Origin of the sequence: Rhizobium chutanense (assembly GCF_002531935.1) — a bacterium.
Lineage (GTDB): Bacteria > Pseudomonadota > Alphaproteobacteria > Rhizobiales > Rhizobiaceae > Rhizobium > Rhizobium chutanense.
Map to the genome: position 1 here is coordinate 1 of NZ_NWSV01000035.1, position 51,431 is coordinate 51,431.

At 61.1% G+C, this 51,431-nt stretch carries 46 protein-coding genes and 1 pseudogene; 20 read left to right on the top strand and 27 right to left on the bottom strand.

What is annotated here, in order from left to right; all coding sequences use genetic code 11:
• Together CO666_RS29940 and CO666_RS33850 are read left to right on the top strand one after the other, a co-directional pair.
• Window positions 1-2,895: RHS repeat-associated core domain-containing protein (locus tag CO666_RS29940; RefSeq protein ID WP_143540386.1), on the top strand; the 2,895-nt coding region annotated here is incomplete at its 5' end.
• Window positions 2,896-2,902: 7 nt separating this feature from the next.
• Window positions 2,903-3,280: a hypothetical protein gene (locus tag CO666_RS33850; RefSeq protein WP_143540387.1), complete on the top strand. Its 378-nt coding sequence runs from the start codon at window positions 2,903-2,905 to the stop codon at window positions 3,278-3,280.
• 244 nt (window positions 3,281-3,524) lie between these two features.
• Here CO666_RS33850 and CO666_RS29950 read toward each other — a convergent pair whose 3' ends face one another.
• Window positions 3,525-3,956: an NUDIX hydrolase gene (locus CO666_RS29950; RefSeq protein WP_097615647.1), complete on the bottom strand. Its 432-nt coding sequence runs from the start codon at window positions 3,954-3,956 to the stop codon at window positions 3,525-3,527.
• A gap of 303 nt (window positions 3,957-4,259) precedes the next feature.
• Complete coding sequence (locus tag CO666_RS29955; protein ID WP_097615648.1) at window positions 4,260-4,658, bottom strand: RidA family protein; 399 nt, start codon at window positions 4,656-4,658, stop codon at window positions 4,260-4,262.
• A gap of 154 nt (window positions 4,659-4,812) precedes the next feature.
• Between CO666_RS29955 and CO666_RS29960 the strand changes: the two genes are divergently transcribed.
• On the top strand, window positions 4,813-5,406 hold the full coding sequence (locus tag CO666_RS29960) for a TetR/AcrR family transcriptional regulator (protein ID WP_097615649.1): 594 nt from the start codon (window positions 4,813-4,815) through the stop codon (window positions 5,404-5,406).
• A gap of 22 nt (window positions 5,407-5,428) precedes the next feature.
• Here CO666_RS29960 and CO666_RS29965 read toward each other — a convergent pair whose 3' ends face one another.
• The 8 genes from CO666_RS29965 to ligD all read right to left on the bottom strand — a co-directional run bounded on the left by CO666_RS29965 (window position 5,429) and on the right by ligD (window position 15,358).
• A complete protein-coding gene (locus CO666_RS29965) occupies window positions 5,429-6,109 on the bottom strand; it encodes a redoxin domain-containing protein (RefSeq protein ID WP_097615650.1) in 681 nt (226 codons plus the stop codon).
• Window positions 6,110-6,197: 88 nt separating this feature from the next.
• The gene (locus CO666_RS29970; protein ID WP_097615651.1) at window positions 6,198-7,097 is read right to left on the bottom strand and encodes a carbohydrate ABC transporter permease; all 900 of its coding nucleotides are present in this window, start codon (window positions 7,095-7,097) and stop codon (window positions 6,198-6,200) included.
• Between the two features lie 10 nt (window positions 7,098-7,107).
• A complete protein-coding gene (locus CO666_RS29975; protein WP_097615652.1) occupies window positions 7,108-8,040 on the bottom strand; it encodes a carbohydrate ABC transporter permease in 933 nt (310 codons plus the stop codon).
• A gap of 81 nt (window positions 8,041-8,121) precedes the next feature.
• Complete coding sequence (locus CO666_RS29980) at window positions 8,122-9,426, bottom strand: ABC transporter substrate-binding protein (RefSeq protein WP_097615653.1); 1,305 nt, start codon at window positions 9,424-9,426, stop codon at window positions 8,122-8,124.
• 159 nt (window positions 9,427-9,585) lie between these two features.
• The gene (locus tag CO666_RS29985) at window positions 9,586-10,653 is read right to left on the bottom strand and encodes an ABC transporter ATP-binding protein (RefSeq protein WP_097615654.1); all 1,068 of its coding nucleotides are present in this window, start codon (window positions 10,651-10,653) and stop codon (window positions 9,586-9,588) included.
• 144 nt (window positions 10,654-10,797) lie between these two features.
• Entirely contained in the window at window positions 10,798-11,790 is a 993-nt protein-coding gene (denD, locus tag CO666_RS29990) for a D-erythronate dehydrogenase (RefSeq protein ID WP_097615655.1), read from the bottom strand.
• 21 nt (window positions 11,791-11,811) lie between these two features.
• Window positions 11,812-12,540, bottom strand: coding sequence for a FadR/GntR family transcriptional regulator (locus CO666_RS29995; protein ID WP_097615656.1), 729 nt, complete (start codon window positions 12,538-12,540; stop codon window positions 11,812-11,814).
• A 160-nt stretch (window positions 12,541-12,700) separates the two neighbouring features.
• Entirely contained in the window at window positions 12,701-15,358 is a 2,658-nt protein-coding gene (gene ligD, locus CO666_RS30000) for a DNA ligase D (protein WP_097615687.1), read from the bottom strand.
• 239 nt (window positions 15,359-15,597) lie between these two features.
• Between ligD and CO666_RS30005 the strand changes: the two genes are divergently transcribed.
• The gene (locus CO666_RS30005; protein WP_097615657.1) at window positions 15,598-17,364 is read left to right on the top strand and encodes an SLC13 family permease; all 1,767 of its coding nucleotides are present in this window, start codon (window positions 15,598-15,600) and stop codon (window positions 17,362-17,364) included.
• 74 nt (window positions 17,365-17,438) lie between these two features.
• Here the strand turns inward: CO666_RS30005 and CO666_RS30010 are convergent, their stop codons facing one another.
• Window positions 17,439-17,678 carry a hypothetical protein gene (locus tag CO666_RS30010; protein WP_097615658.1) on the bottom strand — a complete coding sequence of 80 codons (240 nt, stop codon included), beginning with the start codon at window positions 17,676-17,678 and terminating at the stop codon, window positions 17,439-17,441.
• Window positions 17,679-17,818: 140 nt separating this feature from the next.
• Here CO666_RS30010 and CO666_RS30015 point away from each other — a divergent pair, with 140 nt between their 5' ends.
• Both CO666_RS30015 and CO666_RS30020 read left to right on the top strand, forming a co-directional pair.
• Complete coding sequence (locus CO666_RS30015; RefSeq protein WP_097615659.1) at window positions 17,819-18,304, top strand: DMT family transporter; 486 nt, start codon at window positions 17,819-17,821, stop codon at window positions 18,302-18,304.
• On the top strand, window positions 18,301-18,741 hold the full coding sequence (locus tag CO666_RS30020; protein WP_097615660.1) for a DMT family transporter: 441 nt from the start codon (window positions 18,301-18,303) through the stop codon (window positions 18,739-18,741). The genes CO666_RS30015 and CO666_RS30020 overlap by 4 nt, the downstream gene beginning before the upstream one ends.
• Before the next feature lie 21 nt (window positions 18,742-18,762).
• On the opposite strand, the gene CO666_RS30025 is transcribed toward CO666_RS30020, so the two are convergent.
• On the bottom strand, window positions 18,763-18,981 hold the full coding sequence (locus CO666_RS30025) for a hypothetical protein (protein WP_097615661.1): 219 nt from the start codon (window positions 18,979-18,981) through the stop codon (window positions 18,763-18,765).
• Window positions 18,982-19,386: 405 nt separating this feature from the next.
• Window positions 19,387-20,274, bottom strand: a complete 888-nt coding sequence (gene yghX, locus CO666_RS30030; RefSeq protein ID WP_097615662.1) for a YghX family hydrolase — start codon at window positions 20,272-20,274, stop codon at window positions 19,387-19,389.
• A 297-nt stretch (window positions 20,275-20,571) separates the two neighbouring features.
• On the opposite strand from yghX, the gene CO666_RS30035 reads away from it, so the two are divergent.
• The 8 genes and pseudogenes from CO666_RS30035 to CO666_RS30070 all read left to right on the top strand — a co-directional run bounded on the left by CO666_RS30035 (window position 20,572) and on the right by CO666_RS30070 (window position 29,452).
• Window positions 20,572-21,729: a Gfo/Idh/MocA family protein gene (locus CO666_RS30035; protein WP_097615663.1), complete on the top strand. Its 1,158-nt coding sequence runs from the start codon at window positions 20,572-20,574 to the stop codon at window positions 21,727-21,729.
• 13 nt (window positions 21,730-21,742) lie between these two features.
• Complete coding sequence (locus CO666_RS30040) at window positions 21,743-22,627, top strand: carbohydrate ABC transporter permease (RefSeq protein ID WP_097601388.1); 885 nt, start codon at window positions 21,743-21,745, stop codon at window positions 22,625-22,627.
• Window positions 22,624-23,481, top strand: coding sequence for a carbohydrate ABC transporter permease (locus CO666_RS30045; protein ID WP_097615664.1), 858 nt, complete (start codon window positions 22,624-22,626; stop codon window positions 23,479-23,481). The genes CO666_RS30040 and CO666_RS30045 overlap by 4 nt, the downstream gene beginning before the upstream one ends.
• Before the next feature lie 72 nt (window positions 23,482-23,553).
• Window positions 23,554-24,759: an ABC transporter substrate-binding protein gene (locus CO666_RS30050; protein WP_097615665.1), complete on the top strand. Its 1,206-nt coding sequence runs from the start codon at window positions 23,554-23,556 to the stop codon at window positions 24,757-24,759.
• An 84-nt stretch (window positions 24,760-24,843) separates the two neighbouring features.
• Window positions 24,844-25,977 carry an ABC transporter ATP-binding protein gene (locus tag CO666_RS30055; RefSeq protein ID WP_097615666.1) on the top strand — a complete coding sequence of 378 codons (1,134 nt, stop codon included), beginning with the start codon at window positions 24,844-24,846 and terminating at the stop codon, window positions 25,975-25,977.
• 270 nt (window positions 25,978-26,247) lie between these two features.
• Complete coding sequence (locus CO666_RS30060; RefSeq protein ID WP_097615667.1) at window positions 26,248-27,108, top strand: tyrosine-type recombinase/integrase; 861 nt, start codon at window positions 26,248-26,250, stop codon at window positions 27,106-27,108.
• A gap of 12 nt (window positions 27,109-27,120) precedes the next feature.
• On the top strand, window positions 27,121-28,299 hold the full coding sequence (locus CO666_RS30065; protein ID WP_097615668.1) for an IS91 family transposase: 1,179 nt from the start codon (window positions 27,121-27,123) through the stop codon (window positions 28,297-28,299).
• 412 nt (window positions 28,300-28,711) lie between these two features.
• A pseudogene (locus tag CO666_RS30070) lies at window positions 28,712-29,452 on the top strand (IS5 family transposase).
• Window positions 29,453-29,526: 74 nt separating this feature from the next.
• Here CO666_RS30070 and CO666_RS30075 read toward each other — a convergent pair.
• The 5 genes from CO666_RS30075 to CO666_RS30095 form a co-directional block, all read right to left on the bottom strand.
• Window positions 29,527-30,492 carry a DarT ssDNA thymidine ADP-ribosyltransferase family protein gene (locus tag CO666_RS30075; RefSeq protein WP_097615669.1) on the bottom strand — a complete coding sequence of 322 codons (966 nt, stop codon included), beginning with the start codon at window positions 30,490-30,492 and terminating at the stop codon, window positions 29,527-29,529.
• Window positions 30,477-31,382: a macro domain-containing protein gene (locus CO666_RS30080; RefSeq protein ID WP_342588134.1), complete on the bottom strand. Its 906-nt coding sequence runs from the start codon at window positions 31,380-31,382 to the stop codon at window positions 30,477-30,479. Before CO666_RS30080 ends, CO666_RS30075 begins: the two co-directional genes overlap by 16 nt.
• A 548-nt stretch (window positions 31,383-31,930) precedes the next feature.
• On the bottom strand, window positions 31,931-33,031 hold the full coding sequence (locus CO666_RS30085; RefSeq protein ID WP_097615671.1) for a D-TA family PLP-dependent enzyme: 1,101 nt from the start codon (window positions 33,029-33,031) through the stop codon (window positions 31,931-31,933).
• Window positions 33,032-34,507 (bottom strand): M81 family metallopeptidase, encoded by a 1,476-nt coding sequence (locus tag CO666_RS30090; protein ID WP_097615672.1) that lies wholly within the window; start codon window positions 34,505-34,507, stop codon window positions 33,032-33,034.
• 30 nt (window positions 34,508-34,537) lie between these two features.
• Complete coding sequence (locus tag CO666_RS30095) at window positions 34,538-35,020, bottom strand: hypothetical protein (protein WP_097615673.1); 483 nt, start codon at window positions 35,018-35,020, stop codon at window positions 34,538-34,540.
• Window positions 35,021-35,131: 111 nt separating this feature from the next.
• Between CO666_RS30095 and CO666_RS30100 the strand changes: the two genes are divergently transcribed.
• The 5 genes from CO666_RS30100 (at window position 35,132) to CO666_RS30120 (ending at window position 39,721) form a co-directional block, all read left to right on the top strand.
• Window positions 35,132-35,518 (top strand): RidA family protein, encoded by a 387-nt coding sequence (locus tag CO666_RS30100; protein ID WP_097615674.1) that lies wholly within the window; start codon window positions 35,132-35,134, stop codon window positions 35,516-35,518.
• Between the two features lie 22 nt (window positions 35,519-35,540).
• Window positions 35,541-36,404, top strand: coding sequence for a MurR/RpiR family transcriptional regulator (locus CO666_RS30105; RefSeq protein ID WP_097615675.1), 864 nt, complete (start codon window positions 35,541-35,543; stop codon window positions 36,402-36,404).
• 24 nt (window positions 36,405-36,428) lie between these two features.
• Complete coding sequence (locus tag CO666_RS30110; RefSeq protein WP_097615676.1) at window positions 36,429-37,205, top strand: SDR family oxidoreductase; 777 nt, start codon at window positions 36,429-36,431, stop codon at window positions 37,203-37,205.
• Between the two features lie 14 nt (window positions 37,206-37,219).
• Complete coding sequence (locus CO666_RS30115) at window positions 37,220-38,443, top strand: MFS transporter (protein ID WP_097615677.1); 1,224 nt, start codon at window positions 37,220-37,222, stop codon at window positions 38,441-38,443.
• A gap of 75 nt (window positions 38,444-38,518) precedes the next feature.
• The gene (locus CO666_RS30120; RefSeq protein ID WP_097615678.1) at window positions 38,519-39,721 is read left to right on the top strand and encodes an ROK family transcriptional regulator; all 1,203 of its coding nucleotides are present in this window, start codon (window positions 38,519-38,521) and stop codon (window positions 39,719-39,721) included.
• A gap of 122 nt (window positions 39,722-39,843) precedes the next feature.
• Here CO666_RS30120 and CO666_RS30125 read toward each other — a convergent pair whose 3' ends face one another.
• The 9 genes from CO666_RS30125 to CO666_RS30165 all read right to left on the bottom strand — a co-directional run bounded on the left by CO666_RS30125 (window position 39,844) and on the right by CO666_RS30165 (window position 48,296).
• Entirely contained in the window at window positions 39,844-41,082 is a 1,239-nt protein-coding gene (locus tag CO666_RS30125; protein WP_097615679.1) for a Zn-dependent hydrolase, read from the bottom strand.
• The gene (locus CO666_RS30130) at window positions 41,079-41,912 is read right to left on the bottom strand and encodes a BtpA/SgcQ family protein (RefSeq protein WP_097615688.1); all 834 of its coding nucleotides are present in this window, start codon (window positions 41,910-41,912) and stop codon (window positions 41,079-41,081) included. The genes CO666_RS30125 and CO666_RS30130 overlap by 4 nt, the downstream gene beginning before the upstream one ends.
• 5 nt (window positions 41,913-41,917) lie before the next feature.
• On the bottom strand, window positions 41,918-42,823 hold the full coding sequence (locus CO666_RS30135) for a ribokinase (protein ID WP_097615680.1): 906 nt from the start codon (window positions 42,821-42,823) through the stop codon (window positions 41,918-41,920).
• 17 nt (window positions 42,824-42,840) lie between these two features.
• Entirely contained in the window at window positions 42,841-43,605 is a 765-nt protein-coding gene (locus CO666_RS30140; protein WP_097615681.1) for a glutamine amidotransferase, read from the bottom strand.
• A gap of 28 nt (window positions 43,606-43,633) precedes the next feature.
• Window positions 43,634-44,725 carry a phosphotriesterase family protein gene (locus CO666_RS30145; protein ID WP_097615682.1) on the bottom strand — a complete coding sequence of 364 codons (1,092 nt, stop codon included), beginning with the start codon at window positions 44,723-44,725 and terminating at the stop codon, window positions 43,634-43,636.
• A gap of 2 nt (window positions 44,726-44,727) precedes the next feature.
• Window positions 44,728-45,738: an ABC transporter permease gene (locus CO666_RS30150; protein ID WP_097615683.1), complete on the bottom strand. Its 1,011-nt coding sequence runs from the start codon at window positions 45,736-45,738 to the stop codon at window positions 44,728-44,730.
• Window positions 45,735-46,532, bottom strand: coding sequence for an ATP-binding cassette domain-containing protein (locus tag CO666_RS30155; protein ID WP_097615684.1), 798 nt, complete (start codon window positions 46,530-46,532; stop codon window positions 45,735-45,737). The genes CO666_RS30150 and CO666_RS30155 overlap by 4 nt, the downstream gene beginning before the upstream one ends.
• Before the next feature lie 71 nt (window positions 46,533-46,603).
• Complete coding sequence (locus CO666_RS30160) at window positions 46,604-47,545, bottom strand: ABC transporter substrate-binding protein (RefSeq protein ID WP_097615685.1); 942 nt, start codon at window positions 47,543-47,545, stop codon at window positions 46,604-46,606.
• A 136-nt stretch (window positions 47,546-47,681) separates the two neighbouring features.
• Entirely contained in the window at window positions 47,682-48,296 is a 615-nt protein-coding gene (locus CO666_RS30165; protein ID WP_097615689.1) for a cupin domain-containing protein, read from the bottom strand.
• A gap of 279 nt (window positions 48,297-48,575) precedes the next feature.
• On the opposite strand from CO666_RS30165, the gene CO666_RS30170 reads away from it, so the two are divergent.
• Window positions 48,576-51,293 carry an AMP-binding protein gene (locus CO666_RS30170; protein WP_097615686.1) on the top strand — a complete coding sequence of 906 codons (2,718 nt, stop codon included), beginning with the start codon at window positions 48,576-48,578 and terminating at the stop codon, window positions 51,291-51,293.
• Window positions 51,294-51,431 lie beyond the last annotated feature (138 nt).

The window sequence follows — 51,431 nt, forward strand, 5'->3', positions numbered from 1 at the left end:
TACGACGCCACCTACCATCTCTATCCGGTGGCCGAGCGGGCGCCGCGTTACTTCGGCAATGGCACGTTGACTGCCGACAGCCGTTTCGTCAGCACGACGAGCTACGACCCGGTCTGCGGTCTGCCGGCGACGAAGACCGACTGGAACGGCATCGTCGAGACCTACACCTATGACGCCTATTGCCGGCCCTATGGCTATGTGAATGCGGGATCGGGCAATTATGTCAACACCCGCTACGAGAACGAGGGCAGCCCGACGACGCAGGCGGTGGTGACCACGTCGCCCAGGACCAACGGCTCGGGCGAAGTCTTCAGCCGCACCTATTATGACGGTCTCGGACGGCCCTGGCGGGTGGAAACACCGGGCGCCTCTGCCACCGACCCGGCTCGCATCACCGACACGGTCTATGATGCCCGTGGGAACGTGCAGAAGACGTCACTTATACGATTCAAGGCCGCCGCGACCGAGAGCGAAACGATACAGTGGACGGTCAACAGCTATGACTGGCAGGACCGGGTGGTGAAGACGGTCAATCCCGACAGCAGCCAGAAGCTCTACCAATACGCGGCGCAGTCGGCTCTCGTCACCGACGTCACCAGGTTGCCGGTGTCGCTGACGGTCATGACCGACGAGGAGAACCATCCGCATCGCAGCTATGCCGACGCGGACGGCAATGTCATCGCCCTGCAGTCGCAGCTCGGCGCGAATTGGGTCACGGAAAACCGTACCTATGATCCGCTCGGCCGTCTGCTGGGTGTACGCGATCCCAAGGGTGCGCAATGGACCTATACCTACGACTGGCTCGGCAACCGGCTGACGGCAAGCGATCCGGATCTCGGCAACTGGTCCTATGAATATGACGATGCCGGCCGGCTGATCCGCCAGACGGATGCCCGCGGTGCGGTGACGACGATGGCCTACGACCAAATGGGCCGGGTGCTCCGCAAGGAGGTGACCGAACCGGGTGCGACGGTGGCGACGCTGCTGGCTGAGAATAGCTATGACGAACCGGCCGCCACCGGCCAGTCGCACAATGCCGGCATGCTGACCACGGCGGCGAATGACAATGCGACGGTCACCTATACCCGCTTCTATAACGGCGCCGGCGACAAGAGCATCACCAGCACGACGATCGACGGGGTGACGAGCACGACCACGGTCGAACACGGGCCGAGCGGCAAGACGACGGCGATCGCCTATGCGCCTGCCAACATCGTCGTCGGCAAGCGCACCCTGCCCTGGCTCTATAACGACGCCGATCTGCTTTCCAGGATCCCCGGGCTGATCGATTCCACCAGCTACGAGGCCGACGGCCAGACGAAGTTGATCACCTACATCAACGGTGTGACGACCAGCTTCAGCTATTCGCCGACACGGCGCTGGCTGGACCGGGTGACGACGGCCAAGGGCACGACGGTGCTGATGGACAATCAGTACAGCCGCGACAAGCTCGGCCGGATCAAGACCATCACCGGTCTGACGGCCAACGACAACTGGACCTACACCTATGACGATCTCTCTCGTCTGACCGGCGCCGACAATGGCGGCGACAACACGCTCGACGAGACCTACAGCTACGACAGCAATCACAATCTGCTCTCACGCACACGGGTCGGCACCTACACCTATCCGGCGGCGACAGCAGTCCGCCCGCATGCGGCAACACAGATCGGCACCAAGACGATCGGCTATGATGCCAACGGCAACATGCTCTCGGACGGCACCCGCACGCTGACCTGGGATGCGTCCAACCGGCTGTCGACGGTCACCCAGAACGGCGCCACGGTGACGCTTGCCTATGGACCGGACGGAGCCCGGGTGAAGAAGAGCTGGGCCTTCGGCACGACGCTCTATCCCGACGCCAATGTCGAGATCGACCGGACGACGCCGGGCACCGACATCTACACCCTCTACCCGCATCCCGACGCCAAGATCGTCGTCACATCAGGCTCGACCACGCAGGACAAGTTCTTCCTGCATCGTGATCATCTGGCTTCGGTGCGGCAGGTGACGAACGAAAGCGGCACCCGCGTCGAGCAGACCGGCTATGCCGCCTATGGCGAAGCCACCAACACCACGATGCAGACCAAGAAGAGCTATATCGGCGAACGCTTCGATCCCGAAACCGGGCTGATGTATCTTAATGCCAGATACTACGATCCGGCGTTCGGGCGGTTCATCTCGCCGGATGATTGGGATCCGACCCAAGAAGGTGTGGGCACAAATCGGTATGCCTATGCCGGAAACGATCCGATCAACAAAAGCGATCCAAACGGGCATCTGACCATAGGCGACCTTTTCTCATCTCCAGCGGAAAGAGATAAAACGCACGGAGAGAATGCCTCACAGTTTGACCATATGGCCGCGGAGCAGCGTGAGCTGGGGGATCCGGAAAACTTGGTTAGTACCTATGAGGATATGGCAAAACGTGAGCGGCAAAGGATCGGTAAAACGACCATGCAGCTAGCACTTCAAGATGGTCTCGAAATCGTTGATTCAGCTTCATTAGGCCTGCTGAAGGGCATATCGGGCGGCGCAAAAGTTGCAAGCGCTGTAAGCAAGTCGGCTCCAATCAACGAAACAGTGCTGAATATCACTAGGCCGCTTACAGCAAACGACTTGGGACTTAAGGGAGCGCTCACCGAGTTGAAGGGCACCTTCACCGTCAAAGACGGCGCGGCAACTGTTTACGTCGATATGATCCGAGGCAATATCACCAATCCCATGGCCTTGGTTCGAAATCTAAGCGAAACGGCTAGAGCGGCCGGTGCAAGTTCAATTACGATCAGAGGAAGACTTGCTAACCCAGCCTTGGAAAAAGTTCTTGCAGCCCGATGGGGCCTAACGGCGGAGGTTGGCAAAGGGACGGACTCATTTACGATACCTATAAGGTGACACGCCGATGAACGCGAGAATTCGGGCAAGAAGAATATTAAAGGATCTGAGGCGATATGAAGCGATGCCTTCGCCGATGTGGCACCAAAGAGATGACTTTGGCTTCTTGATAGGCACGTATTCTAATCCAGGTCCAAGTAACGCCAGAATATTTATATTGGATAACGGCATATTGTGGGGAGACGGTGAAGAAGGAAATTCATTCCTCTACTCCGAGGTAATGGTGGTGTCCATTCTAGAGGGACAAGAGAGCGTTGAAATAATCATCTTGACTGACGGGGGCAAGGAGTTACGGCTTCCTATCTCCGGCAGGGACGGAAAATACTCGGACTGTATGGTCATGCTTCGATTCTTGGATAGGGTTGTAGCGGACGCGAAAAAATAACGAGTGACTCGCATCGGCCGATTTACGAAAAAGGAACGGTTACCCCCGTGGGGTTGTTTGCATATCGTTCTTTAGAGAGATAGACGGCGCTGGACTGAAGACTCCCGGTGCCGGGCCCGATGATTGGCATCCGACCATGGAAGGCGTCGGGACCAACCGATATACCTATGCCCAGAATGATCTTGTCAACAAGAGTGACCCCAATGGGCATCTTATTGAAGGTTTCGATGATCCTCACAACACCTCAGCGGAATTGCTTTGTGTAGGGCAGCTTTGCCTCGGCGAGAGAAAACCAGCCTGCGCGATCAACCTCCGGAAAGCTCCTGACCCGGCCCGATTTCGGCGGCCATTCGATTTGAAATTCCGAACTCCGTATCGCGTTCAGGTCCAGCACCGGATCGGCTTCGATCGACCAGGCGACGACGATCTTGCCGCCGGGCTGTCGGTATTCGCCGAGCAGCGTGGCTATGCCGTCGACTTCTACACCCAGCTCTTCGGCCGTCTCCCGCAGCGCCGCCGTGAGCTCATCCTCTTCCGGCTCGATCATTGCCTTCGGGATCGACCAGGCAGCCTCGTCCTTCCCAGCCCAGAAGGGACCACCCGGATGGACGAGAAGGACTTCGAGGTCGGCGGACAGGCGCCGATAGATCAGAAGCCCGGCGCTACGGATTGCCATTGCCTTGTACCCTCGTCGCGTTCACGAGGCCAGGCATTCCTCGCAAATGCCGCAGCCATCGTCATCCATCCACCGGCATCGGCGCTGACAGCAAAGGCAGACACGGCCATCGGGCTCGTCTTTTGTGTCTTCCGGAGGAATGATCTCGATCACCGTATCGAATAGAGTGTCAGCCACAAGCTCCGCCATCTCGTCGCTCCATCAGTCTCTTCCATATGAGATAGGAGCGGCTGCCGATGCCGGCAAGTTCTCGACACGGCAGCGGCAGGGCGTTTTCCCGTGCACAGGCAGGGTTTGGCGATGTCAGCGACTGGCCGGAATGCGGGCGATGACCTTGATCTCGAAGTCGAAGCCGGCGAGCCAGTTGACGCCGAGCGCAGTCCAGTTCGGATAGGGCGGCTTCCTGAAAATCTCCTGCTTGACGGCCAGGATCGTTTCGAACTGGTTTTCGGGATCGGTGTGGAAGCTGGTGATATCGACAATATCGTCGAACGTGCAGCCGGCGGCACTCAGCGTCGCCTTCAGGTTTTCAAAGGCCAGCCGGACCTGGCGTTCGAAATCCGGCTCGGCTGTTCCATCGGAACGGCTGCCGACCTGTCCGGAGACAAACAGCAGATCACCGGAGCGGATCGCGGCGGAGTAACCGTGCTTCTCGTAAAGATCATGCCTGCCGGCCGGAAAGATTGCTTCGCGTTGGGTCATTCTGATCTCTCTTTATTGTTGGGAACCACCGATGAGGGCCGGGTGAGACTTCACAAGCCAGCCTTCCATTTGATATACGGTGCGTATGTGAGGTAATGGCATACGGTTCGTATGTCAAGTCCGTATACGGGCCGTATGTGAATTGAGGGATCGAATGGCAAAGACGCGCAGCGAAACGATGCAGGAAAACCGCGCCAAACTGATCGCGGCTGCCCGCAAGGCTTTTGCCGAAAAAGGGTACGCGGCAGCGTCCATGGACGAGCTGACGGCTGACGCCGGGCTGACGCGCGGCGCGCTCTACCACAATTTCGGAGACAAGCGCGGGCTGCTGGCGGCTGTTGTGGAGCAGATCGACACCGAAATGGCGGTGCGCGCCAAAGAGATCGGGGCGCGGGCTGGTAATGATTGGCAGGGCCTGCTCGCCGAGGGTGCGGCCTATATCGAGATGGCGCTCAATCCGGAAGTCCAGCGCATCGTTCTGCTCGACGGACCCGCGGTGTTGGGGGATCCCTCGCAATGGCCGAGCCAGAACAATTGTCTGCAGGTGACCAAGAGCGCGGTGGAGCGCCTGATCGCACAAGGCATCCTCAAACCGCTGGACGCCGAAGCGGTGGCCCGATTGCTGAGCGGCGCGGCTCTCAATGCGGCTCTCTGGATTGCTGCCAGCGAAAACCCGCAGAGCGTGTTGCCGAAGGCGGTCGAGACTTTTCATGCCCTGGCGGCAGGTCTGCTTGTGCAGCGTTTATGAGCTTCTGGGTCCGTTCTGCAGGTCAGTGACCAAGGTTGTCGGCGGCGGCGATGATTTCCGCCGTCGTGGGGAAGACGGAGAGGCTGTTCGGCCCGTCGAGCGCCTCGATTCGTGTCCAGCCGATGGTGCCGTCCGCATTGACCAGGAAGTGCCCGACGAGCTGGGTCGCATGGTTCGCGAACATCGCATGATCGGCTTCGGTCAACTCGAAGTGGTCTTTGGCGTTGAGGATCGTGTTGCCTTCCATCGGGTGCAGCGGTTCCGGCAGTTCGCCGGTAGGGTTGATGCGTGCCGCCTGGAACTGCGCCATCGTTGTGAGATAGGGCCATTCGGGCTGCTCGCGGCTCCCATCGGGCAGGAACTCGGCATGCGGCACACCATAGGCCCGATGCGTGCGGCAATCGGGGTCACAGAGAAGCACTATCGGCGTCGGCCGGTGGCGGAAATACAGGCGGGCACGCTCCGCCGGCGTGTTGATAACGGCGACGGTCTCCACCCCGGCGGCGTGCAGGGTCGGCTGTACCGCGGCAAGTTGTTCCAGCTGGCGCCGGCAGAACGGGCAGTGCAGCCCGCGAAAGAAGCCGATCAGGAACGGGCGGCCGCGCAAGTCGGCGAAAGACACCGTTCCGTCGAAGTTGGCCGCGGCCAGCGCGAATCCGGGCGCGGCTTCTCCAGGCTGCAGCGGGCGTTTCTGGTCCCCCATGGAATAATTCCCTTGTCGTATCGCCCAGGAGGACGACCGAAATTCAACTATACCACTTGTCGCAAGAAGGCCCAGTGCTCAGTGTCTGTCACTCCTTCACTGCCCCGGTCATCGACGAAACATAGTAATCCACGAAGAACGAGTAGAGGATGACCACCGGCAGCGAGCCGAACAGGGCTCCCGCCATCAGCGCGCCCCATTCGAACACATCGCCGCGCACCAGTTCGGTCAGCACCCCGACCGGGATGGTTTTGTTCTCAGAAGACTGAATGAAAGTAAGGGCATAGATGAATTCGTTCCAGGACAGCGTGAAGGCGAAAATCCCGGCGGAGATCAGCCCCGGCACGGCGAGCGGCAGGATGATCTTGATGAGGATCTGCCACCGGTTGGCGCCGTCCACCAGCGCGCTTTCCTCCAGCTCGAAGGGGATCGAGCGGAAATAACCCATCAGCAGCCAGGTGCAGAAGGGAATGAGGAAGGTCGGATAGGTGAAGATCAGCGCCAGCCGCGAGTCGTAGATCCCGAGCTTGAAGACGATGAAGGCGAGAGGGATGAAGAGGATCGACGGCGGCACGAGATAGGCGAGGAAGATCACCAGGCCGACCGAACGCGAGCCGGTGAAGCGGACGCGCTCGATGGCATAGGCGCCCAGGACCGAGGCCACCAGCGAGAGAAAGGTCGAGCAGACCGCCACCAGCATCGTGTTCCACAGCCAGCCCGGATAGGAGGTTTCGAGGAACAGGTATTTGATATGGGCGATCGTCGGCCCCACGACCCAGAAGGGGCTGTAATTGCTATAGTCGGTCAGCTGTTCGTTGGGCTTCACCGCGGTGATCGCCATCCAGTAGAACGGGAAGAGCAGCACGAAGACGAAGACGGCCATCGGCAAATAGAGCATCACGATCCGCCGCGGCAGGCGGTTCAGATAGCTCATGCCTTCGGCATTGTCGGTCAGGGCTTGGTCGGCGGTGTTGGAATGTGTCGACATCGTCATTTTCCTAATCCTGGCCGCCCTGTTGCCATTTGCGCCGTTGCAGGCCGAAGAAACTGAACATGATGGCGCCGAGCAGGAAGGGCACCATGGCGACCGCGATGGCCGCGCCCTCGCCAAGCTGGCCGCCGGGAATGCCGCGCTGGAACGACAGCGTCGCCATCAGATGCGTCGCGTTGACAGGGCCGCCCTTGGTCAGCACGTAGATGAGCTGGAAATCGGTGAAGGTAAAAAGCACCGAGAAGGTCATCACCACGGCGATGATCGGCGTCAGCATCGGCAGCGTCACATAGCGGAAACGCTGCCAGCTCGTGGCGCCGTCCAGCGAGGCTGCCTCCTGCAGCGACGCCGGGATCGTCTGCAGCCCGGCAAGCAGCGAGATCGCCACGAAAGGAATGCCGCGCCAGACATTGGCGACGATGACGGATATGCGCGCATTGAGTGGATCGCCGAGGAAATTGATCGGTCCGCTGATCAGCCCCAGCTTCATCAGCGACCAGGAGATGATCGAGAACTGGGAATCGTAGATCCACCAGAAGGCCAGCGCCGAAAGCACCGTCGGCACCACCCAGGGGAGCAGGACGATTGCCCGGAAGAAGGATTTGTAGGGCAGATGCTGGTTGAGCAGCATCGCCAGCCAGAGCCCGAGCGCGAATTTCAGCACCGAGGCGATGAAAGTATAGAGAACGGTGTTGAAGACCGACAGCCAGAAGACCGAGTCCTCCATCAGGAACTGGTAGTTTTCCAGACCGATGAAGATGCCGTCGCGGCCGATCCTGGTATCGGTGAAGCCCAGCCAGACGCCGAGCCCCAGCGGATAGGTGAGAAAGCAGACGAGAAACACCGCCGCCGGCAGCATGAACAGGAAGCCGAGCACATTATTGTTCTGCAGGAGCGAAGAGACCGGCCCGCGCCCACCCTGCGAATTCGCCATCGACATTGCTGATCTCCAGATCGCCGTTTGAACTGCAGTTATCGCGGCATGCCGAAGGCCGGCATGCCGCGTGTTTTGAAACGCGGGTCAGACGCGGTAGTAGCGGTTTGCCCGGCGTTCGGCTTCCTTCATCGCATCCTCCGGCGACATCTGGCCGGTGACGGCGGCCGCATACATGTCGACCAGAACGTAGTCTGCCATGGTCGCGGCCGAGGCATAGCCCAGCGGGCCGGCATAGCCGTTCGGGCGCAGCTTCTCCGAAGCCCGCGCATAGGGCGCGTGGACCGGATCGGCGGTCCAGATCGGATTCTTGGCAAAGGCCTTGAGCGGCTGGCAGCAATAGGCGCTGGAGCCCTGGATCCAGGCATTCATCTGGTCGGCTTCCATCATGAACTTGATGTAGGCCTTGGCCGCTTCCGGATATTTGCTGTGCTTGAAGAGCAGCAGCGAGCTCGTCTGGCAAAGCTCGACGCTCTTGCCGACAGGACCGATCGGGAAATTCGTCGTGCGGATGTCCTTGGCGATTTCGGCGAGCTTCGGGTCGTTCTTGGCGGTGTAATAGACCGAGACGCCATTGGCGATCAGCGAGACCTGGCCGGCCAGGAAGGCGCGGTTGTTGTTGACGTCCTGCCAGCTTTCCGTGCCCGGGATGAAGGTCGCATAGAGCTCCTTGGCATAGTTGATCGAAGCCAGCGTTTCCGGGCTGTTGATCGTGACCTTGCCGCTTTCGTCGACCATCATGCCGTTATGGCTCCACAGCAGCCAATGGGCGTAGTTATTGCCGTCGCCGACCGCCTTGCCGTGCGGGAAGCCGGCCGGCGTGCCCTTTGCCTTCATCGCCTTGCACAGCTCGAGGAAGCCCGCGGTATCGTTGGGGAATTCGTTGAAACCGGCGGCCTTCACATGGCTGTCGCGATAGACGACGGCATTGCCGATTGCCGTCAGCGGCATGGCGATGAAGGTGTCGCCGCGTGTGGCATAACCCTTCACGCCGTCGTACCAGCCCTCGTATTTGTTGCCGAGATAATTGCCGAGTTCGGTGAGGTCGACCAGCTTGTCGGGATATTGATGCGCGTCGTCGAACCAGCACATGATGAGATCGGGACCGGAGCCGACATTGGCGGCAACGGCGGCTTTCGGGCGGATGTCCTCCCAGCTTTCCTTGTCGATGCGGACTTCCACGCCCGTCGCTTCCGTGAATTTCTTGGTATTGGCGATCCAGGCCTCTTCATCGCCCTTGACGAAGGGCGTCCAGCGCAGCAGCCTGAGGCTCGCGCCGCTTTCCGGCGTATAGGTCGGTTCGGCCTGTGCCAGCGATGGCTTGATGCCGAAGCCGGCAGCGCCGGCAACGGCAGCCGTTGCAGCAAGAAATTCACGTCTCTTGATCGTCATGAGATTCCTCCTCATTGAAACAGCGGGAGCAATTCTCCGGCGTCCACCTCCCGCTTGGCGAACGTCGGTCTGGCACCCCCGGAGCGGAAGCTCCCATGGAATGCGTGCGCTCCGGCGGCTGGGAAGACTCCTCCTCTCCCGTGCTGCCGCCGGATGGCGTCAGTCGGTCAACCTCTGTCCGCCTTCGGCATCGAAGAGATGGACGTGCGAAGCGTCGATCGCTACGCGGATCGCTTCGCCCGGGCGCGCATTGACACGCTCCCGGAACACGCAGCTGACGTCGCTGCCGCCGAGGCGAACGGTCAGATGGGTCTCATAGCCGGTCGGCTCGATCACCACGATTTCGGCCGGCACCCCGTTCGGATCGAGCGAGATATATTCGGGGCGCAGCCCGTAGACGAGATCGCGGCCGATCGCGCTCGCCGGCGGATTGGCGACCGGCAGCCGCGTGCCGTTGGCGGCGACGAACTGACCGGCGTCTTCCGGATCGAGCCTGCCCCTGATCATGTTCATCGCCGGCGAACCGATGAAGCCGCCGACGAAGAGATTGGCCGGCTTGTCGTAAAGCTCGAGCGGCGAGCCGATCTGCTCGACGATGCCGTCATGCATGACGACGATCTTGTCGGCCATGGTCATGGCCTCGATCTGGTCGTGGGTGACGTAAACCGTGGTGGTTTTCAGCCGCTGATGCAGTTCCTTGATCTCGGCGCGCATGGCGACGCGCAGCTTGGCGTCGAGGTTGGAGAGCGGTTCGTCGAACAGGAAGACCTCGGGATCGCGCACGATGGCGCGGCCCATGGCGACACGCTGGCGCTGGCCGCCGGAAAGCTGGCGCGGATAGCGGTCGAGCAGCTTGTCGAGGCCGAGGATACCGGCGGCATACTTCACCCGCTTTTCCGCTTCCGCCTTCGGCGCCTTGTTCAGCATGAGCGAAAAGCCCATATTCTGCTCCACCGTCATATGCGGATAGAGCGCATAGTTCTGAAACACCATGGCGATGTCCCGGTCCTTCGGCGGCAGCGTGTTGACCACGCGCCCGCCGATCTTGATCTCGCCGCCGGAAATGTTCTCGAGCCCGGCCAGCATCCGCAGCAGTGTGGATTTGCCGCAGCCCGACGGGCCGACGAGGATGACGAACTCCCCATCGGCAATGTCGATGTCCACCCCCTTGATGACAGGATGCACACCGAAGGACTTCCGCACATCTGCGAATTGAACGCCTGCCATACTCACTCCTCCCAGAAATCGAGCGTTACATGCTTTAAGTATTCGTATCGCACTCTACCTTGCCGGCGGCTGCCATCATCTCTGCCAAGTCCTTCAGCCACCGCAATCCCGCATCTGTGGGTATGGGCCTCCTCCGCCCTCCCCTCAATCTCCTCGGGACGCACCCGGAGCGTCTTCGGCGAGATAGACCTCGATCAGCTCGTCGACGCTGGTTTCGGCGGTAAAACCCAGCTGCGTCGCCCGTTCCGGCGTAAAGGATTTCGGCCATCCGGCGACGATCCCTTCGATGACCTCGTCGCGACGACGGTCGATCAGCTCGGCGGCCTCCGGCCCGGCAACACGACGCAGCGCATCGATCTGGTCGGCAACGGTGGCGGCAAGCCCCGGCATGGTCAGCGTACGGCGAACGCCGAGCGACGATGTGTCGAGTGTCGCGGCATGGATCAGGAACCTGACGGCCGAACGCGGGCTCGCCAGCCAGTGTTTGACCGTTTCCTCGACAGGAAGAACGGCCCGCTGGCCGGCGAGCGGTTCCCGCAGGATCCCGGAAAAGAAGCCCGATGCGGCGGCGTTCGGCGCACCCGGCCGGATGACGATGGTCGGCAAGCGAATTCCGATGCCGTCAACGAAGCCGCGGCGCGAATAGTCGGCAAGCAGAAGCTCCGATATCGCCTTCTGCACGCCGTAACTGGTGAGCGGCGCCAGCACGTAGTCGTCGGGAATGGGATCGGGAAACGGCGAGCCATAGACCGCAATCGAAGAGGAGAAGACAAAACGGGGAACGTAGGTCTCGCGCATGCCTTCCCGACGGATTGCTTCCAGCAGGCCGCGCGTGCCGTCGAGATTGACCCGATAGCCGAGTTCGAAATTGCGCTCGGCTTCGCCGGAAACGATCGCGGCGAGATGGAAGATCACGTCCGCCCGGTAAGCCGCCAGCGCCTGCGCTCCGCCGCTTTCGGAAATATCGACGGCCAGGGCTTCCACCGGCGCAACGACGCCTGGTGGCACCGGCGGAGTGGCGATATCCGCAAGGGTCATGCGGGTGATCCGATGACCGTCGAGGGAACCGCTGCGCCCCAGTGTGCCGGCGAGCTTCCGGCCGACCATTCCTCCGGCGCCGATAATGAGAATATGCATCGTGTTTCGCCTCCCTGCGAGCTACGAGAACAGCAGCTTGGTTGTCGTATAGATACGGGTTTCGTGGATGGCGAAGGCCGCGGCCGCGGCATCCGGGTCCTGCGTCTCCAGGCCGGCAAGGATCAACCGATGATCGGCGATGCTCGTGGCGATCGTACCGGGCTGCGATACGACGCGCCTTCGGTGGCTGAGAAGATAGGAATAGAGGTCGGCGGCCATGTCGGCCAGCACCGCATTGCCGCTCGCACGGTAGATGGCGGTGTGAAATTCGCGGTCGCAGATCAAAAAGCGGACGGGATCGTCGCAGGCGGCTTCCTGGGCTGCGATCGACTTGCGGAGATAATCGAGGGTCGCCGGCTCCATCTTGACGGCGGCGGCCCTGACGACCTGCGCTTCGATGAGCAGCCGCGCCTCATGAACATTGTCGAGACTATAGGCCGAAATGTCGCGATACCGCGCAGCCTGGACCGCCAATTCGCCGACATCCTCGGACGCCACGACCGTTCGCGTTCCCTGCGCAACCGAGAGAATGCCATGGGTGGACAGGATAAGGATCGCGCCACGGACCGTCTCGCGGCTGACGGAGAGCGCGGAAGCCAGCTCCCGCTCGCTGGGCAGCGGATCGCCGGCTTTGAGGATGCCGGTGGCGATGAAAGTCGCAATCTTCTGGACGACGAAGTCTTTCATCGACTTCTTCGGCGCTCCCCCAAGCGTCGCAACGTCATCTTCGAGCATCGCCCGAACATCCATGCCCATTCCCTCCCCCGAGGTCTACTGGTCCGGTAAGTGGGCCAGTAGACCTGAGGGTCAGGAGATTGTCAACGCCTGGTGTCCGCGATTCACTCCGCTGTAATTTGGAGCGATTTGACGAAGGGCAATATCGGCCGGTTGAGAAAATTCACCGGGATGCTCAGGCCGCCTTGGAGGCCTTGCCGAGGCGTTTGATCGCCTGCTCCAGCGGGCGCTGGCCATCACCGTAATCCTCCCAGGCCGGCGATTTCGCCAGCAGGGCCGGCACGGTGCGGATGGTGAAGCGTCTGGGGTCCAGATCCGCTTTGACCTGGGTCCAGGTCAGCGGCATCGAGACGGTCGCGCCCGGCCGGGCCCGTGGCGACAGGGGCGCCACGGCCGTCGCCATCCGGTCGTTGCGGAGATAGTCGAGGAAAATGCGGCCTTTCCTCAGGCTCTTGGTCATCTTGATCAGATAGAGATCGGGATGGTCGCGCGCCATCTGCTGGCAGACGTCGTGCGCGAAGCTCTTCGCCTGGGCCCAGGAAAGCGGCTTGCGCTTGTTGACGGCAAGCGGCGTGACGACGTGCAGGCCCTTGCCGCCTGTCGTCTTGCAGAAGCTGACGAGACCCAGCGCGTCGAGACGATCGCGCATTTCGCGGGCGGCGGAAACCACTGTCGAGAACGGCACATCGGGGCCGGGGTCGAGGTCGAACACCAGCCGTCCCGGCACCTCCGGCCGATGCGGTTCGCAATTCCAGGGATGCAGTTCGAGAGCGCCGATCTGGCCGACCGCGGCCAGCCCCTCGACCCGGTCGATCTGCAGATAGGGCTTCTTGTCGCCGAAGACCTTGACCAGCTCGAGGAGGTTCGAGGTGCCCGGCATCGCATGGCGCTGGAAGAACTGCTCGCCGCCGATCCCATCGGGCGCACGGATGATCGAACAGGGGCGCCCCTCGATGTGCGGGATGATCCACGTTCCGACGGCTTCATAGTAGCGGGCCAACTCTTCCTTGGTCACCGGCCTGCCGTCATCGGCATCCGGCCACAGCGGCTTGTCCGGATTGGAGATCATCACGCCCATGACCTCGGCTTTGGCGCCCTTCCGGGGGGCCGGCCCAGCCTTCGCCTTCGCCTTCCCCTCCGCCGCCGGCTCCGGCACGTCGGTCTCGGCAGGCTTTGCCGGCCGTTCGGCCTTGACCTCCTTGGCCGGCTTGTCCTCGCGCAATCCCTTGAACGCCGCCTGGCGGACGATGCCGTCGGCGGTCCAGCCGGCGAACTCGATTTCCGCCACCAGCTTGGGCTTCACCCAGGTGACTGCGGCCTCCTTCTTCGGCGCACCGATGCCGGTGAAGGGCGATTTCGCCGTCTCCAGCGCTTCCAGCTGCGGCAGCAGCGTCTCTACTTTCTTCGCGCCATATCCCGTGCCGACCCGGCCGACATAGACGAAGTTGTCGCCGCGGTAGACGCCGACCAGCAGCGAGCGGAATTTGCCGTTGGTCTTGGCATAGGCGCCGATCACCACTTCGTGGCCGGCGCGGCATTTCGATTTCGCCCAGCTGTCGGTGCGGCCGGATTGATAGGGTGCATCGGCCTGTTTGGAGACGATGCCTTCCAGAGAGAGCTTGCAGGCGGAGGCAAGCACCGCGTCGCCGCCGGTCTCGACATGCTCGACGAAACGCAATCGAGGGTCGCTGCCGGCATCCGACAGCAGGCGTTGCAGCCGCGCCTTGCGATCGACCAGAGGCAGCGAGCGCAGATCCTCGCCGCCTTCATAAAGAAGATCGAAGGCGAAATAGACGAGATCGCCGGTCTTGCCTTCCGAAATGGCGGCCTGCAGGGCGGCGAAATCCGGCACGCCATGGTCGTCGAGAGCGCAGACCTCGCCGTCGATGATGGCGTCGGGCAGCGCCGATGCCGCCTCGGCGATCTCCTTGTATTTGCCGGTCCAGTCGAGCCCTTTCCTCGTCTTCAGCGTCACCTCGCCTTCGAGCGTGCGCATCTGGATGCGGTAGCCGTCGAACTTGATCTCGTGCAGCCAGCCGGAACCACCCGGCGGCCGCTCCAGGGTCCGGCAAAGTTGCGGCGAAATGAAATCCGGGAGATCGATGGTTTTAGCCTTCTTCGGCTGTCTTCCGGTTTGGGCGTCCTCTTTTCTCTCTTCGGCGGCCAGCCCGTGGCTGCTGTCCCAGACGGCATCGGCCTTGATATCGCCGCCCTTGATCATGAAGGGTTTCGGCTTGCGGCCTTTGCCGGCGGCGATCGCCTGCATCGTCCGGCCGGAGGCGACGGAGGTATCGTTCTCTTCGAGGACGGCTGCGCCATTGTCATCGACCGAGAAGGCGTCGTGGTGCTTGATCAGCAGCCAGTTGGTTCGCTTGCCGCCGTCGCGATCATTGCGCATGCGCACCAGCACGAAGCTGCCGTGCAGCCGTTCGCCTTCCAGGGTGAACTTGAAGTCACCCTTGGCAAGCGCCTGCTCCGGGCTCTTCTTGCCCTCGGGCTCCCAATAGCCGCGGTCCCACAGCATCACCGTGCCGCCGCCATACTGGCCTTTCGGGATCGTGCCTTCGAAGTCGCCATAATCGAGCGGGTGATCCTCGACCTCGACGGCCAGCCGCTTGTCGTGCGGATCGAGCGATGGGCCTTTGGTCACCGCCCAGGATTTGAAGACGCCGTCGAGTTCGAGCCGCAGGTCGTAATGCAGCCGGGTGGCGTCATGTTTCTGGATGACGAAGCGACGGCGATTGCTGCGCGCAATCTGCCTGTCGCCGCTCGGCTCCGCGGTCTTTTGAAAGTCGCGCTTCGATCGATATGTCGAGAGGTTGTCGCTGGCCATGGTCGTTTCCGCAAGCAGCATCCACGCACGGAATGCCGGCCGGCGGCCGGAAGTTCCATGATGGGCTTCTCCAGCTCAAATATTGGCAACAAATGCGCCAAGGCCAGGCCCGGCCTCATCGACAGCGAGCGATCCTCGAGTGTCGGCGGCAGGAAACGGCGAGGATCGATGAAAAATTCTCCGGCTCGCCGCATCGTTCTCACGTGTCAAACGTTAATTGCTACCACAGGGATGCAAACATGCGCGTTGATCAATGGCTTTCTCTTCTCGTCATCGCGCTCATGATGGGCGCCTTCGTATGGGGACGCTATCGATACGATATTGTCGCCGTCAGTTCCCTTCTCGTGGCAATCATCGTCGGTATCGTCCCTGCCAAAACCGCTTTTTCCGGTTTTGCCGATGACATCGTCATCATCGTCGGCAGCGCGCTCATCGTCAGTGCGGCAATCTCCAGGTCGGGGATCATGGATCTCGCACTGCGCAGATTTTCTCCGGAAAAACGCGGGCCGCGAATGCAGCTGATCATTCTGGTCGCCATCGTCGCGGCGCTGTCGGCTTTCGTCAAAAATATCGGTGCGCTGGCGATCATGATCCCGGTTGCCGTGCAGATGGCGCGGAAATCCCGCGTGTCGCCGTCCATGTTCCTGATGCCGATGTCTTTCGCCTCTCTGCTCGGAGGGCTGATGACGCAGATCGGCACATCGCCGAATATCATCGTTTCCCGGGTGCGGGAGGAGATCACCGGACAGCCGTTCACAATGTTCGACTATACGCCTGTCGGCCTGACGCTCGCGGTGGCAGGTGTCGTCTTTCTGGCGCTATTCTACAAGCTGCTTCCCGAGAGATCGCGGATAGAGACGTCGATGGACGAGGCGGTGGCGATCAAGAACTACACGACCGAAGCCAAGGTCGTAACGCCATCGGCGGCGATCGGCCGGTCCGTCAGCTGGCTGCAGAAACCGGCCGGCGGCGATGCGATGGTGACCGCCATTATCGGCGGCAGCGGCCAGAGGCGAACGCCGCTTCCCGATACCGTGCTGAAGGACGGCGACCTTCTGATCATCGAGGGAGAGCAAAGCGCCCTCGACAAGATCGTCAGCGAAGCCAGGCTGCAATTGTCCGATCGCAAACACGAGCCGGAGATCCGCCGGGACATCAGTTCCGTCGAAGCCATCGTCGGCGAACATTCCCGATTGATCGGCGTCAGCGCAAAAGACGTCGCCCTTTTCCACAACACCGGCCTCAACCTTCTTGCCGTCAGCCGCCGGGACAGGCGCTTCACCGAGCGTCTCGGCGAGATCAAGATCCGCAACGGCGACGTCGTGGTTCTGCAGGGCGATTTGCAGAAGCTGCCGGATCTCCTGCGCGAATGGGGATGCCTGCCGCTGGTCGAACGGGATTTGAAGCTCGGCAACGCCCGCAACGGCATGATCCCGGTCGTCATCCTGGCGGCGACGATGGCGGCGACAGCCTTCGGCGGCATTCCGGTCGCGGCGGCATTTTTTGCTGCCGCCTTTCTGATGGTGGTGACCGGTTCCGTTCCCTTGCGCGAAGTCTATCATCATCTCGATGCGCCCATTCTGATCATGCTGGCCGCTCTCATCCCGATCAGCGACTCGCTCAGAACCACAGGCACCACCGAGATCATCGCCGACCTCCTCTCGCGAACCGCCGAAATGCTCCCGCCCTTCGGCGCTCTGGCATTGATCCTGGTGGCGGCCATGGCCGCGACGCCGTTTTTGAACAATGCGGCCACCGTTCTGGTCATGGCGCCGATCGCTGCGACCTTTGCCGCCAAGCTCGGCTTCCGGCCCGATGCGTTTCTGATGGCGGTGGCGATCGGCGCCGGCTGCGATTTCCTCACGCCCATCGGCCATCAGTGCAACACGCTGGTGATGGGGCCGGGCGGATATCGTTTTGGCGACTATGCGCGATTGGGCCTGCCGCTCTCGCTGATCGTCGTGCTTGTCAGCGTGCCGGCCCTGCTGCTTGTCTGGCCGATCTGACCTATGACCTTCTTCTTCGGGATGCCCGATCTTGGGGCCAATTCAGGCTGCGCCATCGGCGCAGCCTGGCAGCGTTACTTCCACTGCGTCCCGTCGGCGGCAGCGCAGCCGTAAGGCGGCAGGGAGCCGGCAAAGGTGCTTTTCAGCTTGGCGCAGCCCCAGCTGTTGAGCGGGCCGGGCATGGCGCTGTTCAGCGTGATGCCGATTTCATCATAGGGGCTGTCGGTGTTGGTGATATAGCGATACCAGCGGAAGCCGGTAAAAACGACGACGGCGACCGCGATGATCAGCAGCAGGCGAATCAGTTTTTTCATATTATTTCCTTTAAGTGCAAACGCCGCCGTTTAGCACTGCGATGTCGAAGCTGAAAGCTCCAGCAGGGTGCAGGACGCGCGGCGTCATGGCGGCAATTTGAAAAATATCGGGCGCAATCGGTTCTCTGACGGAATCTGCAATGACCATCGAAACAGCACGCAATTCGCATCCCATCTACTTCATCGGAGCTTTTGCGACAGGCGGGCTCCTGACCTTCATGGTGCATCTCAACGGGGAGTTGGCGCGTTACGGCAATGCCCTGTTCTCATCCTGGACCGCTCACGGCACCGGCATCATCGCCGCCGTCATTCTTCTCCTGGTGCTCCGCGGCCGACGTGCTCCGATGGCGGAAAAAACCGCGGGCGCGCCTTGGTGGGCCTATCTCGGTGGGGTATCGGGTGCGGCGACGGTCATTCTGACCTCGACCGCGGTCAACTCGCCGCTCGGTCTCTCCGGCACCCTGGCTCTGGGTTTGGCGGGCCAGGTCGCCTTCAGCCTCGCCGCCGACAGCTGGGGACTGTTCGGCCTGCCGAAGCGGCGCCCGGATCTGCAAGACATCGCCGCCCTCGGCCTTGTCGTCACCGGCGGTGCGCTCATCATCCTGTTCGGGCGAGGTGCGGCATGACGGTGTTCCTTCTCCTGGCTTGCCTCGGCGGCGTGCTCGTCGGCCTCAGCCGCCAGCTCAATGGGCGGTTGAGCATATCCACCACGCCGCTGATCGCATCCTTCTGGAACCATGCCGTCGGCTTTGCCGTGCTCACCTGCCTCGGTCTCTTTGTCGGCGGCCTGCTGCCCGCAGGGGCCGCCAAGGCGCCCTGGTATGCCTATCTCGGCGGTTCCATCGGCGTTGTGTTCGTGGCGGCCGGCAGCTGGGCGATCGCGCGCATCGGCGCGGTCAATTCGGCGCTGCTGATCATCGGCGGCCAAATGGTGACGGGGGTGGCGTTTGATTATGCCAGCGCCGTTCCAACCTCGTTCTGGGCGAACGCGACCGGCATTATTCTCATCATCGGCGGAATGATGCTCAGCCGGAGGCGCCGCAAAGCCGGCGGATCGCAATAGCGGCGCTGCGCTTGCCGACGGCTAGCTCGTGCGTCCAAGCGTCGAAAGCGCGTCCTGCAGCCTGAGCGCCGCAAGTGCTTCGGTCGCCTCATCCGGAGGCCATCCCGCTTCGAGCGCCGCAGCCAGAACCAGCGATTCCATCTGAAGCTCGAGCTTCTCATACAGCGGCTCGATGGCTTCGCGCGCTGTTACAAGGTGTTGGTCGGGGGGAGTGATGGGTGTGGCGGCAACCCTGGGCATGACATGCTCCTCCTTTGAACGCTAAGGTTCGAAACCAATGACGGACATGCTTGTTCCGTTCAGATCGCTGTTGGCCCTGGAAAAATTACAAGGAGAGCCAGGTATCTTGTCGCCCGACCTCGGTCCTTCGTCGGGCCGTCTTTGGTGTCGGAGCAATCCTTCGCGCGATATGAAAAGCGCGCGAAAAATGATGATAACACATATGACGAAATTTCCTCCACCTCAGAAATGCACGAATGACGATTGCCGGCGGAATCTTTCCGTTCGCGTCCCCTTAGGTGACCGGTACGGGAGCGAGCCGAAACGCGACTGGGGTAATTGGGGGCTTGACCTCACCGGGCCGGCCGCAAACAGGCGGGCGGGAATGCTCTTCCCCGCCGTATCATCGTTCAAACCACGGCCTTTTCAGGCGAGGTATTTCGTGAACCAGTCGACCGTTCGCTGCCAGGCGAGCTTGGCGGCCGCTTCGTCGTAGCGCGGCGTGGAATCATTGTGGAAGCCGTGGTTGACGTCGGGATAGACATAGGCCTCGTAGGTTTTTCCGGACGATTTCAGTGCGGCTTCATAGGCCGGCCAGCCTTCGTTGATCCCCTTGTCCAGCCCGGCATAATGGATCAGCAAGGGCGCCTTGATCTTCGGCACGTCCTCGGCGCGCGGTTGCCTGCCGTAAAACGGCACGGCGGCGGCCAGCTCGGGATAGGCGACCGCCGCGGCATTGGCGACGCCGCCGCCGTAGCAGAAACCGGTGATGCCGACCTTGCCGGTGGTGAGGTCGCTCTTCATCAGAAACTCGACGGCCGCGAAGAAGTCGTTCATCAGCTTCTCCGGGTCGACCTTCTGCTGCAGCTCCTTGCCTTTTTCGTCGTTGCCGGGATAGCCGCCGACCGAGGTCAGGCCATCCGGCGCCAGCGCGATGAAACCTGCCTTGGCCACGCGCCGCGCCACATCCTCGATATAGGGGTTCAAGCCCCTGTTCTCGTGAACGACGACGACGGCCCCGACCTTGCCGGCGGCTTTGGCGGGACGGACGAGATAGGCGCGGACATCGCCATTTCCTTTCGGCGAGGGATAGGTGATGTATTCGGCCGATATGTCCGGATCGGTGAATTCGACCTGGGTCGCCAGCGCATAATCGGGGCTGAGCGAGGCAAGAATGGCGGCTGCCGTTACGCCGCCGACGGCGAATTTGCCGGCCCGGTCGAGAAACTCGCGTTTGGTGATTCTCCCATGCGCATAGTAATCATAGAGTTCGAGCAGTTCCTGCGGGAAATCCTTGGCTGTCATGCGGGTCATGATGGCTCCTCCTGGCCTCGGGTTCTCAGAGCATCCTACACACGTAAACTCGCGGTTCTTTTCAACATTTCGCGAGATTGGCGTGAGGCCCGATTTCGTCTCCCACCTCAGGCGCGCGCGGGCGCTTCCATCCTGCAATCCAGGCCCGGCCGGCTGCGGCAGGCAATCGGCAGCCGCCTACCGATCTATGAAAATTAATTTCATACTCATGCTGTGAGGCCCGTTTTCTATTGACGCCTCTCGTTTTTTGTCCCAACTTAAAGAAAATAAATTACCTAAATTGGGAACCTGATCGGCATGAAAGTGGGAATCATCGGGCTGGGATTCCGGCTCGGCTATCTCGGCTATGTCTTTAAAGCGATCGATAGCAGCTTCGATATTGTCGGCTATGTGGATCCGGAACCTGCCGGGCTTCCCGGATTGACGGAAAAGGGAATTTCGGTCGGCAAGGCCTACGGCTCGCCGGAAGAGTTGCTCGCCTCCGAAAAGCTCGATCTGCTGATGATCGGCTCCCCCAATCACCTGCATCTCGGCCATATCCGGCTCGGGCTTGAGGCCGGTCTCAAGGTCTTCTGCGAAAAGCCGATCGTCACGACCATCGCCGAAAGCATCGAGCTTGCGCATCTGATGGCGAAGTTCGGCCATGAGCGGCTGATGGTCGGTCTGGTGCTGCGCTACTCCCCGCTTTACAAGGATCTGCGCGCCATCCAGGCCGCGGGTAAGCTCGGTCAGATCGTGTCGATCGAAGCCTCCGAACATATCGAGCCCTATCACGGCGCCTTCTTCATGCGCGACTGGCGCCGCTACGAGCGCTATTCCGGCAGCTTCATGCTGGAGAAATGCTGCCACGACCTCGACCTTTATAATGGTGTCGTCGGCGCGCGGCCGGAGCGGGTGGCGAGTTTCGGCGGCCGCAAGAGCTTCACTCCGGCCAACGACCCGGCGCGCGAGGGCATCAACGATCTCGAGCTTTTCCACCGCAAGCCGAGCGGCTGGATGGGCTCCGACAAGGTCTTCGACAGCGATGCCGATATCATCGACTATCAGGTGGCGATCGTCGAATATGAAAACGGTGTCGGCATGAACTTCCACACCAATCTGAACGTGCCCGACCAGTTCCGCCGTTTCGCCATCATGGGCTCGCGCGGCATGGCCGAGGGCGATTTCGTGCGCGGTTACCTCGATGTGCACGAGCAGCTGACCGGCAACAAGATCGTCGAAAACAAATATGCCGCCACCGAACTTTCCCAGCATTACGGCGCCGACGAACAGATGGCGAGCGATCTGCTGGAAAGCGTGCGCACCGGGCTCGAACTTCCGGTTTCCACGCTGAATGCGCTCGAAGCCGGCATTCTGGCGCTGGCGATGGACGAAGCGAGGATGAAGAAAACGGTCGTCGATCTCAGACCCGTCTGGGACCGCTTCGACGAAGCCCTTCACGCAAGAGCGGCTTGAGGACGGCGGCAAGATGAGTGTCCAAAGAAGCGCCTTCATCTTCGCCTGGATCCTCCTTCTTCCGGCCGTCCTCTACGTTCTCGCCATCGTCGCCTATCCCCTCGTCGATACGTTCATTCTCTCCTTCACCGATGCGTCGCTGAAGAAGACCACCAATTGGGTCGGCTGGGTCAATTACGAGAAGATCTTCAACGCCACGTTTGCGGAGGTGATCCTGCGCACCTTCGTCTGGACCTTCTTCTCCGTCGCGCTGAAAATGGTGATCGGCACCTTCGGCGCATGCATGCTCAATGCCGCCGTCCCCGGCCGCTCGCTGTTCCGGCTGTTGACCATGCCGCCCTGGATCGTGCCGATGGCGATCGGCATCTTCATGTGGGGCTGGATGTATAATGGCCAGTTCGGGATGATCTCGGGGCTTCTGCAGCGCTTCGGTCTCGTCGACGGCCCGGTCGCCTTCCTCGCCTATGGCAGCACCGCCTTCTGGGCGACGATCGTCACCGACGTCTGGATCGGCGTGCCGCTGGTGACGATCTATTTCCTGGCGGCGATCCAGTCGATTCCGAAGGATCTCTACGAGGCCGCCTGGACCGACGGCGCCGGCCGCTGGTACCGCTTCCGCCGCATCACCCTGCCGCTGATGGTGCCGGCGATCATCACCATGTCGATGCTGTCGCTGATCGCCACCTTCAACTCGTTCGACATTATCTGGATCCTGACGCAGGGCGGCCCGAGCGGCGAGACGACGACGATGATCATCGACACTTACCAGACGGCGATCGGCTCGAAGAAATACGGCGAAGGTGCGGCGCGCGCCGTGCTGATCTGCATCTTCCTGTCGCTCTTCTGCTTCGCCTATTTCCGCGTCACCCGCCGCCTCAATCCGGAGAAACGCGCATGAGCAGCGCTGCGATGATCGACCGTTACCGCTGGTGGGAAATCGTGCTCATCTATTGCGGCATCGCGCTGTTTCTCTTCTTCGTGCTCTCGCCCTTCGTCGAAGGTTTCCTCGTCTCGCTGAAACCGCTCGCCCAGCTCTTTTCCTCACCCTACCGCTTCTGGCCGGAAAACGGCTCCTTCGAAGCCTATCGGACGATGTGGATCAGCGTGCCGGGTTTTGGCCGCTATATCTTCAATTCCTTCTTCATCTCGACCATCGTCACGGTGATCGTGCTCTGCCTCGTCATTCCGGCGGCCTACGCTTTCGCGAAGTTCGAATTCAAGGGCATGGGGATATTGCTCGGCGCGTTTCTGACGGTGAACATGTTCTCCGGCGCCGTGCTTCTGATCCCGCTCTTCCGGCTGATGCGCAGCATGGGCGTGCTCAACACCTATCTCGCGATGATCGTGCCCGGCGTCGCCTTCCTGATCCCCTCGGCGATCTGGCTGCTGCGCACCTATATGATCCGCATTCCCCAGGAACTCAACGAAGCGGCCTATATGGATGGCGCCAGCCATTTCTACACGCTTCGCCGTGTCATCCTGCCCATCGCGATGCCGGGGATCATCGTCGTCGCCATCACCACCTTCATCGGCGCTTACGCCCAGCAATTCATCTTCGCGCTGACGTTCAACTCGAAGACCGAATACATGCCCTTGCCGGTGGGGCTCTTTGCTTACTTCGGCAAGCAGGAGGTCATCTGGAACGAACTGATGGCGGCTTCCTTCGTCGGCATTGCGCCGGCGATGGTCGTCATCTTCTTCCTTCAGCGTTACCTCGTCGGCGGGCTGACCGCCGGTGCGGTGAAACAATAAGAGCAAAAATAGAGTGAACAGCTAACCAAGAATGGGAGTCACGACGTGAGCATAACAATCAAGACTAGCCTTATGGCGCTCGCTTTGCTCGGTTCGACGGCACTGACCGCGGTCACTGCCCAAGCGGCCGACAAGGAAATCAGCTGGATCTATTGCGGCGACACGATCGACCCGGTCCACACCAAATACATCAAGGAATGGGAATCCAAGAACGCGGGCTGGAAGGTCACGCCTGAGGTCGTCGGCTGGGCGCAGTGCCAGGACAAGGCAACGACGCTTGCCGCTGCCGGCACGCCGGTCGCGATGGCCTATGTCGGCTCGCGCACGCTGAAGGAATTCGCCCAGAACGACCTCATCGTCCCCGTGCCGATGACCGATGACGAGAAGAAGAGCTATTATCCTCATATCGTCGATACGGTGACCTTCGAGGGCAATCAGTGGGGCGTTCCGATCGCCTTCTCCACCAAGGCGCTCTATTGGAACAAGGATCTCTTCAAGCAGGCCGGCCTCGATCCCGAGAAGCCGCCGAAGACCTGGGCCGAAGAAATCGAGATGGCGAAGACCATCAAGGAAAAGACCGGCATTCCGGGCTTCGGCCTCTCCGCCAAGACCTTCGACAACACGATGCACCAGTTCATGCATTGGGTTTACACCAATAACGGCGCGGTGACCGATGCCGAAGGCAAGGTCACGCTCGACAGCCCGCAGATTCTGGCCGCGCTGAAAGCCTATAAGGATATCGTCCCCTACTCCGAGGAAGGCCCGACGGCCTATGAGCAGAACGAAGTCCGCGCCATCTTCCTCGACGGCAAGGTCGCCATGATCCAGGCCGGATCGGGCGCTGCCTCCCGCCTGAAGGAGACCAAGATTGCCTGGGGCATCACGACCCTGCCGCTCGGTCCCGACGCCAAGGGCCCCGGCACGCTCTTGATCACCGACAGCCTGGCAATCTTCAAGGGGTCAGGCGTCGAGGAGAAGGCGACCGAGTTCGCCAAATTCATCACCTCGCCGGAGGTTCAGTCGGAATACGAACTGCAGGGCGGCGCCGGCCTCACCCCGCTGCGTCCATCGAAGAAGGTCGACGAATTCGTCGCCAAGGATCCCTATTGGAAGCCGCTGATCGACGGCATCAGCTATGGCGGCCCCGAGCCGCTCTTCACTGACTATAAGGGCTTCCAGAACTCGATGATCGAAATGATCCAGTCGGTGGTCACAGGCAAGGCCGAGCCGGAAGCCGCGCTGAAGAAGGCTGCCGGCGAAATCGAGGCCTTCAAGTAAGCTCTCTCCCTGGGGTCGCGGCATAAGCCGCGGCCCCTCCCCTATATCGAACATGCGACGAAGGCCGCCGGCGGAGACAGATTTTTGGGACAGCTTCTTCTCAACAAGGTTCAGAAGTTCTACGGCGACTATGAGGTCCTGAAGGGCGTGCAGCTCGAAGTGAAGAACGGCGAATTCGTCGTCTTTGTCGGCCCGTCCGGCTGCGGCAAATCCACCCTTTTGCGCATGATCGCCGGTCTCGACGCGACGACGGCCGGCGACATCGTCATCAATGGGGTCAGGGTCAACGACCTGCCGCCGGTCAAGCGCGGCATCGCCATGGTGTTCCAGTCCTACGCGCTCTATCCGCACATGACCGTCTTCGAAAACATCGCCTTCCCGCTGCGCGTCGAGAAGATGGAGGAGCAGAAGCTCAAGGCCAAGGTCGAAAATGCCGCGCGCATCCTGCACCTCGAACAGCGGCTGCAGCAGAAACCCGGCATGCTGTCCGGCGGCCAGCGCCAACGCGTCGCGATCGGCCGCGCCATCGTGCGCGAACCGAAAATCTTCCTGTTCGACGAGCCGCTCTCCAACCTCGACGCGGCATTGCGCGCCGATATGCGCATCGAGCTCGCCAAGCTGCACCGGCAGCTGAAGGCGACGATGATCTATGTGACGCACGACCAGGTCGAAGCGATGACCATGGCCGACCGAATCGTCGTGCTCGACGCCGGCAACATCTCCCAGACCGGCGCGCCGCTCGAGCTTTATCACAAGCCCGCCAACCAGTTCGTCGCAGGCTTCATCGGCAATCCGAAAATGAATTTCCTGCCCGTAACCTGCAAGGGCGTCAGCGCCAACGGCGTCGAAGTGGATTACCAGGGCCAGACCGCCGTCCTGCCGGTGACGCCGCGTGAGGGCATGGTCGGCAAGCCTTTGACGCTCGGCATCCGCCCGGAGCATATCCAGCTCGGCGGCGGCGACATCGTCTTCACGGTAACGCCGACCGTCATCGAGCGCCTCGGCGCCAATACGGTCGCCTACGCCTCGCTCAACGGCGAGGGCGAGAATTTCTGCGCCATGCTGCCCGGCAGCGTCGGCATCCGCCCGGATGCGCCTGTTTCAACCGGCATCAATGCCGCCGATTGCCACCTCTTCGACGAGGCGGGCATCGCCTTCGAGCGGCGGGTGGAATTGACCGAAATCGATATGAATGTGATCAATCCGACGGCGGCTTGAGCCAACTTGGCTTCGTGTGGGCAGCTCGTCCTCCCAGGGGGGGCAACGCTGATCGAACGACTGTAACCGTTCTCGATGATCCGCAATAACCGTACGACTGTGAGATCACGGCGGATCCCGCGGCAGTCTTCGTTCTAGGGCGTGGTGACGATTTAACCTTTGGGGATTGAACGAAGCCGCTTTCGCGGCATTTGGAGGATCTGATTGCATGAAGTGCTCCTGATTTGAAGGAATGGGTTGTTTTGCCCAACCTTCAAACAGGAGATGACGATGACGGAGATGAGCCCTCTACGTCGGCGCATGATCGATGACATGACGATCCGCAACCTTTCGCCAGCGACGCAACGATCGTATTTGCATGCAGTGACGAAGTTCTCACGCTATTTCGGGCGATCGCCAGACCGCCTTGGACTGGAAGACGTGCGGGCGTTTCAGGTGCATCTGGTCTCATCGGGCCTATCATGGCCGGCCTTGAACCAGACAGTTTGTGCCCTGCGGTTCTTTTTTGGCGTTACGCTTGGTCATGCCGAGATACCGGAGCGCATTGCCTATGCCCGGACACCGGCCAAGCTGCCGACGATCCTCAACGGCGACGAGATCGTGCGGTTTCTGGAAGCAGTTCCGAGCCTGAGAACCCGTACCGCACTGACGACAGCCTATGCGGCGGGGCTGCGCGCCTCTGAAGCTGTCCATCTCAAGGTCCGCGACATTGATGGCGAACGTGGCATCATCCGCGTCGAGCATGGCAAGGGCGGAAAGGATCGCAACGTCATGCTGTCAGCGCAGTTGCTCGCGATCCTGCGGGTCTATTGGCGGCTGGCGAGACCCGAGGTCTGGCTGTTTCCGGGCCGGGACGAGACCAAGCCCATCGACGTCCAGGTTCTGTATTCGGCCTGCCGTTCGGCGTGCGCCGCGGCCGGCATCGACAAAAGGGTGACGGTGCATACGTTGCGCCACAGCTTTGCCACCCATCTTCTGGAAAGCGGAACCGACATCCGCATCATCCAGGTTTTGCTCGGCCACAACAATCTGTCCACCACGGCACGCTACACGAAGGTCTCCAATGCGCTGATCCGCAGTACGACCAGCCCGCTCGACCGGCTGACACTGGAGGTGGTGCCGCCAGGCTGAGCAAGCTTCGCCATGGTGGCGGCACTGGAGGTGGCGGACATTTTTCGCCGCTACGGGGAACAATATCGTCAAACACACGACGCTCATCTCGGGCGTGTCGCACGCCGGGTCATGAGCGCGGTCGAGATGTGCCGGACCGCTCGGCTGGGCGGGCATGTCCAGCAATGTCAGGACTGTGACAAGCTCCGCATCGCCTATAATTCCTGCCGCAACCGGCACTGCCCAAAGTGCCAGGGACAGGCGAGCCGTGACTGGCTCGCCGCACGGCAGGCCGATCTTCTGCCGGTCGGCTATTTCCATGTCGTGTTCACCGTGCCGCAAGAGATTGCGGCTATCGCCTTCCAGAACAAGGCGACCGTCTATGCGATCCTATTCCGCGCCGTCGCCGAGACGCTGCGCAAGCTTGCCGCCGATCCCAGACATCTGGGTGCAGAAATCGGCTTCATCGCGGTGCTGCACTCCTGGGGTCAGAACCTCCATTATCACCCTCATATCCATTGCATCGTGCCGGGCGGCGGATTGTCGGCGGACCAATCCCGTTGGGTCGCCTGCCGGCAGAGCTACTTCCTGCCGGTGCGGGTCCTGTCACGCCTGTTCCGGCGGCTGTTTCTCGAACAACTGAAGCAGGCCTACGATCTGGCCCAACTTCAATTCTTCGGCGATATCGTCGGTCTGGCCAGTCCGGTCGCCTTCAATCGAACTCTTAAAGCGGCGCGTCGTATCGACTGGGTGGTCTATGCCAAGCCTCCCTTTGCCGGACCCGAACAGGTGCTTGCCTATCTCGGCCGCTATACCCATCGCATCGCCATCTCCAATTCCCGCCTCGTCAGCATCGACGGCGATCGCGTCACATTCCGATGGAAAGATTATCGAACGGGCGGCAGGCAAAAGGTGATGACGCTCGATGCCCACGAGTTCATCCGCCGTTTCCTGCTTCACACCGTTCCGGACGGCTTTCACCGCATTCGTCATTACGGCCTGCTTGCCAATGGCCATCGGCAACTGAAGCTGGACCTGTGCCGCAGCCTGCTTGGCGTTCCCACGCCGGCGAGCACGGCCGAAGAAGCGGATGTAAAGCCGTCTCCACCTTTGGCGCATCGCTGTCCCTGTTGCGGCGGAACCATGACGATCATCGGCTCATGGACCCCGCTACAGCCGGTACACTGGCCAGCATGGAACGACAGCTCATGATCATATCATGCGCGGCATCATTGCAACGATCAGCGTCGGCATGCCGAAGGGCCGCGAAGCGAGTGCTTTGGCCAATCGTGCCAGCACGATGTAATGGGCGACGTAAAACGCAACAGTACCAAGCGTTCGGTCGATACAAACCAGCCGACAGGGGCGTCAACGACACTACAAATACCGTCAGACCCTCCTTCCACACCTGTCCACCGGTTCCGGCAAGGCTCGACCCTGCCTAACGCCATCCACCGCTTCGGCTAAATCCCCATAGTGCCAAACAACCCGCGCCTTCGTTCAATCCGGCTTCAATGAGGTCCGGTCACCGATTGCCGCACCCAAAGCGGTCGGACCTCACAGAACCCTCCAGATTCCCAGGCTGATGCAAATCAGATTCAACACTGACTTTTGGAGGTCGGTGATGGATTACGATGCCCTGCGGGACGATCAGTGGGAGCGTATCAGACGTTTTGTGCCCGGCGGCACCAAAGGTAAACGCGGTCCCCGAACTGACAACCGGCTGTTTCTGGATGCGCTGTTATGGATGGCGCGATCTGCCTGAGCGGCTGGGCGACTACCGCTCGGTCAAGCGGCGCTATTACCGCTGGATCGAGATGGGTGTACTCGACGAGATGATGGCGGTCCTTGCCCGTGAGGCCGATCTCGAATGGCTGATGATCGATAGCACCATCGTGCGGGCTCATCAGCATGCCGCCGGCGCCCGCAAGGAAAAAGGGGGGCGGATGCCCAGGGCCTGGGTCGGTCTCGCGGCGGTTTGAGCACGAAGATCCATGCAGCGACAGAAGCACTCGGCCTTCCCATCCGATTAATCGGTTCTCCAGGGCAACGCAATGACATTGCCTTCGCCCATTACCTCGTCGATGGTTTCGAGGCCACGGCTGCTATTGCGGACAAAGGCTATGATGCCGATCATCTATGCGACAGGATTGCGCAAAGCGGAACGCAGCTCGTCATCCCACCAAAGCGCAACCGAAAAATCCAGCGCGGCTACGACGCTGACCTCTATAAGGAGCGCAATCGCATCGAGCGCTTCTTCAGCAAACTCAAACAGTTCAGGCGCGTCGCAACCCGCTACGACAAACTGCTTGTCAACTTCATGGGGTTCGTCAAACTCGCCGCAATCGCGATATGGCTCAAATAGTTGCATCGTCGCCACGACCTAGGCCAGACTGGAAGCTTAACCATCATCATAGAAGCCGTATACATGTCTTGTCTTCAAAAGAGTTCTGATGCCTGCGTTTGAAGACGTCCGTTGAAAGCGAGTTGGTCTTCCAACTTGATGAACCAGACGCCCGACGGGTCCGGGTCGTAATTGGTCACATTGAATGTGGTTGCCCGCAACTCGACTGATTTATCGTAGGTCTTATTACTATCGCCTACAGTCTGGTTGATGATGACCTTATAAATACGGTCGGGAGGCGAGAAATCAGTCGGAAAGTTGAATGTCAGACTTATAGTGTTCCCAGCGAAGCTGAGATCATTCAAGTACAGTGCTCTGGCGAGAAAGAGAGTGCCGCGAGCCCGTTCAACAATGAGTTTGTAGGGGCAAGCAATTCCCGCCTGCTCAAGTAAATATTCAAATGTCTGCATATCCGACTGCGTTCTGAAGACGATTCCCCGAAGGTGTGGAGTCAAAGGGACATGCCCCTCGACGCTCACCTCAGACATCCGCATGTTGGTGATGTATTCTTTGTTATCGGAGTTTGTGGGGGCGTCGTGATAGATAGCGTCAAAATCCAGCTGATTAAACGCCGCATCGCCATCTAGGAATGTCTTCGAACGTTGCACATTGCCGCTACTAAACTTTGCTCCTAGAAGCGTGATCACGGAGATAAAGTCGAACAAAAACATGACCGGAATGGACATATGATTTGGCAGGCGCCATTGGTCAGCGATGCATTTTATGCCCTCCGTCCGGAAGTGAAATCCATTTTTGGGTCGAAAATAGAGACGTGCGCACGAGTGGGCGCCATCAAAAATATTGAGTGCCCCGCCATTAGCGACATCAAGAAAGTCCGTTGCATTGTTCCGGCAACGAAGTTCATTATACCGGACGATATTAATTGCTGTGGTAACGTCGCACGCGTGATACAGAAAATGGGGCCAACTGGCTCGATTTGCAGTTAGGCGACCGGCTTGCTCTTTCACATGCTGTTGAGCCCGCGCTAGAGTGATAGGCACGCTTGCTCTCCGTAACCGGACGCCACGGTATCCAGTTGCGCACCACTCTTTCGGTCTTCCCGGCTGATGTACAGTGCGTGACCGGGGCTAGCATCAGACCAGCCGGGTTTACTAATCTCTGCAACTCTCACGTAAGGCAACGACGCGAGGATTGGAAAGAGATAGGACTTCAGCTTCTTCGATGGCTCATCTGCGAACTGGTCACCGGTAAACATGCCGTTCTGGAGTGACGACCACGCCGCTTCAACAAGTTCGTGGTCGATCGTCTCCGTTCGGCCGGTTGACCGTTCGATTAGAATATCGCCGTCATCGACCCAGCGGGCTACAAATTCCGATGTCTTTCGAAGCGTCGAGAAATTGTTGCTGCGCTGAATCCTCGTCATGATGTCATGGCGGAACTCGTTGAAGCTGATAGGCACTCTCCGCACTTCCGGCCTGTTATGCTCAGCAACAAATGTCTGGGGAACTTGATAGTCGTGAACGTAGACGGGAATGTCGACCTTTGACAGATAGCGTTCCATCAGTGGTCGAACATCCTTCCAGTTCAAGTTTCCATTTCCGCATCCCAAAGGTGGGAAAGAGATCGAGGCGATTCCCATTTGTTTGTAGGACCGCTGGAAGGTCTCGAGGCCGGCCTCAATGTACTCAATCTTTGAAGGTTGCCGCCAGGTCGTTTTTGTCGGGAAGTTTAGAATCCAGTGGTCGGATGCGCGCCAAAGATGGAGCTTTCCGATGTCCAGAGAATGGCTGTCGCAAAGCTTCTTGTAGGCTTTAAACATGGCGGGGTAGCGCTCTTTGAATTCAAGTGCGATACCCTTTCCCATTACGCCTACGACATTCACAGTGTTGACGAGGGTCTGGGCAGGAGAGTCGAATAGGCTTGTTCGCACATATGTTAGCAAAGAATCACCCCGATGTTCTCTGTTCGTTCTGAAAACTTATAGCATATTGCCTGCGTCAGGTCGCGCTGATTCAGTCAAGCGCTATTGTGTGTTCACCTGATGGACGTAGGTGTGGCCATATTGCCGCGATTTCAAGAAACAGTGCGCCAATCTATAGCATTGCATCGAGCTTCTTCGCGATGAAGCGAGGCCGAAGCGCCCAAAGGGCTGCTTTCGGACGGACTGAACTCACGACCTCAGCGTCACCAAAACTGTGCTCATCTACCATTAGCGACGATCTATCGGAAAGCTGCTGGTAGTCAGTCCCCTTTCCGGCCCAAATCGGTCATTTCTCGAAGCCGGGACAAAAAACCGCTGTTGGCGTTGCGGAAATCGGCCTCCTTCCACTGTCGGTTCCATTCAACGAAGGCGTTCGCCGCGTATGTCTCGCGATATCGGCAACTGCATTCTTGCCGATACTAAAACCACGAGCAATCCGCCGGCTACTGCGGCCTCTGCCAATCAGTGTCGGTTCCCCCCTCAACCGGAACCGACCGCTACCAGACGAGACCGCGGGCTGCGACCTTCTCGACGCGGGTGACAACGCCGCCGCGATGGAAAACCATCGTATCGAACAGGTTGGACACCACGCAGGTGTGGTTCGGGATGATGAAGAGCTTCTCGCCGATCTGTGGCCGGGGGCCGGTGCAGTTCGACAGGTCGATGACGCCGTGTTCTTCGGACAGGCTGCTGATCCGGGCGTCGGGATAACCGACGACCAGGCCGTAATCGCTAAAACCCTGGAGATCCGAGGTCAGTGCCTTCGAGCCGGCGTCGATGACGGCGCGGTCGGCGGTTGGCCGGGAGACGACGGTTGCCAGCACATGCATGGCGCAATCCTCCTCGGTGCAATGGCCCATGCGCAGCATCTGGCGGTCGTTGTAGATATAGGTGCCGGCGCGGTGTTCCGTCGCCGAGGGGACGAGATGCGCCTCGTAGAGGCTCGGCGTTCCGCCATTGCTGACGATCGGGCAGGTAATGCCGTCTGCTTGCAGCCGCTGCAGCGTCTCGGTGATGAAGGCTTCGACGGCGGTGGCCGATTGCGGCTTCGGATAGGTGACGAGGCCGCCGAAGGTCAGGCCGTCGGCAGCGGCGATGCGCTTGGCGAGCGAGGCGGCTTCGTCAGGCGTCTGCACGCCGCAGCGGCCGCCGCCGGTGTCGCATTCCACCAGCACGGTCAGCGGCTTGTGGCCGGAGAAATGCGCCGCCAGCCCATCGGCGGTCACCTCGCTGTCGGCGACGACCTTGAGGGCCGGGATTTTCTCGTTCAGCCTGGCCAGGCGCTCGAGCTTCTGCTGTCCGAGGATATTGAAGGTGACGAGGATGTCGCCGAAGCCGGCTGCGGCGAAGACCTCGGCTTCGGTCACCTTCTGGCAGTTGATGCCCTTGGCGCCGGCGGCGATCTGCGCGACAGCGAGCGCCGGGATCTTGTGCGTCTTGATATGCGGGCGGAAGTTCAGCCCGTGCTGATCCATATAGGATTGAGCGCGGGCGATGTTTGCCGCCAGCCGGTCTTCGTCGATGACGGGACGCGGCGTCGAGAGATCGGCGATCCTGTCGCCTGCCTTGGCGACGACGGCAAAGCTGGTGTCAGGCATCTAGGCGGCTCCGCGTTGTAGCCCGTGTGGATCGGCGACGATCGGCCATATGGTCTTCGGCGCCCGCCGATAGGGTGTCGTCGCCGGATTGTTGGGATAGGGCGTTCCGGCCGAGCAGTAAAGGATCTCGGCGGCGATCTTCGAGAAGGAGGCGAAGAAGTGGTTGGTGGATTTGATCACCAGGATCTTCTGCTTCGTCGGATCGATGCCCATCACCGAAAACAGGCTTGGATCGAAGCTCTGGGCGCGGGTCGAATTGAGGATGATGTCGATGCCGTTGAGGGCGATATGGGCGGCATCGCCGAAAGGGGCGAGGCTTTCGCCGAACTGCATCTCGGCATTCTTGATGAGCCTGATGACCTTGACGGTGCCGTCGACGGGGTTGCCGGTGCCGGGCGCCGATTTGGCGCCGAAGCGCAGCGGAATCTCCGCCCCCTCGCCTGCCGCAAAACAGATCTGCACGGCGACCGGATCCCAGATGGTGCCGATCGCGGCACTGGTGACGCCGCGGGCCAGCAGCTCGCCGAGGATGACGGTCGCATCCCCGGCCGTGCCGCCGCCCGGATTGTCCCAGACGTCGGCAATGACGACGGGCCATGCGGTGGCGGCCATCGCGCGTGCGACGGCTTCCTTCTCGTCGATCTGCGGGACCATGAAGGTGCCGCGCTTGGAAAACAGTTCGAGGCCGAGTTCGCGCGCGAGAGCCGCGCCTTTTTCCGGCTTGCCGTCGGTCACGACAAGCAGCTTCGTTCCCATTTCGGGAACGTCGCCGACCATGAAACCATGGATTACCGAAATCGACAGAATGTCCGGATCGTCCTTCTCGATCCGCATGATCTTGTCGACGAAGGAGCGCATCGGCTCGCGCGATGTCGGGAAGACGTCGATCATCCGGCAGTCGAACACCGAGATGGCAGGCTTGACCCGGCCTTCCAGCGTGTCGACGGCGATGCGCCAGAGGTCCTCGGCGCGATCGACGAAATCCGTATGCGGAAACTCCTTGAAATAGACGGCGAAATCGAGGGCCGCGACGCGTTTTGCGGTGAGATGGCTGTGCGGGTCGAGTTCGGCGCAGATGAGCACGTCGGGCCCGACGATCTCCCGCATGCGCTGGAGAAGATCGCCTTCCGTATCCTCGTATCCGGCCGCCACCATGGCGCCGTGCAGGCCCATGACGACGGCGTCGACCGGCATTGCCGCGAGGAGCTGGCCGAGGATTTCGTCCCGCAGTTCCTCATAAGTTCCCCGGTTGACGAGGCCGGCGGGATCGGCCCAGGTGGCGGTTCCCTCGATCAGTTCCCAGCCTTTTTCCCGGGCGACGCGCCTGCCGACGGTGATCGGCGCGGTGCAGAGCGTCGGCGTTTCCGGATGCTGGCCGGGCGGGGCATAAAGCGAGGCTTCGAATGCGCGGCGATCCACGCAGATCGGGGAAAAAGTGTTGGTCTCGGTCGCCAGTGCTGCGGTGAAAATGCGCAAGAAAGTGGCCTTCGTATTGTCGGCCCCGCCTCAACCCATCGGGTTCGGCAGGTAGCCGGTGAAACCTGAGATTTTCCAGCGTCCTTGGTGAAGCCTGCAATAATAGAGCGTCTGCCATTGCAGGATGTCGCGGGTGCCGTCGGACTTGGTAATGCCGCCGTCGAATTTCTTGCGGACGAGCGCCGTCTCGCCTTCGATCTCGATATCCTCGAGCGTCGTCGTGGTGAAGATCGCCGTGCGCGCATCTTCCGCGAAACTTTGCTCGGCGAAATCCTCCGCCTGCCTCAGCCATTCCCGGCGATAGGCAGCCAGCGTCGGAAATGCGAGGCGCCACTTCTCGGGGCTGACGGCCTTCTGAGCGTCGATGCCGATGAAGCCTTCTTCGACGAAGTCATGCTCGACCAGCGACCAGTCGGCGGCGAGAAAGGCATTAATATCGCGCGGAACGAGCATTTCCCAGATCGCAGATCGGGCGCTGTCGGTCGGAAAAGGATTCAGGAAAGGATCGCGCATGTCTGCCCCGGATTGAAATTCTTTTCATAAATAGCGTTTTTCACTGGTCAAATTCTGCTTTCTATGGTCATTTGTCAACTTATCAAGAAAATAATTTGCAAGGACTTCAGCATGCCCATCAAGCGCTATGGCACTGTTCAAACCGGGGCCGGCGGCAAGGCGCTGCCTTTCGCGCGTGCGGTCGAAGCCGACGGATGGCTCTATGTTTCCGGCCAGGTTGCGATGGAAGACGGCGAGATCATCGACGGCAACATCATCGCCCAGACCCATAAGACGATCGCCAATGTGCTCGCGATCCTCGATGAGGCCGGATACGGCCTCGAGGACGTCGTGCGTGTCGGCGTCTGGCTCGACGATCCCCGCGACTTCTGGACCTTCAACAAGATCTATCAGGAGTATTTCGGCGAACATCCGCCGGCACGCGCCTGTGTGCAATCGTCGATGATGGTCGATTGCAAGGTTGAGATCGACTGCGTGGCCTATAAGAAGAAGAGTTGATGGAGCCATCGGGGGGACGGGTTTGGATATTTTTTCGACATTGCAGGAAGACAAGGGCCGGCTCTCTCCCTCCGAAAGCCGCATCGCCGAGATCATCGTCAATGATTTCGAGTTCGCGGTAAACGCCTCGATCATCGAGCTTGCGGAACGGGCCGAGGTCTCGCCGCCGACCGTCACCCGCTTCTGCCGGCGGCTGGGCTGCGAGAGCTTTTCCGATTTCAAGGTACAGCTCGCCCGGACTGCCCATATCGGCGTGCGGTATCTGAAGCCGGAATCGAAAAGCACCGATCCGGCCGATGTCGCCCAGGATATCATCACCAAGGCGCAGAACGCGCTCTTTCTGCTGCACCGGTCGCTCGATCTTGCCGCGATCGAAGCCGCCGTCTCGCTGATCGCCAAGGCCGATATGATCTATGCCTTCGGCTCGGGCGGCAATTCGTCGATGATCGCCGACGAGCTTCAGAACCGGCTCTTCCGCCTCGGGCTTCGCATCACCGCCAGTTCCGATCACAGCATGCAGCTGATGATGGCGGCCGCGGCAAGGCCGGGCGACGTACTGATCGGCTCGTCCTTCTCCGGGCGCAATATGGAGTTGGTGCGGGCCTTCGAGCTTGCCCGCGAGACCAAGGTGAAGACGATCGCTCTCACCCAGACGGAAAGTCCGGTTGCCAAGGCCGCCGAAATCGTCGTGCCGATCGACCTTCCCGAGGGCAACAACATCTATCGCCCGACCTCGACGCGTATCGCCTACCTCGCGACGGTCGATATTCTGTCGAGCCTCGTCGCCTATGCCGTTCAGCCGAAGGCGACGACCACGCTTCGGCGCATCAAGCAGCAGCTCGTCCTTCACCGCGACGGCGATGACCGGCAATTGCTTGGAGATTAATTCCATGAATGGGAGCGACAGCAAATGACCCAATCGGCAGCCATCGTCACGGGCGCTGCGGGCGATATCGGTGCTGCGATCGCCGCGCGGCTCGCCGATGACCATGATGTCGTGTTTCTCGCCGACATCGATGCCGCGGCTGCCACCGCCGTGGCGTCGAAGCTCGGGCCGGACAATCGCTTCGTCGCCGTCGGATGTGATGTGACCAGCGAGGCGAGCATTGCGGAATTGGTCGGGCGTGCTGCCGGCGCCGGCGTGGTTCGGACGCTGGTCAACAATGCCGGTGCGGCCCGCGCCACCAGCCTGCACGAGACGACGCCTGACATTTGGCGGGCGGACGTTGCGCTCAATCTCGAAGCGGCATTCCTGTGTTTCCGCGCCTTCGAGCCGATGCTGCAGGCCTCGAAGGGCTCCGTCGTCAACATCGCCTCGGTCAACGGCATGCACGTCTTCGGCCACCCGGCCTATAGCGCCGCCAAGGCCGGCCTTCTGCATTTCACCCGGCTGGTCGCGGTGGAATACGGCAAGTTCGGCATCCGCTCCAATGCGGTGGCCCCCGGCACGGTGAAGACGCAGGCCTGGGAGGCACGCGCGGCCGCCAATCCGAATGTTTTCGAGGAAGCCCGCCGCTGGTATCCGCTGCAGCGCGTCGTCGATCCCCGGGATGTCGCCAATGCCGTCGCCTTTCTGGCCGGGCCGCTGGCGGCAGCAATCACCGGCGTCTGCCTGCCCGTCGACTGCGGCCTGACGGCCGGCCAGGCGGAACTGGCGAGAACCTTCTCCCAATCAGAATATTACTGACGCCAGACAACGCCATGAGCCGCCTTTTCCCCGCCGTCTTCCGCAACCCGGCGATCCGCGCCAGCATGATCGCCATTTTCACCTTCGGCATGGCCGGCGCGATGACCGCACCCTACCGTTCGATCATCGGCATCCGTGAGCTGGGGTTGAGCGACGGCCTCTATTCCTTCCTGGCCTTCGCCTCGGCGGCGGTGAACGTGGTCATCAGCATCCTGCTCGGCAATCTCGCCGATCGGCTCGGCGAATACCGTTCGGCGATGATCGGCGCCTGCCTCTTCGGCATCGTCGGCTACGGCATGGTCTACGCCTTTCCCACAGCGGCGATCTTCATCATCAGCGGCTTGCTGCCCCTACCGATCTTCGGGGCGCTGAATTCGCTGCTGTTTGCCAATGCGCGCGCGGCGATGCACGGCATGAGCCGCAGCGACATGGTGACGGCCAATTCCGGCGTGCGCGCCACGATCTCGCTCTCCTGGGTGCTGATCCCGGGGATCACCGGCCTGCTGCTATCCGGCGCCTCGAGCATGCTGCCGGCCTATCTCTTTGCCGCCATCGCATGTCTCTTATGCCAGGGCATCATCCTCTTCGCCCTGCCGAAGCGGGCGGCAACGGAGATGACAGCGGTTCATCACCTCACCTATCTCGGCGCGCTGCGGCAGGTGATTTCGCCACGGATTTCAGCGCATGTCGCCGGCGTGGCGCTCATCACCAGCACGCTGCACCTCAACGACGCCCTTCTGCCGTTGATCGCCACCGGCGCAGCCCATGGGGCGCTGAGCGATGTCGGCATTCTGGTCGGCATCGTCGCATTGCTCGAGATCGTCTTCATCATCGTCTGGTCGCGGATCGCCCGGGAGGCCGGCCAGATGACGGCGCTTGCCGCCGGCACCATCATCTATGCGGTGTTCCTCTGCCTTCTCGGCTTTGCCTCGCAGCCGTGGCACCTCTATGCGCTGACCCTGCTCGCCGGCATCGGCGCGGCGGCGATCATCAGCATTCCGATCACCTATCTGCAGGATCTCATCGCCGATCGGCCGGGGCTCGGCAGCGCCCTGATTTCCGTCAATATCTTCGCCAGCGCCGGCATCGGCGCGCTGGTCTTTGCCGCCGGCACTTATGTGACAGGCTATTCCGGCACCGCCGTCATCAGCGCCGTCACCGGCCTGTCGGGGATGGCGCTCCTCGGCCTGCTGCAGAGACGAAATGCCGTTGCGCCTGCTGACGCCGGGGTTCCATAAAGCTGGCGAAGAATGTGGCTTTCATCGTCATCCGTCTTGTGACAAGGGTGGGGCACCATTTCCTTTGAAGGCGACATGAAGGCGATCTCCGGCACGAATCTCGAGCAGGCCAAATCTCACAACCGGCGTGTGGTGATCGAGGCCGTCCGCACGCACGGTCCCTTGTCGCGCGCGGCGATCGCCCGGATGACGGCGCTGACTGCCCAGACCGTGTCGAATATCGTCGAGGAACTGGAGAGGTCGCATCTTCTGGTGCCGGCTGAGGCGCAGAAGCTGGCGCGCGGCCAGCCGATCATCCCCTATTCGATCAATCCCGCCGGCGCCTATTCGATCGGCCTCGAACTGGGCCGCCAGCGCGCCAGCGGGGTTCTGACGGATCTCTCCGGCGCCGTTTGCGCCCGCATCGAGCGCCATGTCGAGCACCCCGATCCGCAAAGGGCCATGCCGGCGCTCCAGACCATCGTCGAAGACCTTCAGCAGGCCTTCGCCTTCGACCGCAACCGGCTGCTCGGCGTCGGCATGGCCCTGCCCGGCCGCTATGCCGATGGCGGCATCACCTCGCTCAGCCCGCAGAACCTGCCCGGCTGGCAGGATTTTCCCGTCGGCCATGAGCTGGAACAGCGGGTTAAGGTGCCGGTGCTCGTCGAAAACGATGCGACGGCTGCCGCGATCGGCGAGCGTCTTCACGGCGTCGCCCGTGGCCTCGGCAGCTTCGTCTATCTCTTCCTGGCCGGCGGCGGCGGCATCGGCGCCGGAATGTTCCTCGACGGCCATCTCTATAAGGGCAGCCGCAACAATGCCGGCGAGATCGGCCACATCATCGTCGAGCCGCACGGCAAGCTCTGCAGCTGCGGCAAGCGCGGCTGTCTGGACCGCTACATCTCACCGACCGTCGCCTATGAATTCATGGGCATTGCCAATGCCGAGGAGCTGTCATCAGACGATCTCGACGCGCTGATCGCCAAAGGCGGCGAAGGCCTGGATGCCTGGCTCGACCAGGCCGTCCAGCCGCTGCGGCAGACCCTCGACTTCCTCGAACTGGCCTTCGATCCGCAGACCATCGTGCTCGGCGGCAGCATATCGACATCGCTGATGCGCCGTCTCGCAGACCGGCTGGAGCCGCTGCACGTCCCGATTGACCCCGACCGGAAACGCAGCGTGCCCCGCGTCATGATCGGCATGACCGGCAAGGACACGGCCATCCTCGGCGCCGCCGCCCTGCCGATCTTCTCGGAAACCAATCCACGCTTCGACGTTCTGCAAAAGCCGGTCGGGTGAATTCGGTTTAGCCTGGCACTAAAGCGCGTCGCGATCCTTCGGATTCGCTCTTTGCGCTTTAGGTTTTTGTTTTCACGCATGTCGTTGCCGCAAAACCGCTGCACACTTTTGCGCGACATGCTTTAGCCGAGCGCTTCGACCACGTTGAGCAACACCCGGGCACCTGAAATCATATGCGTGTCAGTTACGAACTCCGCCTCGTTGTGGCTGATGCCATGGCGACACGGAACAAAGATCATGGCTGTTGGAGCTATGCGGTTTACGAACAGCGCATCGTGAAAGGCACCGGAAACCATTTGGCGGCTCTTGAGACCGAGAGCTTTGCAGGCCTCCTCAATTGCCCCTGTAATAGTTGGTGAAAAGCGGCCTGGCGCCATGTTGACGCGCTGGCTGACGCTAACGTCACAATCCCAGCGGGCGCCCGCAGCCTCGCATTCCTTTCGCACATGCTGGTCCATCGCAGCAAGGATAGCGGCGTCCGGATGGCGGATATCGACGGTGAAGGTGACAGAACCGGGGATAACGTTGATGGAACCTGGCTCGGCAGTAATGCGGCCGACCGTCAGCCGTGCCTCGGGGTCCGCAGGCATGACCGCCGATTGAAGGCTTGCGATTGCGGCGGCTGCCGCACCCATGGGGTCCTTGCGGAATTCAAGCGGCGTCGTGCCGGCATGCGCGGCCACACCGGAGAAGACAACTTCAAGCCATTTCGTGCCCTGCACCGCCGTGACGACACCGATGGGCACGTCCTCCTGCTCGAGGATCGGGCCCTGTTCGATATGCAGTTCGACAAAGGCGGAAATAGCGTGGCCTGTTGGTCGCAACGCAGCTTCAGGCAGTGCTGCGAGCGTTGCCGCCAGCTCATCGGCCAGCTGCGGGCCGTCCGTCGCATGTATTGGCTCCCAGTCCGCCAGAGTTCCTACCCCCGCAAAGGCCATGGATCCCATGCAACCCGGCGAATAGCGGCTACCTTCCTCGTTGGTGAAGGCGACGACTTCGACGGCACGGTCGGTTTCGATGCCGGCGTCGCTCAGCGCTTCGAGCACCTCGAAAGCGCTAAGCGTGCCGAGCGCGCCATCGAAGCGGCCACCAGTCGGCTGGCTGTCGAGGTGGCTGCCGATGAGGAGCGGTGGCAGGGAAGCATCCCGGCCCTCCCGTCGAATGAACAGATTGGCGATATCATCCTGGAAGACGGTGAAGCCGCGGGCAAGCGCTCGCTCAGCGAGCAGCCGGCGCGCCGCACGGTCTTCGATGCCTAAAGCCTGCCTGTTGACACCACCGGCAGGCGTCGCGCCGATCGCTGCGAAATCGGCGACAGACGCGAGCAGGCGCGCGGCGTTGACCTCCGGCTTCCGGCTCATCGGCCAAGGCCTGCAATGAGCCGCTTGACCCGCTCGAGCTCAACCGCATTCCACCAGACGCCATCGTATTTAAGGGCGCTTGCAATGATCACGCCGTCCGCGACGGACAGAATATCGTTGGCATTGTCATGCGTGACGCCGCTGCCCACCAGTGTAGGCAGCGATGCCGCCTCCTTGATCATCCTGATATAACCGAGATCGGCGGCGTGGCCGGTGCGCTGGCCGGTGGCGATGACGACATCGGCATCGAAGAAGACGAGATCCTTGACCTGTTCTTCGACAGGCCGATCAGCCACGATGGCATGCGCCCCATGCTTGACGTGGGCATCGGCAAAGATGCGGACGCCACGGGCGCGAAGATGGGCACGGTAGCGCATGGCGCGTGCCGATTCTCCCTCCACAAACCCCTCGTTCGCGATATAGGCATTGGCCCACTGGTTGACGCGAATGAAGGATGCGGACGAGGCAGACGCGATGGCAAGCGCCGGGATCGCCGCATTGGCGAGCACGTTGATGCCGATCGGACAACCGAGCTCGCGGCGGATGCGATCGGCGACAACGGCCATATGCGCTGATGTCTCGGGGCCGATATCATCAGGCTTGGCAAACGGAACATCGCCGTGGTTCTCGACGATGACAGCGTCGCAGCCGCCCGAAAGGTAGGCGCGTGCATCTGAAAGACCGCGCTCGTAGATCGTCTCGACGCCTTCGTCATCATAGCGTGGCGCCCCCGGCAATGGCATCAGATGCACCACACCGATCACCGGCTTGTCGCGCCCGAAAAGCGTCCTCAGTGTGTCCTTGTTCTGCCGTCCGATAGGGTTGCTCATGGCGATCACACGTTTTCCAGTTTCAATGTCTTGGTAAGGGCGGCTAGCTCTGCCGAGGTGGGGAAAGAGGCGAGCGTACCGGCACGGCCGACCGCGATACCCGCCGCCCGTGTTGCAAGTCTCGCAGCGTCGGCAAGCGTCGCACGCTGCGCAAGAAGTCCGGCCAACGTTCCGGCAAAGCAATCCCCCGCGCCGCTGGCATCCACGGCTTCGCGTTTTTCGGCCGGGATGTGGAGCCGGGAAGAGGCGTCCAGAACGAGGACGCCCTCCGAACCGAGCGTTACGATGACGGTGGCTGCGCCCCTCGCGCGCAGGCGGTCGGCAGCGCGGTCAGCAGAGGTCTCGCCGGTCAAGGCTTCGGCCTCCGGTCGATTGATGATCAGCAGTGACACCGCCGAAAGATCCGGCGCATCGGAAGCAAGCGGGCTCGGATTGAGAACGGTGAAAAGCCCGGCCCCCCGCGCTGCCTCCAGGCACTGCACCGTTACATCGGCGCCAAGATTGCCCTGCATCAGCAACATGTCTCCGGCGCTCCAGGTCGATGCGAGCGGGCACATCGTCAGCGGATTGAACGCCTCGGCGCAGCCGGCGGCGGTGATAATGACATTCTCGCCATGGCGATCGATGAGGATCACCGAGCGGTCACTGGACAGATCGAGGCGCGAGAGGCGCAGGTCGGAAATCTCAGTGGAGAGCAGGCTTTCCATCCGGTCGCCGGTGGCATCCCGGCCAACGGGTGCCCAGAGCGTCACGCAGGCACCTGTCCGGGCGGCGGCGGCGGCCTGGTTCGCCCCCTTGCCGCCGACACCCTCGCCGGCAGCCGTTGCGTTCAGCGTTTCTCCTGGCTGCGGCAGCCGCTCCAGGCGAAAGCTCGTATCGACGCAGACATTGCCGACGACGTGGATGGTCATGACTGCGGACCTTCCGTTCAGTCCGTTGCCCAGCCGAGCATCTGCTCGAACAGGGTCTTGTAGCCCGGCCAGGCGATGAATTCCGGCGGCAGCCAGTGCGGGCCGACATCAGACGTCCAGACAAGTGTGCGGCCTTCGCCGTAGGTGCCCGTGACGAGCAGCGGCAGCGAACCATATTCCGAGGAAACGGTCATAAGCTGGTTTGCACCTTCCTTCAGCGTCACCTCGTTGAAGCCCAGCAGATAAGGGAACTCGCCGGAAATACCCGAAAGGATCGGATGCGAAGCATCGCCCGAAACAACGGGCGTAAAGCCCTCCGGCACCTCAACACGGTCGTCGACGGAAAGGCAGGCGACCGGTAGCACCTCTTCAACCGCGGTGTTGCGGAAGCGCGCACCGCCATTGATGCCCTGGAAGGAATAGTAGCCACCGAACATCAGGAGCGCGCCGCCCCGGGAAACGTAGTCACGCAGCAATTTCAGACGGTTCGGTGTACGACGCGAGTGAATCCAGGTGTCGGGATGCAGAAGCAGCGTATTGGCGCCGATATCAGAGAGCACAATGGCGTCATAGGCTTGAAGGCCTTCGAGCGTGCTCGGAAACTCCTTCTGCGCCTCGTGTGCCGGCATGAAGGTGACGTCGAAGGGGCTGTCCTTCAGGGCCCTCAGCAATTCGTCCGCGCCGGTGTGATAGGTCACGGTCGGGAACTGATCGAAGCCCTTGATATGGGTGGCGGTCGAAACCCAGGATTCGCCGGCGAGCAGCACTTTCTTCTTGGTCATGGAAACTCCTTGGACGATGGGCCAACGCTCAGCGCGTAGCGGAAAAGACGGATTTCGGGTTGTCGATCAGCATGCGGTCGATGGCCGCCTGATCGACACCGTGGCGCTTCAGGCGCGGCAGGAAGTGTTTGAGGATGTAGCCGTAGCCAAAGCCGCCGTAGCGAGTCAGCATGATCTTCAGGAACACATCCTGCGACAGCAGCAGCCGGTCGCCGAAACCTTTGTCGACGAGGGTGGCAATAGCGCGGGCATTCTCCTCATCGGAGGGTGACTGTGCGTCCTGATCGGCATAGTAATAATCCATGCCGATCATGTCGTATTCCAGGAAGGCGCCGCGCCTTGCCAGTGCCATCTGGTAGTCGAGATCGTCGTGGCTGGGGTTCATGTGGCAAAGAACGGTATGGCGCAGATCGGCTCCCTCCTCCTCCACCACATCGAGCACGCGATGCGCCAGCCGCTCCCAGCCCGGCAGGTGGATGGAAAGCGGCAGGCCGGTGATGCGTGCCGCCCGCGCCGAAGCGCGAAGTGACTTCTCTTCCTCGGAGGTGAAATGGCGGCTGACACCGACCTCACCGATAATGCCGGCCATGATTTCCGGCTGATTCTCGGAACCGCCGACATCATCGACGATGAACTGCGTGACCTCTTCGACGCCCATGGCCTTGAGCCAGTCCGGATGGGTATGCTCCAGATAGAAGCCGGTGCCCATAATGATCCTGAGCCCCGACATTCGTGCAATGCGGGCGAGCCCCGCCGCATCGCGACCGATACCGAAATTGGTCGTCTCCACCACGGTGCAGCCGCCGAGCGCCTGGAACCGTTTGAGCTCTCCAAGCGCCAGATCCCCATCGTCGAGCGAGACATTGTCCCGGTTCATATAAGGGTTCATGCGCAACTCGCCGATAATCTCGATCGAGACCTTCTGTTCGGCGATCGCCTTTTCGTCCGGATGGCAGGGACAAATCCAACTGGTCGCACCATCGAGGAAGATGTGCTCGTGCATCAGAGTCACGCCGAGATCCTCCGCTGGGACGGGGCCGGTGACGGTCATGGCTGTGCCGGAATTCACCCCGATGGGGTGCCGCTTTTGAGGTGTGTCTGTAAAGAGGTGATCGAGCATTCTCAGCGCCCCTTGGCGGCACCGCGGAACAGGCGGAAATTCAGCCAGATCGCGACGAGGATGATGACGCCGGTGACGATCGGCGTGAAGAAGGGAGACAGATGCGAGAGGATGAGGCCGTTTGCGAGCACCGCGACGGTGAGTGCGCCCAGGATCGTACCTACCAGTGAACCGCGTCCGCCAAAGAGGCTGGTGCCGCCGAGCACGACGGCTGCGATCACATCCAGCTCAAAACCCTGTCCCGCATTCGAGGAGCCGGAACCGAGACGGGCGGAGAGGATAACGCCAGCCACCGCGGCCGCCGTGCCCGAGAGCACATAAACCCAGAGGATGACCCGGCGCGTATTGACGCCTGCCCGCCGCGTCGCCTCGGCATTGGCCCCGACGCCCGTAACGTAGCGGCCGAAATGGGTTTCGTTGAAAGCGATGTAGGCGATAGCGAGAATGACAATCGCAATCAGCGCCGGAGCCGGAATGCCGAGCAGCCAGGCGCGGCCGAGCGCTACGAAGGGGCTCGTCGGCTCGATGGGGATCGAATAGCCGCCGGTGATGAGCAGCGCGAAGCCACGGATCACAGAAAGGCCGGCGAGCGTGACGATGAAGGCGGGGATGCGCTCGTAGGCGATGAAGTAACCCTGGATGACGCCCACAACGCCGCCGAGCAAAAGCATCAGCACGATAGCAAGTGGCCAGGGCACGCCGGCCTGAAGGGCTGCGGCCGAAAGTGTAGCTGTCAAGGCAAGAACGGAGCCGACTGAAAGGTCGATGCCGCCGGTTGTGATGACAAAGGTCATAGCTGCGGCGACGATGAGCAGCGGGGCGGATTGCCTGATCACGTTGAGGAGGTTTGGCGCGGTCAGGAAGGCATCGGTCGTCATCGAGAAGAACAGGCAACAGACCACGAAGAACAGCGCGATCGACATGACGCCGCCGTTGGCCACGAACTTGTCGAGGATCGTCGCCTTGCGCATGCGAGGCGGATGGCTGGCATAGGCGTTGGGTTCGGAACTCATGCGGAGACGCCTTTTTCCCGGTTGTGGCCTGCGGACCGGGCGGCAAACTTTCGCCCGACGATCAGATTGACGACGTCCTCGATATTCGTGTCCTCGATCCGGCGCTCGGCCACGTTGTGGCCCTCATACATTACCTGGATGCGGTCGCAGACGAGGAAGAGGTCCTGCAGGCGATGCGTGATGAGGATGACGGACACGCCGCGTTGCGAGACCGTACGGATAAGTTCGAGGACCGCCTCCACCTCGGCGACGGCAAGTGCTGCCGTCGGCTCGTCCATGATGAGCACGGAAGGATTGAAGGACGCGGCGCGGCCGATGGCGATGGACTGGCGCTGGCCGCCCGAGAGATTTTCCACCTTCATGCGTGTATCGGGAATGACGATGCCGAGGTTGGAGAGCATATCGCGCGCCCGCTCATGCATCAGCTTCTTGTCGAGCATCGGTATGCCGGCCACCCGCCGGTTCGGCTCGCGACCAAGGAAGAGATTACCCGCGACATCGATCGTGTCGCAGAGCGCCAGGTCCTGGTAGACCATCTCGATGCGGGCGGCACGCGCATCGGCCGGCGAGGTGAAGGCAACTTCTCTGCCATCGATTTCAATCGTACCGGCATCCGGGATCACCGCGCCGGAGAGAACCTTGCTGATGGTGGACTTGCCCGCACCGTTGTCACCCACCAGGCCGAGGACTTCCCCCGGCTTCAGGTCGAGCGAGGCGTTATCGAGCGATTGCAGAGCGCCATAGCGCTTGGAAATGCCGGTCATGCGGACGCGGCTGACTTGCGTGTCGGTCATATTCAATGGCCCTTGCTGGAAATCCGGCCGCCCAGCCTGATCGTCAGGCCGGGCGGCGACGGCAGTTCGGCTTACTTGAACACGTCGCGATACTGATCGACATTCGCCTTGGTGACGATGGTGACCGGCACGTTGATGATCGGCTCTATCTTTTCGCCCTTCTTGACCTTGACGAGCGCTTCGACCGCGGCCTTGCCCTCACCGGCCGGGTCCTGCTGGATCACTGCCGTGACGAACCCCTGGTCGATGCCATCGATGGCGGACTTCGTCAGATCCCAGCCGAAGACCTTGATGCTATCACCGCGCCCCTGGCTGGCGACGGCGGAAACCGCGCCGAGCAACGCCGGCTCGCCGGTAGCATAGAGCGCCGTCATGTCGGGGTTAGCGGTCATCAGGTTTTCGGCAGCGGATAGCGCGACATCCTGCACGTTCTGGCCGTCGACGGTGTTGAGGAATTCAACCTTCTGACCGCCCTTACCCACGGCTGCCTTGAAGCCATCAAGGCGCTGGTTCTGGATGAAGGAGTTGAGCGCGCCGACGACGCCGACCTTTGCAGCACCACCCATGTCGCTCTTCACGTAGTCGGAGAAGAACTTGCCAATCTCGCCACCGGCCGCAGTGTTGTCGACACCGACGAAGGCGATGTTGTCGCCTTGCGGAATCTGCGCATCGATGGCGATGACTGGAATGCCGGCATTCTTAGCCGCAGTGATGGCCGGCTTCACGCCGTTGACATCGATGGCGACCAGAATGATGCCGTCGACCTTCTGAGTGATATAGGTCTCGATCGCATCGTTCTGCGCCGAGGGCACGTTGTTGGCATTAAAGATGACGAGATCGACGCCGGCAGCTTTGGCGGCGGCGTTGGCACCATCATTGATCTGGTTGAAGAAGAGTGCCTGCTGATTGATGGTGACGAGCGCGAAAGTATCGGCAAAGGCGCTTGAAACACCCATGGAAAGTGTCATGGCAACGGCTGCAGCGCAGCCGAGGAGATATTTGGTCCGACCCATTTTAGGTTCCCCTTGTTAGAAGCCGCGGGCGGCAACAGAATTTACAAGAAGCATTATTCAAGTGACTTGAATTCTTGTCAAGTCACTTGAATGGCAATGATCGGAAAAATGAAGAAGTAGATTTTTCTGAGAAAATTTAGAATGTTGGCGGCGTATTGACCCAGAAAATCGAGGCCTGCTGGTTGCCGACATTGCGATACCAATGGGCAAGTTCGGAATTGAACACAAAACTGTCTCCGGCGGACAGGCGAAAGGTCTTGTCGCCGATCATCAACTCGATCTCGCCGATGAGCACGTACCCCACCTCTTCGCCGACATGCTGGATCGGCCCGGCGCTCTCACCACTGACATCGATATGATGAATGTTGCACTGAAGCAGATGGCCCTGCGAATAGGGAATGATGCGTTCGAGCGATATGCCTTCGCCGCGCCGCAGCGGATCGAGTGAGATCAGCGGCCGCGTGCCCGCGCGAAATACCACTCCCTCATCGGCATCCGTCTCCTCGAACATCCAGCCGATATTGGAATCGAGCGCCTGCACCAGCCGGTGCAGCATGGGCAACGATGGCGAAGCTTTGCCGTTTTCGATTTTGGACAGCAGGCTTTCGGAACAATCCGCAGCCAGCGCCAGTGCCTTCAACGTCAAGCCGCGCGTCTGCCGCGCAAGCTTGAGGCGCGCGCCGAGCCGCACCGGATTCGATTGGACCTTATCCTCTCGGCTGCTTTCAGACGGCACAGGCGGCTTGACCATATTCATGTTGAAGCATCGCATTAATCGGGGCTTCAATCATAAGTCCTTCAGGCAAGCGCTGTCCAGTTGGGATGCTTTGGGCGGAGAATGTTGCGGCGGCGTTATGCCACACGCGCTAGTAGCCAGAGGGCCGAACAATTTCACGATTCTATTCAATCGCCACCACCTGAAGGCCCCATTGGCTCGAAAAACCGACTGGTCATGCCGCTGGTTAGTTGACTGTTATACTCAAGGATTATACGCGCTTCGGCAGGTTTTCCGGCAATCCGAAGCATAAGCATGACCCCTGTCGACATCTTGTCCGAAATCGTCCGCGCGGATGATCGCGTGGCGCTTGTTTTCGCCGATGGGCGGACGCTTTCCTATGCCGATCTCAACGCGCGGACCTTACGGTTTGCGGAGCGGCTGGGTCAGGGAGAAAAGCGGCTTGTCGCGATCTCGGCGGAAACCTCGGAGCATATGATCGTTGCATATCTCGGCGCGTTGCGCGCTGGCCACGCCGTGGCCATGCTGCCGCCATGCGACGACCGGCTCTGGAGTGACTTTCTCGCAGCCTTTCAGCCGGACTTTACCTTCCGGCCGGCCGACGGGCGCTGGCGTCTGATCGAGGAAAGCCGGCCTGGCCGCACGCAGCCACTTCATCCCGATCTCGCTCTCGTGCTGATGACCTCCGGCAGTTCCGGCGCGGCCAAGGCCGTGCGTCTTTCATATGCCAATCTCGACGCCAATGCGCGTGTGATCGCGGACTATCTCGAGCTTTCATCGGCCGACCGGGCCGCCTTGGTCCTGCCGCTTCACTATTCCTACGGACTATCCGTCCTCCATTCTCATCTGATCGTCGGCGGCAGCATTTTCTTGCCCGGTGTCTCGGTGATGAGCGAGGATTTCGCTGGAGTGATCGGCGAAAGCGGCTGCACCAATTTTTCGGGTGTGCCCTATTCCTACGAACTGATGGAAAAGACGCGCTTCCGAACGGCCGGGCTCGGGGCGCTGCGCTTCATGACGGTGGCCGGCGGCAGGCTCGCGCCCGAACTCATTCGCCGCTACCGGGATTACATCAGCGCCGGCGGTGGCCGCTTCTTCGTCATGTACGGCCAGACCGAGGCGGCGGCCCGGATCGCCTTCGTCCCGCCGGAAAGCCTGTCGGACAATGAAGAGCGGATCGGCATCGCCATCCCCGGCGGCAGCCTCAGCCTTGCCGATGATGACGGAAATCCAATCGACCGGCCGGGCGTTGCTGGAGAACTCGTCTATGCCGGCCCGAACGTGATGATGGGCTACGGCGCGGATCGCGCCGATCTCGCCCGCCCGGCCGAGGTCGAGGCGCTGCACACCGGCGACATTGCCGTTCGCGACGAAGAGGGTTTCTTCCGGATCGTCGGGCGGAAAAGCCGTTTCGCCAAGGTCGCGGGACTGCGGATCGGCTTCGACATCATGGAGCAGGTGCTGGTGGAGGCGGGCATCGCGGCCGCGGTGCTGGGCGACGATGAAGGTCTGCAGGCCTATGTGACCGATGCTGGCGTGGCCGATCGGGCGTGGCGGATCCTTGCAGAGGCGAGCCGTCTTCCCGCGAACCTGATCTGCGTGGCCGAGCAGACGGATCTACCCAGGCTTGCCTCCGGCAAAATCGACTATGACAGCCTCGGCGAGACGATGCGGAAGACGCGCGAGAAAAATCGCCCGGCGGCGGTCAGCGTGCTCGAAGCCTACGCCCGCATCTTCTATCCCCTCACCGTCGGCCGCAATGACAGCTTCGTCTCGCTCGGCGGCGATTCCCTTCGCTTCCTGCAATTGACCATGGAATTCGATCGGCTCGGCGTCGACCTGCCGGAAGGCTGGGCGCAGGCGCGGATCGCCGAACTCGACAATGGCCGGCCGGCGGTACGCTCCTCCCGGCTTGCAGACATCAGGGCGCTGCCGACCGATCTGGTCCTGAGGGCGATCGCCATTCTGTTGGTGGTGGTGCATCACGAGATGCTGTGGCCCATCCCCGGCGGATCGGGCGTCATGCTGCTCCTCGTCGGCTTCAGCCTGGCGCGCTTCCAATCGGCCCATTTCCTCGCCGGCCAGTTCCGTCATGCGTTGCGGCCCGCCGTCAACGTTCTCATTCCCTATTTCCTTATTGTTGCCGTCTATGCGTTCGCCTGGCGGACGGTGCCCTGGGCCTCGATCACGCTGACCGGCAATTTCGGCTATGCCGATCCGGAACGCCACGAGATGGTTCCCTATCTCTACTGGTTCATCGAGGCCTATGCGCAGATGCTTCTCGTCTTTTCGCTCATTTTCGCGGTGCCTGCGGTGCGCAAGCTCGCGCGGGCGCGGCCTTTTGCCTTTTCGCTTGGCCTGCTCGGGCTGGCGGTTGCCGCGCGCTTTTCTCTGCCGCTCGTCTTCGACATCGGCAAGCGGCAGATTTTCACGATCTATTGGGGTTTCCACCTCGGCATTTTCGGCTGGTGCGCCGGCCTTGCCGATCGTGCGGCGCAGCGCATGGTTCTGACGGCGCTGGCTGCGGCAGTGCTCGGTTATCTCGCCTTCTGGGAAACGGTTTGGATTGGAACGACGATCAAATATCTGACGATCTTCGCCGCACTTCTTGCCCTTCTCTATCTGCCGCGGATTCGTCTGGCCGTCTGGCTCGCCCGTCTGGTGACGCCGGTCGCAGTCTCCGCCTTCCCCATCTACCTCTTGCACCGCTTCGTACCGGAACTGCTGATGACGCCGGCGGCCGGCGCCTTGCCGGCCCCAGCCTTTCACCTGCTGGCCATCGCCGGCGGCCTCGCAGTGGGCATCTTCGCAAACAAAACAGTCGCGGAGTTCCGCAACCTGCTTGGCGGAATGGCGATAGCAAAGAACACCGACGTGCCTCAGCCCGCCCTATTGCTACAGCGACCGTTCGTGGTGCGGCGAATGGTTGTCCGTGACTTAATTGGTTCTCAAACCTGCGCCTCGAGTGGAACGCGATCGCCGGGTCTGCAATTCGATAGTAACACGCCTTGATAGGAGCGAACCGAAGACCCTGAGATTCGCTTGAGCGCTACAAGGGGGACTTCAGGGTATAACTCAGGAAACGCCGTGATCCTGGATCTGTGCGATATGCTCGCGGCGTCTGAACTCGACGGGAGCGAGTCCGGTTTC

Bases quoted from the DNA above. Each gene is read 5' to 3' on its own strand.
- CO666_RS30130 (WP_097615688.1), bottom strand. From the start codon at position 41,912: ATGAGCAACCCTATCGGACGGCAGAACAAGGACACACTGAGGACGCTT.
- CO666_RS30065 (WP_097615668.1), top strand. From the start codon at position 27,121: ATGGTGGCGGCACTGGAGGTGGCGGACATTTTTCGCCGCTACGGGGAA.
- CO666_RS29995 (WP_097615656.1), bottom strand. From the start codon at position 12,540: ATGGATGTTCGGGCGATGCTCGAAGATGACGTTGCGACGCTTGGGGGA.
- CO666_RS29975 (WP_097615652.1), bottom strand. From the start codon at position 8,040: ATGTCGATGGCGAATTCGCAGGGTGGGCGCGGGCCGGTCTCTTCGCTC.
- ligD (WP_097615687.1), bottom strand. From the start codon at position 15,358: ATGGCCAGCGACAACCTCTCGACATATCGATCGAAGCGCGACTTTCAA.
- CO666_RS30145 (WP_097615682.1), bottom strand. From the start codon at position 44,725: ATGCTCGATCACCTCTTTACAGACACACCTCAAAAGCGGCACCCCATC.
- CO666_RS30160 (WP_097615685.1), bottom strand. From the start codon at position 47,545: ATGGGTCGGACCAAATATCTCCTCGGCTGCGCTGCAGCCGTTGCCATG.
- CO666_RS29980 (WP_097615653.1), bottom strand. From the start codon at position 9,426: ATGACGATCAAGAGACGTGAATTTCTTGCTGCAACGGCTGCCGTTGCC.
- CO666_RS33850 (WP_143540387.1), top strand. From the start codon at position 2,903: ATGAACGCGAGAATTCGGGCAAGAAGAATATTAAAGGATCTGAGGCGA.
- CO666_RS30040 (WP_097601388.1), top strand. From the start codon at position 21,743: ATGAGTGTCCAAAGAAGCGCCTTCATCTTCGCCTGGATCCTCCTTCTT.
- CO666_RS30025 (WP_097615661.1), bottom strand. From the start codon at position 18,981: ATGCCCAGGGTTGCCGCCACACCCATCACTCCCCCCGACCAACACCTT.
- CO666_RS30125 (WP_097615679.1), bottom strand. From the start codon at position 41,082: ATGAGCCGGAAGCCGGAGGTCAACGCCGCGCGCCTGCTCGCGTCTGTC.
- CO666_RS30045 (WP_097615664.1), top strand. From the start codon at position 22,624: ATGAGCAGCGCTGCGATGATCGACCGTTACCGCTGGTGGGAAATCGTG.
- CO666_RS30050 (WP_097615665.1), top strand. From the start codon at position 23,554: ATGGCGCTCGCTTTGCTCGGTTCGACGGCACTGACCGCGGTCACTGCC.
- CO666_RS30115 (WP_097615677.1), top strand. From the start codon at position 37,220: ATGAGCCGCCTTTTCCCCGCCGTCTTCCGCAACCCGGCGATCCGCGCC.
- CO666_RS30005 (WP_097615657.1), top strand. From the start codon at position 15,598: ATGCGCGTTGATCAATGGCTTTCTCTTCTCGTCATCGCGCTCATGATG.
- CO666_RS29950 (WP_097615647.1), bottom strand. From the start codon at position 3,956: ATGGCAATCCGTAGCGCCGGGCTTCTGATCTATCGGCGCCTGTCCGCC.
- CO666_RS29960 (WP_097615649.1), top strand. From the start codon at position 4,813: ATGGCAAAGACGCGCAGCGAAACGATGCAGGAAAACCGCGCCAAACTG.
- CO666_RS30035 (WP_097615663.1), top strand. From the start codon at position 20,572: ATGAAAGTGGGAATCATCGGGCTGGGATTCCGGCTCGGCTATCTCGGC.
- CO666_RS30170 (WP_097615686.1), top strand. From the start codon at position 48,576: ATGACCCCTGTCGACATCTTGTCCGAAATCGTCCGCGCGGATGATCGC.
- yghX (WP_097615662.1), bottom strand. From the start codon at position 20,274: ATGACCCGCATGACAGCCAAGGATTTCCCGCAGGAACTGCTCGAACTC.
- CO666_RS30015 (WP_097615659.1), top strand. From the start codon at position 17,819: ATGACCATCGAAACAGCACGCAATTCGCATCCCATCTACTTCATCGGA.
- CO666_RS30060 (WP_097615667.1), top strand. From the start codon at position 26,248: ATGACGGAGATGAGCCCTCTACGTCGGCGCATGATCGATGACATGACG.
- CO666_RS29970 (WP_097615651.1), bottom strand. From the start codon at position 7,097: ATGTCGACACATTCCAACACCGCCGACCAAGCCCTGACCGACAATGCC.
- CO666_RS30010 (WP_097615658.1), bottom strand. From the start codon at position 17,678: ATGAAAAAACTGATTCGCCTGCTGCTGATCATCGCGGTCGCCGTCGTC.
- CO666_RS30100 (WP_097615674.1), top strand. From the start codon at position 35,132: ATGCCCATCAAGCGCTATGGCACTGTTCAAACCGGGGCCGGCGGCAAG.
- CO666_RS30095 (WP_097615673.1), bottom strand. From the start codon at position 35,020: ATGCGCGATCCTTTCCTGAATCCTTTTCCGACCGACAGCGCCCGATCT.
- CO666_RS29965 (WP_097615650.1), bottom strand. From the start codon at position 6,109: ATGGGGGACCAGAAACGCCCGCTGCAGCCTGGAGAAGCCGCGCCCGGA.
- CO666_RS30155 (WP_097615684.1), bottom strand. From the start codon at position 46,532: ATGACCGACACGCAAGTCAGCCGCGTCCGCATGACCGGCATTTCCAAG.
- CO666_RS30165 (WP_097615689.1), bottom strand. From the start codon at position 48,296: ATGGTCAAGCCGCCTGTGCCGTCTGAAAGCAGCCGAGAGGATAAGGTC.
- CO666_RS30135 (WP_097615680.1), bottom strand. From the start codon at position 42,823: ATGACCATCCACGTCGTCGGCAATGTCTGCGTCGATACGAGCTTTCGC.
- CO666_RS30110 (WP_097615676.1), top strand. From the start codon at position 36,429: ATGACCCAATCGGCAGCCATCGTCACGGGCGCTGCGGGCGATATCGGT.
- CO666_RS30085 (WP_097615671.1), bottom strand. From the start codon at position 33,031: ATGCCTGACACCAGCTTTGCCGTCGTCGCCAAGGCAGGCGACAGGATC.
- CO666_RS29955 (WP_097615648.1), bottom strand. From the start codon at position 4,658: ATGACCCAACGCGAAGCAATCTTTCCGGCCGGCAGGCATGATCTTTAC.
- CO666_RS30150 (WP_097615683.1), bottom strand. From the start codon at position 45,738: ATGAGTTCCGAACCCAACGCCTATGCCAGCCATCCGCCTCGCATGCGC.
- CO666_RS30120 (WP_097615678.1), top strand. From the start codon at position 38,519: ATGAAGGCGATCTCCGGCACGAATCTCGAGCAGGCCAAATCTCACAAC.
- CO666_RS29985 (WP_097615654.1), bottom strand. From the start codon at position 10,653: ATGGCAGGCGTTCAATTCGCAGATGTGCGGAAGTCCTTCGGTGTGCAT.
- CO666_RS30140 (WP_097615681.1), bottom strand. From the start codon at position 43,605: ATGACCAAGAAGAAAGTGCTGCTCGCCGGCGAATCCTGGGTTTCGACC.
- CO666_RS30020 (WP_097615660.1), top strand. From the start codon at position 18,301: ATGACGGTGTTCCTTCTCCTGGCTTGCCTCGGCGGCGTGCTCGTCGGC.
- denD (WP_097615655.1), bottom strand. From the start codon at position 11,790: ATGCATATTCTCATTATCGGCGCCGGAGGAATGGTCGGCCGGAAGCTC.